The organism is Pseudomonas xantholysinigenes (assembly GCF_014268885.2).
Taxonomy (GTDB): domain Bacteria; phylum Pseudomonadota; class Gammaproteobacteria; order Pseudomonadales; family Pseudomonadaceae; genus Aquipseudomonas; species Aquipseudomonas xantholysinigenes.
On the sequence record NZ_CP077095.1, the window covers coordinates 4,136,363 to 4,190,948 of the forward strand.

The 54,586-nt window shown below is 63.3% G+C and carries 61 protein-coding genes and 3 tRNA genes (2 of these 64 cut by a window edge); 19 read left to right on the forward strand and 45 right to left on the reverse strand.

Annotated elements, in window-relative coordinates:
- The 3 genes from HU772_RS18355 to HU772_RS18365 all read left to right on the forward strand — a co-directional run.
- A protein-coding gene (locus HU772_RS18355; protein ID WP_186662390.1) for a 4-hydroxyphenylacetate 3-hydroxylase family protein crosses the window boundary here: on the forward strand, positions 1-1,286 show its 3' portion. 247 nt of this gene lie to the left of the window's left edge; only the last 1,286 of its 1,533 coding nucleotides appear in the window; its start codon lies beyond the left edge, outside the window; its stop codon occupies positions 1,284-1,286.
- Positions 1,287-1,543: 257 nt separating this feature from the next.
- On the forward strand, positions 1,544-2,278 hold the full coding sequence (locus HU772_RS18360) for a fimbrial biogenesis chaperone (RefSeq protein WP_186662389.1): 735 nt from the start codon (positions 1,544-1,546) through the stop codon (positions 2,276-2,278).
- A gap of 20 nt (positions 2,279-2,298) precedes the next feature.
- On the forward strand, positions 2,299-3,291 hold the full coding sequence (locus HU772_RS18365) for a fimbrial protein (protein WP_186662388.1): 993 nt from the start codon (positions 2,299-2,301) through the stop codon (positions 3,289-3,291).
- Positions 3,292-3,393: 102 nt separating this feature from the next.
- Here HU772_RS18365 and HU772_RS18370 read toward each other — a convergent pair.
- From HU772_RS18370 to HU772_RS18455, 18 genes are all read right to left on the reverse strand, one after another.
- A tRNA-Lys gene (locus HU772_RS18370) sits at positions 3,394-3,469 on the reverse strand.
- A 60-nt stretch (positions 3,470-3,529) separates the two neighbouring features.
- On the reverse strand, positions 3,530-4,204 hold the full coding sequence (gene queC, locus HU772_RS18375) for a 7-cyano-7-deazaguanine synthase QueC (RefSeq protein WP_186662387.1): 675 nt from the start codon (positions 4,202-4,204) through the stop codon (positions 3,530-3,532).
- A gap of 10 nt (positions 4,205-4,214) precedes the next feature.
- Positions 4,215-4,862, reverse strand: a complete 648-nt coding sequence (gene queE, locus HU772_RS18380; protein ID WP_186662386.1) for a 7-carboxy-7-deazaguanine synthase QueE — start codon at positions 4,860-4,862, stop codon at positions 4,215-4,217.
- 160 nt (positions 4,863-5,022) lie between these two features.
- Complete coding sequence (ybgF, locus tag HU772_RS18385; protein WP_186662385.1) at positions 5,023-5,832, reverse strand: tol-pal system protein YbgF; 810 nt, start codon at positions 5,830-5,832, stop codon at positions 5,023-5,025.
- 6 nt (positions 5,833-5,838) lie between these two features.
- Positions 5,839-6,336: a peptidoglycan-associated lipoprotein Pal gene (pal, locus tag HU772_RS18390; RefSeq protein ID WP_008090230.1), complete on the reverse strand. Its 498-nt coding sequence runs from the start codon at positions 6,334-6,336 to the stop codon at positions 5,839-5,841.
- 53 nt (positions 6,337-6,389) lie between these two features.
- Complete coding sequence (gene tolB, locus HU772_RS18395; protein WP_186662384.1) at positions 6,390-7,691, reverse strand: Tol-Pal system beta propeller repeat protein TolB; 1,302 nt, start codon at positions 7,689-7,691, stop codon at positions 6,390-6,392.
- Positions 7,688-8,764: a cell envelope integrity protein TolA gene (gene tolA, locus HU772_RS18400; protein ID WP_186662383.1), complete on the reverse strand. Its 1,077-nt coding sequence runs from the start codon at positions 8,762-8,764 to the stop codon at positions 7,688-7,690. Before tolA ends, tolB begins: the two co-directional genes overlap by 4 nt.
- Entirely contained in the window at positions 8,764-9,216 is a 453-nt protein-coding gene (gene tolR, locus HU772_RS18405; RefSeq protein ID WP_011535155.1) for a protein TolR, read from the reverse strand. The genes tolA and tolR overlap by 1 nt, the downstream gene beginning before the upstream one ends.
- Before the next feature lie 14 nt (positions 9,217-9,230).
- Positions 9,231-9,926 (reverse strand): protein TolQ, encoded by a 696-nt coding sequence (tolQ, locus tag HU772_RS18410; protein ID WP_023628695.1) that lies wholly within the window; start codon positions 9,924-9,926, stop codon positions 9,231-9,233.
- 2 nt (positions 9,927-9,928) lie between these two features.
- The gene (gene ybgC, locus HU772_RS18415; RefSeq protein ID WP_134689421.1) at positions 9,929-10,381 is read right to left on the reverse strand and encodes a tol-pal system-associated acyl-CoA thioesterase; all 453 of its coding nucleotides are present in this window, start codon (positions 10,379-10,381) and stop codon (positions 9,929-9,931) included.
- Positions 10,382-10,506: 125 nt separating this feature from the next.
- Positions 10,507-11,553 carry a Holliday junction branch migration DNA helicase RuvB gene (gene ruvB / locus HU772_RS18420; protein ID WP_011535158.1) on the reverse strand — a complete coding sequence of 349 codons (1,047 nt, stop codon included), beginning with the start codon at positions 11,551-11,553 and terminating at the stop codon, positions 10,507-10,509.
- Positions 11,550-12,167 carry a Holliday junction branch migration protein RuvA gene (gene ruvA / locus HU772_RS18425; protein ID WP_011535159.1) on the reverse strand — a complete coding sequence of 206 codons (618 nt, stop codon included), beginning with the start codon at positions 12,165-12,167 and terminating at the stop codon, positions 11,550-11,552. The genes ruvB and ruvA overlap by 4 nt, the downstream gene beginning before the upstream one ends.
- A gap of 108 nt (positions 12,168-12,275) precedes the next feature.
- On the reverse strand, positions 12,276-12,800 hold the full coding sequence (ruvC, locus tag HU772_RS18430) for a crossover junction endodeoxyribonuclease RuvC (protein WP_186662382.1): 525 nt from the start codon (positions 12,798-12,800) through the stop codon (positions 12,276-12,278).
- A gap of 184 nt (positions 12,801-12,984) precedes the next feature.
- A complete protein-coding gene (locus HU772_RS18435; protein WP_186662381.1) occupies positions 12,985-13,737 on the reverse strand; it encodes a YebC/PmpR family DNA-binding transcriptional regulator in 753 nt (250 codons plus the stop codon).
- A gap of 109 nt (positions 13,738-13,846) precedes the next feature.
- The gene (gene aspS / locus HU772_RS18440; RefSeq protein ID WP_186662380.1) at positions 13,847-15,622 is read right to left on the reverse strand and encodes an aspartate--tRNA ligase; all 1,776 of its coding nucleotides are present in this window, start codon (positions 15,620-15,622) and stop codon (positions 13,847-13,849) included.
- 94 nt (positions 15,623-15,716) lie between these two features.
- Positions 15,717-15,938 (reverse strand): FmdB family zinc ribbon protein, encoded by a 222-nt coding sequence (locus HU772_RS18445; protein ID WP_186662379.1) that lies wholly within the window; start codon positions 15,936-15,938, stop codon positions 15,717-15,719.
- A gap of 92 nt (positions 15,939-16,030) precedes the next feature.
- Positions 16,031-16,276, reverse strand: a complete 246-nt coding sequence (locus HU772_RS18450) for a ribbon-helix-helix domain-containing protein (RefSeq protein WP_437182447.1) — start codon at positions 16,274-16,276, stop codon at positions 16,031-16,033.
- 274 nt (positions 16,277-16,550) lie between these two features.
- Complete coding sequence (locus tag HU772_RS18455) at positions 16,551-17,024, reverse strand: Dps family protein (RefSeq protein WP_132846486.1); 474 nt, start codon at positions 17,022-17,024, stop codon at positions 16,551-16,553.
- 268 nt (positions 17,025-17,292) lie between these two features.
- Here HU772_RS18455 and HU772_RS25105 point away from each other — a divergent pair, with 268 nt between their 5' ends.
- A complete protein-coding gene (locus HU772_RS25105) occupies positions 17,293-17,886 on the forward strand; it encodes a cold-shock protein (protein WP_186662377.1) in 594 nt (197 codons plus the stop codon).
- 17 nt (positions 17,887-17,903) lie between these two features.
- Here the strand turns inward: HU772_RS25105 and HU772_RS18465 are convergent, their stop codons facing one another.
- Both HU772_RS18465 and HU772_RS18470 read right to left on the reverse strand, forming a co-directional pair.
- On the reverse strand, positions 17,904-18,116 hold the full coding sequence (locus HU772_RS18465; protein ID WP_225923052.1) for a SlyX family protein: 213 nt from the start codon (positions 18,114-18,116) through the stop codon (positions 17,904-17,906).
- 2 nt (positions 18,117-18,118) lie between these two features.
- Complete coding sequence (locus HU772_RS18470; RefSeq protein ID WP_186662376.1) at positions 18,119-18,538, reverse strand: HIT family protein; 420 nt, start codon at positions 18,536-18,538, stop codon at positions 18,119-18,121.
- 765 nt (positions 18,539-19,303) lie between these two features.
- Between HU772_RS18470 and HU772_RS18475 the strand changes: the two genes are divergently transcribed.
- The 3 genes from HU772_RS18475 to HU772_RS18485 all read left to right on the forward strand — a co-directional run bounded on the left by HU772_RS18475 (position 19,304) and on the right by HU772_RS18485 (position 23,435).
- Entirely contained in the window at positions 19,304-20,587 is a 1,284-nt protein-coding gene (locus tag HU772_RS18475; protein WP_186662375.1) for an OprD family porin, read from the forward strand.
- Between the two features lie 158 nt (positions 20,588-20,745).
- Positions 20,746-22,461, forward strand: coding sequence for a proline--tRNA ligase (locus tag HU772_RS18480; protein WP_186662374.1), 1,716 nt, complete (start codon positions 20,746-20,748; stop codon positions 22,459-22,461).
- Between the two features lie 20 nt (positions 22,462-22,481).
- On the forward strand, positions 22,482-23,435 hold the full coding sequence (locus tag HU772_RS18485; RefSeq protein WP_186662373.1) for a hypothetical protein: 954 nt from the start codon (positions 22,482-22,484) through the stop codon (positions 23,433-23,435).
- A 39-nt stretch (positions 23,436-23,474) separates the two neighbouring features.
- Here the strand turns inward: HU772_RS18485 and dinB are convergent, their stop codons facing one another.
- On the reverse strand, positions 23,475-24,533 hold the full coding sequence (gene dinB, locus HU772_RS18490; RefSeq protein ID WP_186662399.1) for a DNA polymerase IV: 1,059 nt from the start codon (positions 24,531-24,533) through the stop codon (positions 23,475-23,477).
- A 210-nt stretch (positions 24,534-24,743) separates the two neighbouring features.
- Here dinB and HU772_RS18495 point away from each other — a divergent pair.
- The 4 genes from HU772_RS18495 (at position 24,744) to HU772_RS18510 (ending at position 29,272) form a co-directional block, all read left to right on the forward strand.
- Positions 24,744-24,820: transfer RNA gene (locus HU772_RS18495), tRNA-Met, on the forward strand.
- Between the two features lie 191 nt (positions 24,821-25,011).
- Positions 25,012-25,088, forward strand: a tRNA-Met gene (locus tag HU772_RS18500).
- A gap of 249 nt (positions 25,089-25,337) precedes the next feature.
- Positions 25,338-27,980: a bifunctional lysylphosphatidylglycerol flippase/synthetase MprF gene (gene mprF / locus HU772_RS18505; RefSeq protein WP_186662457.1), complete on the forward strand. Its 2,643-nt coding sequence runs from the start codon at positions 25,338-25,340 to the stop codon at positions 27,978-27,980.
- A complete protein-coding gene (locus HU772_RS18510; RefSeq protein WP_186662456.1) occupies positions 27,980-29,272 on the forward strand; it encodes a virulence factor family protein in 1,293 nt (430 codons plus the stop codon). The genes mprF and HU772_RS18510 overlap by 1 nt, the downstream gene beginning before the upstream one ends.
- Positions 29,273-29,363: 91 nt before the next feature.
- Here the strand turns inward: HU772_RS18510 and HU772_RS18515 are convergent, their stop codons facing one another.
- Complete coding sequence (locus HU772_RS18515; RefSeq protein ID WP_186662455.1) at positions 29,364-31,262, reverse strand: potassium transporter Kup; 1,899 nt, start codon at positions 31,260-31,262, stop codon at positions 29,364-29,366.
- 235 nt (positions 31,263-31,497) lie between these two features.
- Here HU772_RS18515 and rimO point away from each other — a divergent pair, with 235 nt between their 5' ends.
- The 5 genes from rimO (at position 31,498) to tsaA (ending at position 35,420) form a co-directional block, all read left to right on the forward strand.
- Positions 31,498-32,829, forward strand: coding sequence for a 30S ribosomal protein S12 methylthiotransferase RimO (gene rimO / locus HU772_RS18520; protein ID WP_186662454.1), 1,332 nt, complete (start codon positions 31,498-31,500; stop codon positions 32,827-32,829).
- A gap of 85 nt (positions 32,830-32,914) precedes the next feature.
- A complete protein-coding gene (locus tag HU772_RS18525; protein ID WP_186662453.1) occupies positions 32,915-33,373 on the forward strand; it encodes a GNAT family N-acetyltransferase in 459 nt (152 codons plus the stop codon).
- Between the two features lie 121 nt (positions 33,374-33,494).
- Positions 33,495-34,205, forward strand: a complete 711-nt coding sequence (locus HU772_RS18530) for an rRNA pseudouridine synthase (RefSeq protein WP_186662452.1) — start codon at positions 33,495-33,497, stop codon at positions 34,203-34,205.
- 50 nt (positions 34,206-34,255) lie between these two features.
- On the forward strand, positions 34,256-34,717 hold the full coding sequence (locus HU772_RS18535; protein WP_186662451.1) for a YehS family protein: 462 nt from the start codon (positions 34,256-34,258) through the stop codon (positions 34,715-34,717).
- 7 nt (positions 34,718-34,724) lie between these two features.
- Entirely contained in the window at positions 34,725-35,420 is a 696-nt protein-coding gene (tsaA, locus tag HU772_RS18540) for a tRNA (N6-threonylcarbamoyladenosine(37)-N6)-methyltransferase TrmO (protein WP_186662450.1), read from the forward strand.
- Positions 35,421-35,746: 326 nt separating this feature from the next.
- Here the strand turns inward: tsaA and fpr are convergent, their stop codons facing one another.
- Positions 35,747-36,526: a ferredoxin-NADP reductase gene (fpr, locus tag HU772_RS18545; protein ID WP_186662449.1), complete on the reverse strand. Its 780-nt coding sequence runs from the start codon at positions 36,524-36,526 to the stop codon at positions 35,747-35,749.
- A 120-nt stretch (positions 36,527-36,646) separates the two neighbouring features.
- Between fpr and finR the strand changes: the two genes are divergently transcribed.
- Positions 36,647-37,573, forward strand: a complete 927-nt coding sequence (gene finR / locus HU772_RS18550; RefSeq protein ID WP_186662448.1) for a LysR family transcriptional regulator FinR — start codon at positions 36,647-36,649, stop codon at positions 37,571-37,573.
- 3 nt (positions 37,574-37,576) lie between these two features.
- Here finR and HU772_RS18555 read toward each other — a convergent pair whose 3' ends face one another.
- The 3 genes from HU772_RS18555 to HU772_RS18565 form a co-directional block, all read right to left on the reverse strand.
- On the reverse strand, positions 37,577-37,942 hold the full coding sequence (locus HU772_RS18555; RefSeq protein WP_186662447.1) for a diacylglycerol kinase: 366 nt from the start codon (positions 37,940-37,942) through the stop codon (positions 37,577-37,579).
- 78 nt (positions 37,943-38,020) lie between these two features.
- Positions 38,021-38,671 carry a response regulator transcription factor ErdR gene (gene erdR / locus HU772_RS18560; RefSeq protein WP_186662446.1) on the reverse strand — a complete coding sequence of 217 codons (651 nt, stop codon included), beginning with the start codon at positions 38,669-38,671 and terminating at the stop codon, positions 38,021-38,023.
- Between the two features lie 248 nt (positions 38,672-38,919).
- A complete protein-coding gene (locus HU772_RS18565) occupies positions 38,920-39,630 on the reverse strand; it encodes a tRNA-uridine aminocarboxypropyltransferase (protein WP_186662445.1) in 711 nt (236 codons plus the stop codon).
- Positions 39,631-39,844: 214 nt separating this feature from the next.
- Here HU772_RS18565 and HU772_RS18570 point away from each other — a divergent pair, with 214 nt between their 5' ends.
- Positions 39,845-40,264: a quorum-sensing-regulated virulence factor family protein gene (locus HU772_RS18570; RefSeq protein ID WP_186662444.1), complete on the forward strand. Its 420-nt coding sequence runs from the start codon at positions 39,845-39,847 to the stop codon at positions 40,262-40,264.
- 1 nt (position 40,265) lies between these two features.
- Here the strand turns inward: HU772_RS18570 and HU772_RS18575 are convergent, their stop codons facing one another.
- Positions 40,266-40,472: a hypothetical protein gene (locus HU772_RS18575; RefSeq protein WP_186662443.1), complete on the reverse strand. Its 207-nt coding sequence runs from the start codon at positions 40,470-40,472 to the stop codon at positions 40,266-40,268.
- 304 nt (positions 40,473-40,776) lie between these two features.
- Between HU772_RS18575 and HU772_RS18580 the strand changes: the two genes are divergently transcribed.
- Entirely contained in the window at positions 40,777-41,895 is a 1,119-nt protein-coding gene (locus HU772_RS18580) for an LOG family protein (protein WP_186662442.1), read from the forward strand.
- 51 nt (positions 41,896-41,946) lie between these two features.
- Here the strand turns inward: HU772_RS18580 and recX are convergent, their stop codons facing one another.
- From recX to HU772_RS18670, 18 genes are all read right to left on the reverse strand, one after another.
- Positions 41,947-42,417: a recombination regulator RecX gene (recX, locus tag HU772_RS18585; protein WP_186662441.1), complete on the reverse strand. Its 471-nt coding sequence runs from the start codon at positions 42,415-42,417 to the stop codon at positions 41,947-41,949.
- 8 nt (positions 42,418-42,425) lie between these two features.
- Entirely contained in the window at positions 42,426-43,493 is a 1,068-nt protein-coding gene (gene recA / locus HU772_RS18590) for a recombinase RecA (protein ID WP_186662440.1), read from the reverse strand.
- A gap of 103 nt (positions 43,494-43,596) precedes the next feature.
- Positions 43,597-44,079, reverse strand: a complete 483-nt coding sequence (locus tag HU772_RS18595; protein WP_186662439.1) for a CinA family protein — start codon at positions 44,077-44,079, stop codon at positions 43,597-43,599.
- 59 nt (positions 44,080-44,138) lie between these two features.
- Positions 44,139-44,636, reverse strand: coding sequence for a lysis system spanin subunit (locus HU772_RS18600; RefSeq protein ID WP_437182405.1), 498 nt, complete (start codon positions 44,634-44,636; stop codon positions 44,139-44,141).
- The gene (locus HU772_RS18605; RefSeq protein ID WP_186662438.1) at positions 44,633-45,184 is read right to left on the reverse strand and encodes a glycoside hydrolase family 19 protein; all 552 of its coding nucleotides are present in this window, start codon (positions 45,182-45,184) and stop codon (positions 44,633-44,635) included. The genes HU772_RS18600 and HU772_RS18605 overlap by 4 nt, the downstream gene beginning before the upstream one ends.
- Positions 45,171-45,380 (reverse strand): Com family DNA-binding transcriptional regulator, encoded by a 210-nt coding sequence (locus HU772_RS18610; RefSeq protein ID WP_186662437.1) that lies wholly within the window; start codon positions 45,378-45,380, stop codon positions 45,171-45,173. The genes HU772_RS18605 and HU772_RS18610 overlap by 14 nt, the downstream gene beginning before the upstream one ends.
- Positions 45,381-45,441: 61 nt before the next feature.
- Positions 45,442-46,032, reverse strand: coding sequence for a hypothetical protein (locus tag HU772_RS18615; RefSeq protein ID WP_186662436.1), 591 nt, complete (start codon positions 46,030-46,032; stop codon positions 45,442-45,444).
- Entirely contained in the window at positions 46,032-46,517 is a 486-nt protein-coding gene (locus HU772_RS18620; RefSeq protein WP_186662435.1) for a hypothetical protein, read from the reverse strand. Before HU772_RS18620 ends, HU772_RS18615 begins: the two co-directional genes overlap by 1 nt.
- Before the next feature lie 95 nt (positions 46,518-46,612).
- Positions 46,613-47,647 carry a phage late control D family protein gene (locus tag HU772_RS18625; RefSeq protein WP_186662434.1) on the reverse strand — a complete coding sequence of 345 codons (1,035 nt, stop codon included), beginning with the start codon at positions 47,645-47,647 and terminating at the stop codon, positions 46,613-46,615.
- 51 nt (positions 47,648-47,698) lie between these two features.
- Positions 47,699-47,905: a tail protein X gene (locus tag HU772_RS18630; RefSeq protein WP_186662433.1), complete on the reverse strand. Its 207-nt coding sequence runs from the start codon at positions 47,903-47,905 to the stop codon at positions 47,699-47,701.
- Positions 47,880-48,725 carry a phage tail protein gene (locus tag HU772_RS18635; RefSeq protein ID WP_186662432.1) on the reverse strand — a complete coding sequence of 282 codons (846 nt, stop codon included), beginning with the start codon at positions 48,723-48,725 and terminating at the stop codon, positions 47,880-47,882. The genes HU772_RS18630 and HU772_RS18635 overlap by 26 nt, the downstream gene beginning before the upstream one ends.
- 9 nt (positions 48,726-48,734) lie before the next feature.
- Positions 48,735-51,029 carry a hypothetical protein gene (locus tag HU772_RS18640; protein WP_186662431.1) on the reverse strand — a complete coding sequence of 765 codons (2,295 nt, stop codon included), beginning with the start codon at positions 51,027-51,029 and terminating at the stop codon, positions 48,735-48,737.
- Positions 51,030-51,154: 125 nt separating this feature from the next.
- Positions 51,155-51,457, reverse strand: coding sequence for a phage tail assembly protein (locus HU772_RS18645; protein WP_186662430.1), 303 nt, complete (start codon positions 51,455-51,457; stop codon positions 51,155-51,157).
- 12 nt (positions 51,458-51,469) lie between these two features.
- Positions 51,470-51,979 carry a phage major tail tube protein gene (locus HU772_RS18650; protein ID WP_134689495.1) on the reverse strand — a complete coding sequence of 170 codons (510 nt, stop codon included), beginning with the start codon at positions 51,977-51,979 and terminating at the stop codon, positions 51,470-51,472.
- A gap of 13 nt (positions 51,980-51,992) precedes the next feature.
- A complete protein-coding gene (locus HU772_RS18655) occupies positions 51,993-53,159 on the reverse strand; it encodes a phage tail sheath subtilisin-like domain-containing protein (RefSeq protein WP_186662429.1) in 1,167 nt (388 codons plus the stop codon).
- A 120-nt stretch (positions 53,160-53,279) separates the two neighbouring features.
- Positions 53,280-54,164: a phage tail protein gene (locus tag HU772_RS18660; protein WP_186662428.1), complete on the reverse strand. Its 885-nt coding sequence runs from the start codon at positions 54,162-54,164 to the stop codon at positions 53,280-53,282.
- Positions 54,161-54,574 (reverse strand): phage tail assembly chaperone, encoded by a 414-nt coding sequence (locus HU772_RS18665; protein WP_186662427.1) that lies wholly within the window; start codon positions 54,572-54,574, stop codon positions 54,161-54,163. Before HU772_RS18665 ends, HU772_RS18660 begins: the two co-directional genes overlap by 4 nt.
- Before the next feature lie 3 nt (positions 54,575-54,577).
- Positions 54,578-54,586, reverse strand: the 3' end of a protein-coding gene (locus HU772_RS18670; protein ID WP_225923053.1) for a phage tail protein. The gene runs 1,245 nt beyond the window's last position; the window shows 9 of its 1,254 coding nt (coding positions 1,246-1,254); its start codon lies beyond the right edge, outside the window — the gene reads right to left on this strand; the stop codon is at positions 54,578-54,580.

Sequence of the window (54,586 nt, forward strand, 5' to 3'; positions counted from 1 at the left end):
GCTTCTTCCAGGCGCCGCGCACGGTCGAGGAACAAGTAGCCGCCCGCGACGCGATCGCCGAGACCGCCCGCCTGAGCTATGGCTGGATGGGCCGTACCCCGGACTTCAAGGGCGCCTGGATCGGCACCTTCGGCCCCAACCGCGACCTGTATGGCGAATACGCCGAGAACGCCACCCGCTGGTACAACTACAGCCGCGAGCGCCTGCCCTTCATCAACCACGCCGTAGTCAACCCGCCCGTGGATCGCAACCAGGACCCGAACACCTCCAACGTGTTCGTGCGGGTCGTCGAGGAAACCGCCGACGGCCTCTACATCAGCGGCGCCAAGGTGGTGGCCACCGGCGCGGCGCTGACCCAGTACACCTTCGTTGCCCACTACAACGTGATGTACCAGGACAAGAAATACTCGCCGATCTTCATGATCCCCACCGGCGCCAAGGGCGTGAAGTTGATCTGCCGGACCTCCTACGAGCAGGCCGCGAGCAAGAACGGCAGCCCGTTCGACTACCCGTTGTCCAGCCGCATGGACGAGAACGACTGCATCCTGGTGTTCGACCGCGCCTTCGTGCCGTGGCAGGACGTGTTCATGTATGGCGTGGAGATGTCCAACAGCTTCATCCAGAAGTCCGGTTTCTTTGGCCGCACCCTGATGCACGGCTGCACCCGCCTGGCGGTGAAGATGGACTTCATCTGCGGCTTGTTCCTCAAGGCCGTGGAGATCTGCGGCACCCGTGACTTCCAGGGTGTGCAGGGCGCGGTGGGCGAAGCGATCGCCTTGCGCCACATGCTCTGGGGCCTGTCCGACTCGATGGCCTACCGCACCGAGAGCTGGAACGAGGAGTTCCTGCTGCCGAATCTGGAGTCGGCCCTGGCCTATCGCGCCACTGCTGGCGATGCCTACAGCCGGGTGATCAACCTGATCCGCAAGACCGTGGCCAGCGGCCTGATTTACCTGCCGTCCCACGCCAAGGACTTCCTCAACCCCGAGGTGCGGCCGTTCCTCGACCAGTACGCCCGTGGCTCCAACGGCATCGACGCCGAGGAACGGGCCAAGACCCTCAAGCTGCTGTGGGATGCGATCGGCACCGAGTTCGGTTCGCGCCATGAACTGTACGAGGTCAACTACTCCGGCAGCTACGAGAAGAGCCGTCTCGACACCCTGCACATCGCCAGCCATTCGGGACGCACCGAGCAAATGCGCGCCCTGGCCGAGCAATGCATGGCCGAGTACGACCTCCATGGCTGGACCGCGCCGGACTTCAAGGCGGCCTACGCGGCGCGCTGAAACCGGGCGCATGGCTGCCGCCCGACGGCCCGCTGGGCCTGGGCGCGCAGCCCCCTTGCGCGGGCACCCCTGTCCTGAATCAAGGCACACGTCCATGTGTGAATCCTTTCAGCCCTGCTGATTGATACACCTTAGAAGAACAATCCCGACTTGTCGGCTGCGTTGTTTGCAATGATCGATTGCGCCTCTGCTTACCGCCGAGGCAATGTAAGAATCGTCTGATTCAGGGCCTGCGCAGGCCCCGCCAGAATCGAAGGATGACAACCTCTCCCCTCATCCGCCCCGTCGCTCGCCGGCTCATGGCCTGGGCTGCCCTCATCCTGGTGATGATCGTCTGCTCACCGGCACGGGCCGATATCACCTTCGATGGCTTCACCCGGTTCATCTTCGAAGGATCGCAAAAGCAGTTGCCGGTGATCATCGTCAACCAGAGCGACGAGCCCGCACTGGTACAAGTCAAACTCGACTGGGGCGACAAGCACCACACAAGCCCTCTGCCCATGGCGGTGACCAAGCCGCTGTTGCTGATCCCCGCCAACGGTAGGGCATCAACCGGCGTCCTCTACCAAGGCCTGGGCTTACCCAGTGATCGCGAGTCATTCCTGATGCTCAAGGTGCTGCAAGTGCCGAAAAAAGCCGATGACAGCAATGCCGTGGCACTCGCCCTGCAACACAACCTCAAGCTGTTCTACCGGCCTGAATTACCCGGCTCGATCGAGGATGCCGTCAACCAGTTGCAATGGTCGAACAGCTCGGACGGCGGCTATGAAGCGCGCAACGATTCGCCCTATTACCTGACGCTGACCGAAGTCGGTTTGCGCGATCGCTCGGGTGCCGCCTGCGGCCAGGTCATCGATCACCTGATGATCGCCCCGTTCTCGACCTATTCGTTGCCCGCCAACGGCTGCGACAAACCCGCGGGCCAGGTGGCCTACGCCTATATCAGCGACGCCGGGCTGCCCCATCCACGTCAAAGCACCCTTAAGTTCTGATCACCCCGGAAGGCCTTGCCATGTTCAGCAGACAACTATTGCTTATTGGGTTTGTATTTTTTCTGTTCATCCCGAACAGCTACGCGCTGAAATGCCAGAAATCGGGCACCTCACTGATCAACGACACCACGGCCATCACTGACACTGCCGCCGTGCCCAACTCATTGCCCGCAGGCACGGTACTCTGGCGCCAGCCAACGCAACGCATCAATGTCGAATGCTGGGTCGACATCCAGGACCGACCGGGTGAAAACATCTATTTCTACATGAACCCCGACAGGGTCAGCCTAGGTAAAGACATCGAAATCGGCGTCACCTACGAAGGCAAAGACTACCTGTACTCCTCACTGCCTGGCGGCAAACTGGATATCGGTTGGTTCGTCAATGGCTGCCCGGCCAACGACAACTGTGGCTGGAAGAAAGAAAGCAAGTCCATGACCTACGCGCTGTTCTTCGTCAAGAAGTCACCGGCCGGCGATAACAAGGAAGGGCCTATGACACCGCTGGCGAACTACCGGGCATTCCAGTTCGACGGAGTTGGCGGGGTGCGCCCCGGGGTGAGTTACAACGTCACCGCCACTGGCCTGAACAAGTTTCGCTACCTGCCGTGCGAATCCTCGATCAGCATCCAGCCGAACATCATCAACTTTGGCGCGATCCGTACTTCGGCGGCAGTACTGGGGGCGACCATCAAGGAAGTGCCATTCACCATCACCGAACAGCGCACCTGCCAGGCGGCCTATGGCCTAGGCGGCTATCTGGAGCCATTGACGGCGACCTTGAACACGGCCCAGGACACCCTGATTCCGAACGACAACAAATCGGTGGGCATCAGCCTGATCAACGACGATGACCAGCGGGCGCTGTACTTCAAGAAAGAGTTCATCCTGACACCCAAGACCACCTCGACCACCAACTCGCACAGTTTCCTGGCGCGCTTGAAGTGGATGACTGCGAAGCCGACATTTGGCGAATTCAACGCAGGCACGACCTTGAATATTTTCTACAAGTAGTCGCGCCACTGCTGGCGCTTACGTCGAGGAACCTCGAACGTTCTCGGCATAAACGAAAAAGCCCGCCTCCGTTGCCGGAGGCGGGCTTTTTCTTACTGCATATGGTGGGTCGTGTAGGATTCGAACCTACGACCAATTGGTTAAAAGCCAACTGCTCTACCAACTGAGCTAACGACCCGTTGGATGGCGCGTATATTACTGATTTCTCAGAGGAAATCAACACCCCATCGAAATTTTTTCAAAAATATCGAGTCGGATCCGCTACCCCGGCGGCCTTGAAGCCGTCGGCGCGCAGGCGGCAGCTGTCACACTTGCCGCAGGCACGGCCATCATCATCAGCCTGGTAGCAGGAAACGGTCAGGCTGTAATCCACACCACGGGCCATGCCGGCCTGGACGATCTGCGCCTTGCTCAGGTTCTGCAGCGGCGCCTGGATACGGAAACCCTGCCCTTCGACACCGGCCTTGGTGGCCAGGTTGGCCATGCGCTCGAAGGCCTCGACAAACTCGGGGCGGCAATCTGGGTAGCCGGAGTAGTCCACGGCGTTGACGCCGATGAAGATATCGCGGGCCTCGAGCACCTCTGCCCACCCCAGGGCCAGGGACAGGAACACCGTGTTACGCGCCGGCACATAAGTCACCGGGATACCTTCGCTCGGCGCTTCCGGCACATCGATGCTGCTATCGGTCAGGGCCGAACCGCCAATGCCGTCCAGGTTCAAACCGATCACCTTGTGCTCGACCACACCCAGATCACGAGCCACCCGCGCCGCGGCGTTGAGCTCGGCGCGATGACGCTGGCCGTAGTCGAAACTCATGGTATAGCACTGGTAGCCGTCAGCCTTGGCCATGGCCACCACGGTGGCCGAGTCGAGACCACCAGACAGCAGGATTACCGCACGTTTATCAGTCATGTCTTTTTCCTCAGCGTCCGGGTTCGTCGTTCCACAGCAGCTTGTGCAACTGCAGTTGGAAGCGCACGGGCAAGTTGTCTGCAACGATCCAGTCGGCCAGGTCACTGGCCTTGACCTGGTGGTGGCTCGGCGAGAACAGCACCTCGCCGGCGCGCTCCGCCAGGTTGTACTGGATCAGCTTGGAAACCGCCCAATCGTAGTCTTCGCGGGAACAGATGACGAACTTGACCTGGTCGTTGCGGGTCAGCAGCTCGATGTTCTCGTAGCGGTTGCGGTGCGATTCCTCGGAGCCCGGGGTCTTGAGGTCGACCACGCGGCTCACGCGAATGTCGGTGCCGCTGATATCCAGGGCGCCGCTGGTTTCCAGCGACACTTCATACCCGGCATCGCACAGCCTGCGCAGCAAGGGCAAGGCGTTGGGCTGGGCCAGCGGTTCACCGCCGGTGACACAGACGTAACGCGGCTTGAAGCCGGCCACCTGTTCGAGCAGCGAGTCGAGGGTGCGCAAGGTGCCGCCGCTGAAGGCGTAGGCACTGTCGCAGTATTGGCAGCGCAGGGGGCAACCGGTCAGGCGCACGAAAACCGTGGGCAGCCCGGCCGTTCGCGTTTCACCCTGCAACGAGTAAAACACTTCGGTGATGCGTAATGTGTCTTGCATGATCGCCACGGGCGTGACAGCTGAACAGGCTGTCCGCCTCCGTCAGGCACTGTCGCGGACTCGACATGGCGTTATCCGCGGCAGCGTGTTTACGAAAAAAGGTCGGTGATTCTAACGAAAAAACCCGCGACAAGCGCGGGTTTCTTTCGAATGGCAAGTTTCAGAGCTTCTGCAGGTCGCGTTGCGCCAGCTGCGCGGCGGAGGTGCCGGGGTACTGGGTGATGACCTGTTGCAGGATGCCCTTGACCTTGTCGGTGTGGCCTTGGCGGCGCTCGACGTCGGCCAGCTTGTACAGCGAATCCGGCACCTTGCTGTGCTGCGGATACAGCTGGCTGACCTTGGCGAAGGCCTGGCCGGCACCGGCGAGGTCGCCCTTGGCCAGGTTGACCTCGCCCAGCCAGTACTGGGCGTTGCCGGCATACTGGCTGTTGGGGTACTTGCGCAGGAAGGCGTTGAACGCCTGGCTGGCCTTGTCGAAGTCCTTCTGCTTGATCAGGTCGAAAGCGGCGTCGTAATACAGCTTTTCTTTCGCCGGATCACCCGGCTCGCTGTTCGCGGCCGGAGGCTGCGCGGCGCTGGCGCCGGCAGCGGCACCCGTGGCTGCGTTGCTCGCACCACCGGTGGAAGAATTGTCTGGAGTCGCGGCAGGCGCGGCACCGCTGCCAATGCGGCGGTCGAGGTCCTGGTAGCGCTCGAGGTTTTCCTGCTTCATGCGCGACACATCGTTTTGCAGCTCTTCGATGATGCCTTGCTGGCGGGAAATCTGGTCCTGCATCTGCTGCAGCTGCATGAACAGCTGGCCGTTTGCAGAAGCAGGGGCCGAAGCCCCTGCTCCGGCATAGGCGCCGCTCGTGCCATAACCCGCAGGTGGATAACCACCGGCGTTGTCATCTACTACGGGAACCGCAGCCCACGCCGAGAGGGGCAGGCTGAGTGCGAGGACGGTTACAGCACGACGGCACATACGCATGAGAACTTACTTACGCAGTTCTACGCGACGGTTCTGAGCCCAGGACTGCTCGTCGTTGCCGGTGGCAACTGGACGCTCTTCGCCGTAGGAAACCAGTTCCAGCTGAGCTGGGGAAACGCCCTGCAGAACCAGGTAGCGTTGAACGGCCTTGGCACGACGCTCACCCAGAGCCATGTTGTACTCGCGGGTGCCGCGCTCGTCGGTGTTGCCTTCCAGGACAACACGGTTGCCGTTGGACTTCAGGTCCTTGGCGTGAACGTCCAGGGCGCGCATGGCTTCTGGCTTCAGATCCGAGCTGTCGTATTCGAAGTAGAAGGTGGTGATTGCGCGCAGGGCGGCTTCTTCGCTCAGGGAGCCGTCGACAGCGCCAGTGTTGGCACCGTAGCCAGCGTTCGGGTCAACAGCGCCTTCACCAGCGTTGTCACCGCCTTTCGAGGAGCAACCTACAGCTACAGCCATGGCCAGAGCCAGCGCAGCGAATTTACCAAACTTCAGCATTTCCATCGTGAAACTCCTAATGAAACCCCAGTGTGTTAAGCAAAAATATTACGCCGCAATCAGTTCAGGTAAGGGGACCAGGACGGTTCTCTGACTTCGCCTTGAGCGGTAGGAAGTGGGAGCCTCACACGGCCGTTAAGCGACACGAGCATCAAGACTCCCCGGCCCTGCTGGCGGGTGGCGTAGATTAGCATGGTGCCGTTTGGCGCAACAGTGGGAGACTCATCAAGACTGGTCTCGGAGAGAATCTTTACACTTCCGCGTTGCAGGTCCTGGGCAGCCACCTTGAAGTTGGTGAAGCCCTGCTGGCGATGGATCATCACCAGGGTCTTTTCGTCCGCCGACAGTTTCGGGTTGGCGTTGTAGTTGCCAACGAAGGTCACGCGCTCGGCGCCACCGCCACCAATCGACTGTTTATAGATCTGCGGCTTGCCGCCACGGTCGGAGGTGAAGTACAGGGTGTTGCCATCCTTGCCCCAGAACGGCTCGGTATTGATGCCCGGGCCGGCGGTGACACGGTTGATCTGGCGCGAGGCCACGTTCATCACGTAGATGTCCGGGTTGCCGTCCTTGGACAGCACGAACGCCAGGCGAGTACCGTCGGGCGACCAGGCCGGCGCGCCGTTCAGGCCTTCGAAGTTGGTGATCTGCTCGCGGCGACCGGTGTCGATGTGCTGGACGAAGATGCGCGGACGCTTCTGCTCGAACGACACATAGGCAATGCGCTTGCCATCCGGCGCGAAGCGCGGCGACAGGATCGGCTCGCGCGATTGCAGCAGGGTCACCGCGCGGGCACCGTCGTAGTCAGAACGCTGCAGGGTGTAGCGGGTGTTGTTGGTGGAGAAGCGCTCGGCGGTCACGTACAGCATGCGCGTAGAGAACGCACCCTTGATACCGGTGAGCTTCTCAAACGACTGGTCGGCAATGTAGTGCGCCATGTCGCGCAACTGGTCGACGCCGCCGGCCACGCTGCCGGTCAGCACCTGCTGCTCGGTGGCGACGTTGAACAGTGCGTACTGCACCTGCAGGCGGCCACCGGACGGCACGATGCTGCCGACCATGACGTACTGCGCGCCCAGCGCTTTCCAGTCACGGAAGATCACTTCGCTGGCCTGGGTCGGCAGGCTGATCATGTTCTGCCGCGGGATCGGCGAGTAGTAGCCGGAGTTGCGCAGGTCATTGCCGATGATGTCGGCCATGTCCTCGGGCAGCACGCTACCACCCTGCAGGCCGAACGGCACTACCGCGATGGGGGTGGCCCGGTCGCTACCGCTGGTGACCAGGATGTTCTTTTCCTCTGCCACAGCCAGGCCTGCCACGCAGCAGAGCAAGACCAGGAGTCCTCTCAGACGTTTAATCACAACGCTAGATCCTCAGGTGTAAATGTCATCTTGAATGAACGATACGGATTGAATTCGTTCGGCTTCAAGCCCTGCATCTCGGTCAACCGACCAATGTTCTTCACCGCGGCCACGGCCGAGCTGTCGAACGGACCGTCGCCACTGGACTTGGCCACGCTCACGTTGGTGATGGTGCCGTCTGGCAACATGTTGATCTGCAGAACTACCGTCATGCCCTTGCGCGCGGATGGCGGACGCGCCCAGCCCTCGGCCGCGCGCATGCGGATCAGGTCGTCGAAGTCGCCGGCCACCTGGTCACCCTGCTCGTCGGCCAGCGCCTGCTGCCGCTCGGTGGTGTCAGACAACAACTCGGCCAGTGCCTGCGCCTTCTTGTCTTCCGCCGCCTTGCGGGCCGCTTCCTGTGCCTTTTTCTTCTGGGCGTCTGCCGCGGCCTTTTTCTTGGCCTCTTCAGCTGCCTTCTTCTTCGCGTCCTCGGCCGCCGCTTTCTTCTTGGCGTCCTCGGCTGCTTTTTTCTTCGCGTCTTCGGCGGCTTTCTTCTTCGCCTCTTCCGCGGCTTGCTTCTTGGCTTCCTCGTCGGCCTTCTTCTTGGCCTCTTCCTCAGCCTTTTTCTTGGCGATGTCGGCCTGCTGCTTCTCAGCGGCCTTCTTCGCTTCTTCAGCTTTCTTGGCCTCGGCGGCCTTCTTCTGCTCGGCGGCCTTGGCGGCCTCTTCCGCTTTTTTCGCCTCGGCGGCCTCGCGGGCCTCCTCGGCCTTTTGAGCGGCGTCGGCTTTCTTTTGTTCCGCGGCCTTCACGGCTTCCTGCTCGACCTTCTTCTGCTCCAACTGCTCGACCTCGGTCTGGCGCGAAGCAGTCTTCTTGGCTTCCCCGGCAATCTTCTGATTGGTCTGGGTCGTCGCCTGGCTCTTGGACTTGAGCTGGTAGAGCGTGGCCTGGACGATCGGCTTGGACGGCGGCAGCTCGGGCGTCATGGCAAAGCTGACGAACAGCATGCCGAACACCAGCACATGCAGGCCAATGGCCCAGACACTGGGCCAGAAGTAGCTTTCCGAGGCGGATGGCTCTCGCTGCTGCATCAGGGCGCCTCGGTAATCAGGCCAACGTTACCGACACCGGCCTTCTGCAACCCGCCCATGGCGCCCATGACCGCGCCGTAGTCGACGGCCTTGTCACCACGGATGAAGACCTGGGTCTGCTTGCCCTGGTCACGGCCGGCGGCGATGATCTTGGTCACCGCACCGGTCATTTCCGGCAAGGTCATGGCCTTGTCCATCTGTTTGTCGGTGTCGACTTCGCTGCCAAGGTTCCAGTAGTAGGTCTTGTCGGCCTTGATCGAGATGGTCAGGACCTGGACGTTGTTGTCCTGCGGCAGGGCTTCGCTGGAAACCTTGGGCAGGTCCACCTTCACGCCCTGGTTGAGCATGGGGGCGGTCACCATGAAGATGACCAGCAGCACCAGCATCACGTCGATGTAGGGCACCACGTTCATCTCGGCGACCGGCTTGCGTTTGTGGCGAACTCGGGCCATGGGTTTCTACCTGATCACTCTTCGCTGGTGTGTACTTTACGGTGCAGGATCGCCTGGAACTCGTCGGCGAAGGTGTAGTAGCGACCAATCAGCACTTCACTGCGCGCGGCAAAACGGTTGTAGGCGATAACGGCCGGGATCGCGGCGAACAGGCCGATCGCGGTGGCGATCAGGGCCTCGGCGATACCCGGAGCCACGGTGGCCAGGGTCGCCTGCTGGGCGCTGGCCAGGCCGCGGAACGAGTTCATGATGCCCCACACGGTACCGAACAGGCCGATGTACGGGCTGGTGGAGCCGACGGTGGCCAGGAACGGCAGGCTCTGCTCGAGCTTTTCTTCCTCGCGGGAGATGGCCACGCGCATGGCTCGGCCAACGCCTTCCATGACCGCGTCCGGATCGACACCCGGCTGCTGGCGCAGGCGCGAGAACTCTTTGAAGCCGGCACGGAACACCTGCTCGACACCCGAATCCGGGTCTGGGTTGCTGCCGGCCTGGCGGTACAGCTTGGACAGGTCGATGCCCGACCAGAAGCGCTCTTCGAAAGCGTCCAGTGCACGACGACCGGCGCGCAGCATGGTGCTGCGCTGGAAGATCATGATCCAAGAGGTCACCGAGGCTGCCACGAGGGTCAGCATTACCAGCTGAACCACGACACTGGCATTGGCGACCAGGCTCCACATGGAGGTATGGTCGACGACGTTTGCTTCCACGCTTATTCTCCTGCGTTCGATTGAGTACCCGTGCCGTCCGCCAAAAAGGCGTCGCGCAGTTCTGGGGGAATGGCCCGGGGTTTGAAAGTGTCGGCGCGCACCGCGGCCACAAGGAACTGCCCCTCGCAGAGCAGCACTTCATCCTTTGCTCGCCATACCTGCTGCACGAAGCGCAGGCTGGCGCGATTCAATTCAAGCACTTGCGCGGTCACCCGCAATTCGTCGTCCAGGCGGGCCGGCGCGTGGTAGCGCGCCTCGCTGGAATGGACCACGAACAGCAGGTTGTCCTGCGCCAGCTGGGCCTGGGAGAAACCCAGGTGTCGCAACCGCTCGGTACGTGCGCGCTCCATGAATTTGAGGTAGTTGACGTAGTACACCACGCCACCGGCGTCGGTATCCTCGTAATAGACGCGACAACGGTGTGCGAACGGTTCCAGCCGATTTTGCGCGCGCATACTCTAGTGCTTACTCCTGTACTTGCCAATCCGCCCCGGCAACTGTTTTTGCATCGATAATGTCGTATTGCCAGCGAGCGTCTGGCATGTCAGCGGTAGGACCACGAAATTACCGATTCGATCTGTCATTCATCGTCCTGCGCGGCATATTCCCCACCTTCGCAGAAACGCCCGGGGATGTTCAGGCCGAAATGCAGGTAGGCGTGCCGGGTGACCACGCGGCCACGCGGGGTGCGCATGATGTAGCCCTGCTGGATCAGATAGGGTTCGAGCACGTCCTCGATGGTGTGACGCTCTTCGCCGATCGCCGCGGCAATGTTGTCCAGGCCCACCGGGCCGCCGTCGAACTTCTCGATCATGGTCAGCAGCAGGCGCCGGTCGGAATGGTCGAAGCCACGCTCGTCGACATCCAGCAGGTTAAGCGCCATGTCCGCGACCGCCTTAGTGATCTCGCCCTTGCCACGCACCTCGGCAAAGTCGCGCACCCGTCGCAGCAGGCGATTGGCGATCCGCGGCGTGCCCCGCGCCCGGCGGGCGATCTCGAAGGCCCCCTTGTCGTCCATTGGCAGCCCGAGAATACCGGCCGAACGGCTGACGATGGTGGCCAGGTCCTTGTTGCTGTAGAACTCCAGGCGCTGGACGATACCGAAACGGTCACGCAACGGGTTGGTCAGCATGCCGGCACGGGTGGTGGCGCCGACCAGGGTGAAAGGCGGCAGGTCGAGCTTGATCGAGCGCGCGGCCGGGCCTTCGCCGATCATGATGTCCAGCTGGAAGTCTTCCATCGCCGGATAGAGCACCTCTTCGACTACCGGCGACAAGCGGTGGATCTCGTCGATGAACAGTACGTCATGGGGCTCGAGGTTGGTCAGCATCGCCGCCAGGTCGCCCGGACGCTCGAGGATCGGGCCCGAGGTGCTCTTGACCGACACGCCCATCTCCTGGGCGATGATATTGGCCAGGGTGGTCTTGCCCAGGCCCGGTGGGCCGAAGATCAGGGTGTGGTCAAGGGACTCGTTGCGCCCGCGCGCGGCCTGGATGAACAGCGCCATCTGCTCGCGCACCACCGGCTGGCCGATGTACTCGTCCAGGCGCAGCGGGCGAATCGCGCGGTCCTGGACCTCTTCACGGTCGCGGCCACTGGCGGCGATCAGGCGGTCGGTTTCGATCACTTGGCAATCATCCCTTTAAGGCTGCGACGAATCAGCTCCTCGCTGCTCAGGCCGGCCTTGTCCTTGATCGCCGCGATCGCCTTGCTCGCTTCCTGTGGCTTGTAGCCCAGGGAGACCAGGGCACTGACCGCGTCGGCCTCGGCCGAGGACTCGCTGGCCACTGGCAGCGGCCCGTCGGAAACCAGGGTGAACATCGCTGGCGAGGTTTCCCATGCCTTGAAGCGATCCTTGAGTTCGACCAGCAGGCGCTCGGCGGTTTTCTTGCCGACGCCGGGCACGCGCACCAGCACCGAAGCGTCCTGGGCCTGCACGCAACGCACCAGCTCGTCCACTTCCAGGCCGGACATCAGCGCCAGCGCCAGCTTCGGCCCCACCCCGTTCAGGCGGATCAGCTCGCGAAACAGCTCGCGCTCGCGCTTTTCGGCAAAACCGTAGAGCAGGTGAGCGTCTTCGCGCACCACCAAGTGGGTGTGCACGGTCACGGGCTCGCCCACCTTGGGCAGGCGATACAGGGTCGTCATCGGCACTTCCAGCTCATAGCCCACGCCGTTGACGTCGATAATCAGGTGCGGCGGCTGTTTTTCCGCCAGGGTGCCGCGCAAACGTCCAATCACGTTCCGATCCTTCCTCTCGGGCGCCGGTCAAGAACCGGACCACCCTATCAGCAAATGCGCTGGGTGAACGGGCCACCCAGACAAAATGTGTATCAGCGCATGAAGCCGCTACAGACGCAAGCGCCCGCCACGCCGCCGTGCCGTCGTCAGGCCATGGGGAATCAGGCTGGACCGGGTATGGGCATGGCACAGGGCGATAGCCAGGGCGTCCGAGGCGTCGACTTGCGGTTTCTGGGTCAGTTTGAGCAGGTGCATCACCATCAGCATCACCTGCTCCTTGTTGGCGCCACCGGTACCGGCCACGGCCTGCTTGACCTGGCTGGCACTGTATTCGGCGATTTCCAGGCCGGCCTCGGCGGCGGCGACGATGGCCGCGCCACGGGCCTGGCCGAGCTTGAGCGCGGAGTCGGCGTTGCGCGCCATGAACACCCGTTCGATGCCCATGGTCACAGGACCATGCTCGCGGATGATCTCGCTCACCCCGCGAAAGACGATCTGCAGACGCTCGTGCAGCTCGCCACCGCCGGTGCGTATACAGCCCGAGGCCACGTACTCGCAGCCACGGGCAGTCTGGCGGACCACGCCGAAGCCGGTGATGCGCGAGCCGGGGTCGATACCAAGAATCAGAGTCATAGTGCCTGTCGAAAAAATATGCGTCTCAGCAAATTGTACAGGCCCTTTCGCGGGTAAACCCGCTCCCACAGGTACTGCACCGACTTTGAATGCGGTGCGATACCTGTGGGAGCGGGTTTACCCGCGAAAGGGCCGGTACAGGCGGCGAAGAACTCAAAGAACCGGCATGGATCGCCAGAACACCTTAGCCGAGGCTTTCCATGATCTCATCCGAGATCTGCGCATTGGAGTAGACGTTCTGCACGTCATCCAGGTCTTCGAGCATGTCGATCAGCTTGAGCACCTTCTCCGCGCCGTCCTTGTCCAGCTCGGCGCTGGTGGTCGGCTGCATCACGATCTCGGCGTCCGAGGCCTTGAAGCCGGCTTCTTCGAGCGCATTGCGCACGGCATAGAAGCTGTTGAACGAGGTGAACACCTCGAACGAGCCATCGTCGTTGGCCACCACGTCGTCGGCGTCAGCCTCCATCGCGGCTTCCATCAGCGCATCCTCGTCGACCTGCAACTCGGCGGCGAAGCTGATCTGCCCCTTGCGCTCGAACAGGTAGGCCACCGAGCCGTCGGTGCCGAGGTTGCCGCCACACTTGGTGAAGGCATGGCGCACGGCGGCGGCGGTGCGGTTGCGGTTGTCGGTCATGGCCTCGACCATGATCGCCACGCCGCCCGGGCCGTAGCCTTCGTAGCTGAGTTCTTCGACGTTGTCGCTTTCATTGGTGCCGGCACCACGGGCCACGGCGCGATCGATGATGTCGCGGCTCATGTTGGCGCCGAGGGCCTTGTCCAGCGCCAGGCGCAGACGCGGGTTGGAGGCCGGATCAGGCCCACCCTGCTTGGCGGCGACGGTCAGTTCGCGGATCCACTTGGTGAAGACCTTGCCTCTCTTGGCATCCTGGCGTTCTTTGCGGTGCTTGATGTTCGCCCACTTGGAATGACCGGCCATAACGACTCCAAATCCTTGAAACAGAAACAGGTTCCGCCCCGAAGGGCGGAACGTGGGAACAATGCGCCGAAGCGCCTGGGCGCATCCGCCGGGACGCGCCCGGAGCCGATTACTCGACCTTGGTCTGCTCGCGCAGACGGATGTGCAGCTCGCGCAGGGCCTTGGCGTCGACCATGCCCGGGGCCTGGGTCATGACACAGGCAGCGCTCTGGGTTTTCGGGAAGGCGATCACTTCACGAATCGACTGCGCGCCGGTCATCAGCATGACCAGGCGGTCCAGGCCGAAGGCCAGGCCACCGTGGGGCGGCGCGCCGAACTTCAGGGCGTCGAGCAGGAAGCCGAACTTCTCTTCCTGTTCCGCCGCTTCGATGCCCAGCAGGCGGAATACCGCTTGCTGCATCTCTTTGCGGTGGATACGGATCGAACCGCCACCGAGCTCGGTGCCGTTCAGGACCATGTCGTAGGCACGCGACAGCGCGGTGGCCGGGTTGGCCTCCAGCTCTTCGGGGGTGCACTTCGGCGCGGTGAACGGGTGGTGCAGCGCGGTGAAGCTGCCGTCTTCGTTCTCTTCGAACATCGGGAAGTCGACGACCCACATCGGCGCCCACTCGCAGGTCAGCAGCTCGAAGTCGTGGCCCAGGCGGATACGCAGCGCGCCCAGGGCCTCGCTGACGATCTTGAACTTGTCGGCACCGAAGAAGACGATGTCGCCATCGACCGCGCCAACGCGATCGAGGATGTTGTTGAGGTTGGCCTCGGGGATGTTCTTGACGATCGGCGACTGCAGACCTTCGACACCCTTGGCGCGCTCGTTGACCTTGATGTAGGCCAGGCCCTTGGCACCGTAGATGCCGACGAACTTGGTGTACTCGTCGATCTTGCTGCGCGGCATGCTGGCGCCGCCTGGCAGGCGCAGGGCGGTGACGCGGCACTTCGGATCGTTGGCGGGACCGGCGAAGACTTTGAAGTCGACATCCTTGAGCTGGTCGGCGACGTCGACCAGTTCCAGCGGAATACGCAGGTCCGGCTTGTCGGAACCGTAGCGGCGCATGGCTTCTTCGAAGGTCATGTGCGGGAATTCACCGAATTCCAGGTCCAGCACTTCCTTGAACAGCTTGCGGATCATGCTTTCGGTCAGGCCCATGATCTCGGCTTCGTCGAGGAAGCTGGTCTCGATGTCGATCTGGGTGAATTCCGGCTGGCGGTCGGCACGCAGGTCTTCGTCGCGGAAGCACTTGGCGATCTGGTAGTAGCGATCGAAGCCAGCGACCATCAGCAACTGCTTGAACAGCTGCGGCGACTGCGGCAGGGCGAAGAAGCTGCCAGCGTGGGTGCGGCTCGGCACCAGGTAGTCGCGCGCGCCTTCCGGGGTGGCGCGGGTGAGGATCGGCGTTTCGACGTCGAGGAAGCCGTTTTCATCAAGGAAGCGACGGATGCTGCTGGTGATGCGCGAACGCAGGCGCAGCTTGTCGGCCATTTCCGGACGACGCAGGTCGATGAAGCGGTAGCGCAGGCGGGTTTCCTCGCCGACGTCGGAGTATTCGTTGAGCGGGAACGGCGGGGTTTCCGCTTCGTTGAGCACGTTCAGCTGGTAGCCGAGGATCTCGATGGCGCCGGAGGCCATGTTGGCATTCACCGCGCCTTCCGGGCGCTTGCGTACCTTGCCGGTGATCTGCACGACAAATTCGCTGCGCACGCGGTCGGCGGCAGCGAAGGTTTCGGCGCGATCCGGGTCGAACACGACCTGGGCCATGCCTTCGCGGTCACGGATGTCGAGGAAGATCACCCCGCCGTGGTCGCGGCGACGATGGACCCAACCGCAAAGGGTGACTTCCTGGCCGTCCAGGGACTCGTTCAGTTGGCCGCAATAATGGCTGCGCATCATGATGGTGGTTTCGCTTCTCGTGATTCGTGTGTTCGGTGGAGGTCTTGGCCGCCCAAGGGGCTAATACTGCAAGACCTGGCGGGTGCAATTCAACTCAGTCGGCCTTGTCGCCGCCTGCCAGATTCTTTTTTGCCCCGGTCTTGAAGTCGGTCTCGTACCAGCCATTGCCACTCAGGCGAAAGCCGGGGACCGACAGCAGTTTCTTCAGCGCCGGCGCCTGGCACGCCGGGCAATCGGTCAAAGGTGCGGCGCTGATCTTCTGCAACACCTCCATCTGGTGTTCGCAGGCGGCACATTGATAGTCGTAAAGGGGCATGGCGTCTCTCGTCAACCACAACTCAGGCTGCTCGAGGCAGCAAAGAGCGGGATTATATATGGTTAAGGAGTGCTGTGCAGCCCGCCCGGCGGTCAATCCACGTCCGGCGCCTCTTGCAGCCAGGCCACGCAGATGACCCGAACCAGCCCGCTGAAATTCCTCACGCCACCATGGCGCAGGTGCACCTCACGGTCGATGTACGACAGCAATGCACTCACCGAGCAGCGATTGGTCTCGGCGATCCGCTCGAGGATGCGCCAGTACACGGCCTCCAACCGCAGGCAGGTGGCAAAACCGTTGAGCCGCACCGAGCGCGAGACCGGCCCGGCCTGGCCCATGTCGAAGTCCCGCTTGAAAGGGTCGATGCGCGGCCTGGCCACCCCCGCTGCTTGCCTTGCATAACCATTGATCCCACCTACCGCCTGTTCCATCGTTGCGCTCCATCGTGCCCCTACTACCCCCTCGCCGAGACGAGCGGTATCCATGGCCCCAATGAAGCGACGACACGCAAATGGATATCAGCTGCAAAGCTTTCCCTGCAAACGAAAAGGCCCGACACCACAGCAGGTGTCGGGCCCGGCGCAAAGGCGCTGCAAACAAATCAACCGGCAATCATTTCCCGTCGAGCAAAACCCGCAGCATCCAGGCCGTTTTCTCATGCACCTGCATGCGCTGGGTGAGCAAGTCGGCGGTCGGTTCGTCGCTGACCTTGTCGACCACCGGGAAAATGCTGCGCGCGGTGCGCACCACCGCCTCCTGCCCTTGCACCAATTGGCGGATCATTTCGTCGGCCGGCGGCACGCCCTCCTCCTCCTTGATCGAGGAATGCCGGGCATAGAAGGCATATGAGCCCGGCGCCGGGAAACCCAACGCGCGAATACGCTCGGCGATGGAGTCGACCGCCAGTGCCAGCTCGTTGTATTGCTCCTCGAACATCAAGTGCAGGGTACGAAACGATGGACCGGTGACGTTCCAGTGAAAGTTATGGGTTTTCAGATACAGCACGTAGGTATCCGACAGCAGGCGCGAGAGCCCGTCGACGATAGACTTGCGATCTTCTTCATTGATACCGATATCGATTGCCATGAAGTTCCCCTTTCCATAAGGCTTGGCGAGCAAGCGGGCAGCGGCCACTGTAACAAGAGTTGCGCCAGCGCGCATGCGACACCCGGCCACTGCGTCACCTCGGTTTGAGAACCCCCCGCCTTTGCTGTTAAATAGGCAGCGTGCCACCCGTGCGGATTGTCAGTGCCGGGTGCATAGGCTGGGCCGCCACGTTTTAGCGCCTACACCACACGCGCACCGTGCGACCAGCTCATCCAGTGATCGGCCTTATCAACGTGAGCCAAACCCAATGTTCAAGATCGTCCATCTGGTGACGGGCGTGGCGGCTTTGCTGCTATCGCTCATACCCAGTCTGAAAACTGACGCTACACCCTTCCTGCAACAACCCGACGCCATCTACCTGGCGCTGCTCGGGCTGCTCAACCTGGTGCTTGCCCCAGTACTGCCGCAGTACTACAAGGACATGCGCCAGCAACTGCAACGCGCCAGCAGCATCCTGCTGGTGCTGGCAGTGGTACTGCAGACCCTCACCCTGCTGGCCCGCCCGGAGCTGGGCAACCTGCCAGCACTGACCTGCACCGTCTTGGCGACTGCCTTGCACCTGGCCGCCGGTTTCGTCCGTGGCACGCGAAAGGCCCGCTCAAACCAAGGCATCACCCAGGACACCGGCAAGCGCGATACCGGGACCGTGAAGTGGTTCAACACCTCCAAGGGCTTCGGTTTCATCTCCCGTGACTCGGGCGACGATATCTTCGTGCACTTTCGCGCCATCCGTGGCGAAGGCCACCGCGTCCTGGTCGAAGGCCAGCGCGTGGAGTTCTCGGTAATGCACCGCGACAAAGGCCTGCAGGCCGAAGACGTGGTCGCGGTTTCGCGCCGCTGACCACCTCGCCGCCGCTCTCAATAATGGGGCGGCGGCGCTTCCTCTCCCCCGCCGCCCTGCTGGCCGGCCATCTCCTCGTAACGCTTGATCAACTCTGCCATCTGCAATTGCAGGCGGTCGATCACCCGACTCTGCTCGACCACCACGTCATTGAGCGCCTGCAGGCTGTCGTCCTGGAACGCCTGGCGGGTCTCCAGCTCGATCATGCGCATTTCCAGCTCCTGCGACATCCTCAAACCTCCTTGAAGCTTTCGCCCAGCAGCGCGCGCACTTGCTGGCGGATACCGTCGATCTGTTCCTGGGTGTAGCCGATGGCCGGCACCTTGCCCCAGACCGGCGCGGGCCAGGCGGCATCGCCATGGCGACGGACGATCACATGCATGTGCAGCTGGCTGACCACGTTGCCCAACGTCGCGACGTTCATCTTGTCGGCGGCGAAGGCATCCTTCAACGCCTCGGCCAGGGCGGTGGTTTCCTCCCACAGCTGGCGCTGGTCGGCCTCGTCGAGTTCGAACAGCTCGCTGACATCGGCGCGGCGCGGCACCAGGATGAACCACGGATAGTTGGCATCCTTGCTCAGCAACAGCTGGCACAACGGCAGATCGCCCAGGACCAGGGAATCCTGTTGCAGGCGCGAATCGAGGGTGAACACGGCAAACCTCCTTACAAACGACACAGCCCACCTCTACAGGCGGGCACAAGGGCGCAAGGATACCCCGCTTCGCGATGGCCGAATACGCAAAGTCCACGCCGGCAGTTCGCTGTTGCAGCACGCCATTGACACTCCAGATGCCCCACGCCGGTAACACAGCGCTACTTTTCGCACCAAAAAAGAGCCGCCTTGCAAACCACCACCACACATCCGTCACATAAAACAGCCAGGATCAACAGTTGTCGGTAACACCTTGACTTGGAAGGCAGCTTGTCGATGAAGCGCCACATCTTGTCACGGTATGCCACCAGGACTGGCCGCAGCCCATGTTTCCGGAGGTTTCCGAGGCGCCACCGCTGGCTTTGTGAAAATTTCATCAAACGTTCGTGATTTTGAGCACGCTTGTTGCATTCGCTTCACAGCACGTCGGCACGCCTCCTGCAAGACAGGGGGACGCGACAAATAACAACAGCGGCATCGGATAAACCAGGGAGTTTCACAAGCCGTTCTTTGTATTTATACATTCATGACGGTTTCGAGACAGCGCTGGCGTTGTACGCCCAATAAAAACGGCGTGATTTGCGACATGGAAACAGCCAACAGCGACATGGCCGTAAAGTTACCGAAAGGTTGTTTTGCCCCATATCGCCAAGAATAGTCCGCGTGATATACATTTTCGCCGACATAACAAGAAAGAGCTGCCCCATATAATTAGAACACTGGGCGCGGCGGTACTCTTCCTAAAAACCAAAGGAGCAAATCACGATGCGCGTGATGAAGTGGAGCATGATCGCCCTGGCCGTAGCGGCAGGGACTTCGCAGATGGCTATCGCCTCTTCGCAGGATGAATCCAAGGGCTTCCTCGAAGACAGCAAGCTCAACGTCAAGACCCGGATGCTGTATTTCAGCCGTGACTTCCGCAACAACGACCGCGACGAGGACGGCAACCGCCAGAGCCGTCGCGAGGAAACCGGCCTGGGCTTCCTCGGCACCTACGAGTCCGGCTTCACCCAGGGCACCGTCGGCGTCGGCGTCGACGCCATCGGCATGCTCGGCCTGAAACTCGACAGCGGCAAGGGCCGCTCCGGCACCGGCCTGTTCCCCACCGGCTCCGACGGTCGCTCCCAGGATGACTATTCCAAGGGTGGCGCCGCCGCCAAGTTCCGTATCTCCGATACCGTGCTGAAAGTCGGCGACCAGTTCACCGCGCTGCCAGTATTCGCCACCGACGACAGCCGCCTGCTGCCGGAAATTGCCCAGGGCGCCTTGCTGACCAGCAACGAAATCAAGGGCCTGACCGTTCACGCCGGTCGCTTCACCAGCCTCACCGCCCAGGAAGAGACCAATCGCGACAGCTTCCGCCTGAAGGAAGCCGATGTGTTCGGCGGCACCTATGCCTTCACCGACAGCCTGTCCACCAGCCTGTACTACTCCAAGGTCGAAGACTACTGGCGCAAGTACTACGCCAACGTCAACTGGGCGCTGCCGATCTCCGACAAGCAAGGCCTGGTGTTCGACTTCAACATCTATGACACCAAGAGCGATGGCCGCGGCCTGGTACGCGCCGACAAGGACGGCACCACCAAGCTCGACAACCGTGCGTTCAGCCTGTCCGGCGCGTACAACATCGGCGCCCACACCTTCACCCTGGCCTACCAGCGCGTGACCGGCGACGGCCAGTACGGCTATGGCGTCGACGGTGGCGGTACCGTGTTCCTCGCCAACTCCATCGCCCGCTCCGACTTCAACGCCGAAGACGAAAAATCCTGGCAGGCGCGCTACGACCTGAACTTCGCCGAGTTCGGCATCCCGGGCCTGACCTTCATGACCCGCTATGCCCGTGGTACCGGTGCCAACACCGACGTGACCAACAACGGCAAGGAATGGGAACGCGACATCGACATCAAGTACGTGCTCCAGGAAGGCCCGGCCAAGGACCTGAGCCTGCGCGTGCGCCAGGCGACCTACCGCTCCTCGGACAACGTCTACGGCTCGCCGTCGCTGGACGAACTGCGCCTGATCGTCGAGTACCCGCTGAGCATCCTGTAAGCCCTGGCTTGCAGCGCTTCGCAAACAGGAAGCCCGGCCAAGCGCCGGGCTTTTTCATGGCTGACAAGCGCACCGCCCTGGGGCATCCTGTACGCTTTCGTTTCGCCCCCGTACAATGCGGGGTCATTCAACATTTCAGGCAATCGACACGGCTCACCATGCGCACCAGTCAATATTTGCTCGCCACCCAGAAAGAAACCCCGGCAGATGCAGTGGTCATCAGCCACCAGCTCATGCTGCGCGCCGGCATGATCCGCAAACTGGCTTCCGGCCTGTACACCTGGCTGCCGATGGGCCTGCGGGTGATGCGCAAGGTCGAGGCAGTGGTCCGCGAGGAAATGAACGCCGCCGGTGCCCTCGAAGTGCTGATGCCGAGCATCCAGCCCGCCGAACTGTGGCAGGAGTCCGGCCGCTGGGAGCAGTACGGCCCCGAGCTGCTGCGCCTGAAGGACCGCCACCAGCGCGATTTCTGCGTCGGCCCGACCCACGAAGAAGTCATCACCGACCTGGCGCGCAACGAGCTGTCCAGCTACAAGCAGCTGCCGCTGAACATGTACCAGATCCAGACCAAGTTCCGTGACGAGATCCGTCCGCGCTTCGGCCTGATGCGCGGCCGCGAGTTCATCATGAAGGATGCCTATTCCTTCCATGCCGACCAGGCTTCCCTGCAGGAAACCTACGACCGCATGCACCTGGCGTACTCCAATATCTTCACCCGCCTGGGCCTGGACTTCCGTCCGGTGCAGGCTGACACCGGCTCGATCGGCGGCAGCTACTCCCACGAGTTCCACGTGCTCGCCTCCTCCGGCGAAGACGATGTGATCTTCAGCGACACCTCCGACTACGCCGCCAACATCGAGAAAGCCGAGGCCATGCCACGCGAGACCGTGCGCCCGGCGCCGACCGAGGAACTGCGCCTGGTCGACACCCCCGACGCCAAGACCATCGCGCAACTGGTCGAGCAGTTCGGCCTGCCGATCGAGAAAACCGTCAAGACCCTGATCGTGCGCGGCGCCGAAGAAGGCAAGCTGGTCGCCCTGGTGGTCCGTGGCGACCATGAGCTGAACGAAATCAAGGCCGCCAAGCTGGAACAGGTCGCCGATCCGCTGGTGATGGCGTCCGACGCCGAACTGCAAGCCGCCATCGGCGCCGGCGCCGGCTCCCTCGGCCCGCTGAACCTGCCGCTGGAATGCGTCATCGACCGTTCAGTCGCACTGATGAGCGACTTCGGCATCGGCGCCAACATCGATGACAAGCACTACTTCGGCGTGAACTGGGAGCGTGACCTGCCGGTTCCTCAGGTCGCCGACCTGCGCAACGTCGTCGAGGGCGACCCAAGCCCGGATGGCCAGGGCACCCTGGTGATCAAGCGCGGCATCGAGGTTGGCCACATCTTCCAGCTCGGCACCAAGTACAGCGAGGCGCTCAAGTGCCAGGTGCTGGGCGAGAACGGCAAGCCGGTGGTGCTGTCCATGGGTTGCTACGGCATCGGCGTGTCCCGCGTGGTCGCCGCGGCCATCGAGCAGAACCACGATGACAAGGGCATCATCTGGAACGACGCCCTGGCACCGTTCCAGATCGCCCTGGTACCGCTGCGCTACGAAACCGAGGTGGTCCGCGAGGCGACCGACAAGCTGTACGCCGAACTGACCGCCGCCGGCTACGAAGTGCTGCTGGACGACCGCGACAAGAAGACCAGCCCCGGCATCAAGTTCGCCGACATGGAGCTGATCGGCATTCCGCATCGCATCGTCGTCAGCGACCGTGGCCTGGCCGAAGGCAACCTGGAGTACAAGCACCGCACCGAGTCCGACGCCCAGGCGTTGCCGCTCAATGACGTGCTGGCCTTCCTGCAGGCCCGTATCCGCCGCTGATAACTGTTGCGCGAGTGATCATGTCCAAGCGAAGTACCTATACCCTGGGGGGCGCCGCACTGTGCGGCGCCCTGCTCCTCGGCGGCTGTGCCAACCAGATGTCCCAGCGCAGCGACCACGAGGAGCGCGTCGAGCGCAAACTGCTCGAACATAGTCTGCAGATCGATGTCGGCGAGCCCAAGGTCATGGAGCTTCCGCAGCGGCGCGTGCGCATCCACGAACAACAACGCTTCGAGGTCACCGAGTTCGAGGTGACCCGCCATTACGACCGCTACACCCCCTACCAACCCTGGCGGGAGATCTACGAAATCCCGTTGGGCGCGGTGGCGGTGGTGGCCGGCATCGGTGCCAACGTGGTCAACGTGTTCGCCTTGGGCAACCTGCCGGACAGCGTCACCCACGACTGGCTCAGTTATGGCGTGGCCGGGCTCAACCCGTTCATGAACGTGCAGTCCAATGGGCGCGCCCAACAGAACCTGGCGGGAATCAGCGAAGTCGAGAAAGGCAAGCGCGAGGAGTTCACCAGCCTGCCCTGGAACGAGCGCCTGGTTGAGGTCAAGGCCGGCAAGAAGACCCACGAGCTGACCACCGACAAGAACGGCGTGCTGCGCCTGAACCTGCTGGACAGCCCGTTCTCCGAGCAGAACCTCAACCACGTCGGCACCTTGCACCTGCAAGTGGTCGACGAGGACAAGGGCGTGCGCGGCGATGCCAGCCTGTTGGTCAGCGGCAACCTGCGCAGCAAGCTGCTCGAGGCCCACGAGCTGATCTTCGACGACCTCGAGGACGACGATGTCGGCCAGTGGGTACACCGGGTCAAGCGCCTGTCGGAACTGGGCCTGGAAGAAGAAGCCAGCGAACTGGAGCAAAGCCTGATCGAGCTGACCCGCAACGATCCGGAGCTGCAACAGGAGTTCCTGCAAAGCCTGACCAAGGCGACCGGGCGACTGGTTGCCGACCCTGGCGTGCATTGATGCCGTGACAAGCAAAGGGCCGCGAAGCGGCCCTTTCCTTTATAGGCGCTCAAACAACTCCAACTGTTCATGCGCGCCACGCAGGTCCCGCAGCCGCACACCTACCCCCAGCAAGCGCACCGGCTTGCCACCCCGGGCGAACGCCTGGCTCAGCAACTGCCGGTAACTCTCCAGGTCGCGTCCCGCCCCCGCCTGCTCCAGGGTCGTCTGGCTGAAGTCATGGAACTTGACCTTCACGAAAGGCTTGTCGGGGCGATAACTGCTGTCCATCCGCGCGATCCGCTCATTCAGGCTGTCCAGCAAGGCCGGCAGCTTTTCCAGGCAAGTGGCCAGGTCCGGCAGGTCTTGGTCGTAGGTGTTTTCCACGCTCACGGACTGTCGCCGGCTGTCATTGTGTACCGCGCGCTCGTCGATACCCCGCGCCAGCCCCCACAGCCGCTCGCCGAAACTGCCGAATTCACGCACCAGGGCCAATCGCGACCAATCGCGCAACGACAGACAGGTGTCAATTCCCAGCCGCGAGAGCTTGTCCGCCGTGACCTTGCCCACCCCATGCAGACGCGCTACCGGCAGCTCGGCGACGAACGCCTCGACCTGGTCCGGCGTGATGACGAACAGGCCGTTGGGCTTGCGCCAGTCGCTGGCGATCTTGGCCAGAAACTTGTTCGGCGCCACCCCGGCAGACACCGTGATGTGCAACTGCTGGGCGACCCGTCGGCGGATGTCCTGGGCGATGCGCGTGGCACTGCCGGCAAACCATTGGCTGTCGCTGACATCCAGGTAGGCTTCATCCAGCGACAGCGGCTCGATCAACTCGGTGTAGTCGCGAAAGATCGTGTGAATTTCCCGCGAGGCTTCGCGGTAGGCCTCGAAACGCGGCTTGACGATCTCCAGGTCAGGGCACAGTTTCAATGCATGCCCCGAGGCCATCGCCGAGCGCACACCATAGGCGCGTGCTTCGTAGTTGCAGGTGGCGATCACTCCGCGCTGACCCGGCTGCCCACCCACTGCCATCGGCCGACCGACCAGGCGCGGGTCGTCGCGCATCTCGATGGCGGCGTAGAAACAGTCACAATCAATGTGGATGATCTTGCGCAGGGACATGGATGACAGCCACTACTGTAAATTCATACAGATACTACCGTAAGGTCGACAACCGAGACAGCCTGACCGCGACAATCGGGCTGAAAGCCCCGTCGCGACTGACCCGCGCCCCGATCAGGGACGCTAAGGGTTTGAACGAAAAAGGATTTTTTTAAATTATTGCTTGACACCCCCAGGGAAATCCGTAGAATTCGATCTCACAGGCGCGGGATGGAGCAGCCTGGTAGCTCGTCGGGCTCATAACCCGAAGGTCGTCGGTTCAAATCCGGCTCCCGCAACCAGATTCAAGAAAAGGCCACTGTTTCGACAGTGGCCTTTTTTATTGCCTGAAATTCGACTGCATCACGGGCAGTCGCTATGCCGGTGCTCGCCGGTAAAATCGGCCCACACACCTGTCATTGCGAAAAATAACGAAAAATCAAAGATTAACGCTTGACACCCAAGCGCCAATCCGTAGAATGCACACCACTGACGCGGGATGGAGCAGCCTGGTAGCTCGTCGGGCTCATAACCCGAAGGTCGTCGGTTCAAATCCGGCTCCCGCAACCATATTCGTCAGAACAAACCCCACTTATCGAAAGGTAAGCGGGGTTTGTTGCATTCAGCCCTCCGCAACACGCCCCCCCGCCTGCCGCCATCGCCCGCCCAGCCCTGTCCACACGGCTGAATGAACTATCTTTAACTATCCTGAAACAGATTAAGACACCGGCCCGGAGTAATATTCGGACACGTTTTCCAAAGGGACTTTCACTTGGCCGTACCTTGCCCTCGCCTCGCGCGCACCGCTCGAGGTTTCTCATGACCACGCCCACTCAAGACACCCAGGCTCCGCTGACCGCGGCCCTGCCAACGGCCGCACAACGCCTGCCCTGGCTTGAGCGCCTGAGCAAGTATCGGCAACCACTGGGGCTGGCCCTGACCCTGCTGCTGTTCGCCCTCGGCCTGATCGCCTGTCGCCACCTGCTGAGCGAACTGGACATCTACGCCCTGCACGATGCCATGCTCAGTGTGCCGAGCCATGCCTTGCTCGGCGCATTCCTGGCCACGGCGGTCGGTTTCGTGATTCTGCTGGGCTATGAATGGTCGGCCAGCCGTTACGCTGCCGTGCACCTGCCACCCCGCACCCTGGTGCTGGGCGGCTTCAGCGCCTTCGCCATCGGTAACGCCGTTGGCCTGTCGATACTGTCCGGCGGATCGGTGCGCTATCGCCTCTATGCTCGCCAAGGCCTGGGCGCCGCGGAAGTCGCGCGCATGACGGTATTCGCCAGCCTGTCGCTGGGTTGCGCCCTTCCGCCACTGGCGGCGCTGGCCACCCTGAGCGACCTGCCGGCCGCGGCAACCGCGCTGCGCCTGCCCGCGCCACTGCTGGGCGGTATCGCAATTGCCGTGCTGGTCGCAGCCGCAGCCCTGGTGATGGGCCTGTATCGCCGTCGCCTGCCTGAACAACCGCTGGCCGATAACCTGCTGGTGCAATTCGGCCGACGCACCTTGCGTTTGCCGGGCGCGCGCCTGACCCTGCTGCAACTGCTGATCACCGCCCTGGATGTCGCCGCCGCAGCAACCGTGCTCTATCTGCTGCTGCCAGAAGCCCCGCCCTTCGGCGCCTTCGTACTGGTGTACCTGCTGGCCCTCGCCGCCGGGGTGCTCAGCCATGTGCCGGGGGGCGTCGGCGTGTTCGAAGCCATCCTGCTGGCAGCCTTCGCCAACCAGTTGGGCGCCGCGCCATTGGCCGCCGCGCTGTTGTTGTACCGGCTGATCTACGTGGTCCTACCATTGCTGGTGGCCTGTGTACTGCTGCTGGCCAATGAAGCCCGTCGCCTGATGGTCACCCAGCAAGCGATCCGCGCCGCCTCCGGCCTGGCCGCACCGGTACTGGCGATCCTGGTATTTCTCTCCGGCGTGGTGCTGCTGTTCTCCGGCGCCACCCCGGAGATCGACAGCCGCCTGGAGCACATGGGCTTCCTGATCCCGCACCGCTTGATCGACGCCTCGCACTTTGGCGCCAGCCTGATCGGCGTGCTTTGCCTGCTGCTGGCCCAGGGCCTGCGCCGGCGCCTGTCGGCGGCCTGGCTGCTGACCACCGTGCTGCTGCTGGTGGGTGCGCTGCTGTCGCTGCTCAAGGGCTTCGACTGGGAAGAAGCCAGCCTGATGTGCTTCACCGCCGCCCTGCTCGCCCTGTTCCGACGTTCGTTCTATCGCCCCAGCCGCCTGCTGGAGCTGCCGTTCTCGCCGGTGTACCTGGTGGCCAGCGCCTGCGTGGTCGGCGCCTCGGTGTGGCTACTGCTGTTCGCCTACCAGGATGTGCCCTACACCCACAAGCTGTGGTGGCAGTTCACCCTGGATGCCGATGCGCCACGCGCCTTGCGCGCGGCACTGGGCAGCGCGGTGCTGCTGGTGGTGGTTTCGCTGACCTGGCTGCTGCGCACCGCCCGCCCGGTGATTCACCTGCCCAACGACGAAGAGCTGCAACGGGCCAATCGCATCCTGCTGGCCTCCGACCAGCCCGACGGCGGCCTGGCACTGACCGGCGACAAGGCCCTGCTGTTCCATCCCAGCGACAATGCCTTCCTTATGTATGCCCGCCGTGGCCGCAGCCTGGTGGCGCTGTACGACCCGATCGGCCCGGCCCAGGAACGCGCCGAGATGATCTGGCAGTTCCGCGACCTGTGCGACCTGCACCACGCCCGCCCGGTGTTCTACCAGGTGCGCGCGGAGAACCTGCCGTTCTACATGGACATCGGCCTGACGGCAATCAAGCTCGGCGAGGAGGCTCGGGTCGACCTGCGCCGCTTCGACATCGACGCCAAGGGCAAGGAGATGAAAGACCTGCGCTACACCTGGAACCGTGGCGGTCGCGATGGCCTGACCCTGGAAATCCATGAGCCCGGTCAGGCACCACTGGCCGAGCTCAAGGAAATTTCCGACGCCTGGCTCAGCGGCAAGAACGTGCGCGAGAAAGGCTTCTCCCTCGGTCGCTTCAGCCCCGAGTACCTGCAGCACTTCCGCATCGCGCTGATCCGCTTCCAGGGTCGTCCGGTAGCCTTCGCCAACCTGCTGGAAACCCACAGCAACGAACTGGCCAGCCTCGACTTGATGCGCGCCCACCCAGAGGCGCCGAAGCTGACCATGGAATTCATGATGATCGGCCTGATCCTGCACTATAAGAGCCACGACTATGGCCGCTTCAGCCTGGGCATGGTGCCCCTTTCCGGCTTGCAGCCGCGCCGTGGCGCGCCCTTGACCCAGCGCCTGGGTTCGATGGTGTTCCAACGCGGCGAGCAGCTATACAACTTCCAGGGCCTGCGGCGCTTCAAGGACAAGTTCCAGCCGGACTGGGAACCCCGCTACATGGCCGTGCCAGCCGGGCTCGACCCGCTGGTGGCGCTGGCCGATACCGCCGCCCTGATCGCTGGCGGCCTGACTGGATTGGTGAAACGTTGATGATCCGACGCTACTGGCTGTACCTATTGATCCCCCTGCTGCTGGCCGCGCTGGCAGGTGCCACGGCCTTCTGGCTGTGGACCCGCCCAGCCCCCGAGGCGCGGGTGGAACACCTGACGCTCAGCGATGGCAGCAGCCTGACCCGCGCCACTCCCGGCGTGCATGCCAAGGCCCGGGTGGCCATCGGTGTGCCTCAGGACCAGGCCCTGACCGACAAACAACTGCTCGACCTCAGCCAGGCTGGCGAAGCCCAGCTGGTGCAGGTGCTGCTGCCACCCACCGACTGCGCCAAGCAACAAGCGGCGATGGACCTGGCCCTGACCCAGTTGGCCGACAAACCGACCCTGGTCGCCGGCATCGGCCCCGGCGCAGCCCAAGCCTGGCGCTGGCTGGCCAGCCAGACCGACGACAAGGCCCGGGCCATCTCGGTGGACTTCAACCTCGAGCAGCCAGGCTGCCAGGCCACGCTGCCCAAGGCCGCGCCCCACGGTCACTGGAATGTGGCCTGGAACGACAACCCGGACGACGCCAGCGCCGCCTTCGTGCGTGACCAGGCCAACGCCGAAACCAGCATCGCCGACTACGACATCCACCTGCCCCAGGTACTCAAGGCCCAGCTGACCCAGGCCCTGGTCGGCCAGGATGGCAATGCCCTGGCAATCCCGGTGGTAGAGGTGCCCGCCGGGCAGACCACCGACACCGTCACCTTGTTCCTTTCCGGTGACGGTGGCTGGCGCGACCTGGACCGTGATGTGGCCGGGGAAATGGCCAAGCTTGGCTTCCCGGTGGTGGGGATCGACACCCTGCGCTACTACTGGCAGCACAAGACCCCGGAACAAAGCGCCGCCGACCTGTCCGAGCTGATGCAGCACTACCGGCAGAAATGGGGCACCAAGCGCTTCGTCCTGACTGGCTATTCGTTCGGCGCCGATGTGCTGCCGGCCATCTACAACCGCTTGTCCGCCGAAGACCAGAAGCGCATCGACGCGGTGATCCTGCTGGCCTTCGCTCGCAGCGGCAGCTTCGAGATCGAGGTCGAGGGCTGGCTGGGCAAGGAAGGCCAGGAGGCGCCAACTGGGCCGGAGATGGCCAAGCTGCCGGCGTCCAAGGTGGTATGCATTTATGGCGTGGAAGAAACCGACGAGAGCGGCTGCACCGACAAGACCGCGGTGGGCGAGCGCATGAAGCTGCCTGGCGGCCACCACTTCGACGAGAACTACCCGGCCCTGGCCAAGCGCCTGATCGATGAGATCGAGACGCGCCAGGGGAAGTCCAGCGTCGCTGAAAAATGATGTGAAAGCGGTCCTATCGCGGGGCAAGCCCGCTCCCACAAGGCCATCTCTGGCTTCGTGGGAGCGGGCTTGCCCCGCGATGCTTTCATCCTCAGATCTCGACCTGGGTCCCCAGCTCGATCACCCGATTGAGCGGCAGGTTGAAAAACCGCAGGTTGCCGTTGGCATTCTTCAGCAGGAATGCGAACAGGTTGCCGCGCCAGCGTGACATCCCCTCCAGCCGCGACGCGATCACCGTCTCCCGGCTCAAGAAATACGTGGTCCGCATCGGGCTGAAGTCCAACCCGTCCAAGTGGCACAGCTTCAACGCCGCCGGCACATCCGGTTCGTCCATGAAGCCGAAGTGCAGCAGCACGCGGAAGAATCCGTCGCCATAGGCTTCCACCTCGAAGCGCTCATGCTCCGGCACCCGTGGCCGGTCTTCGCTGACCACCGTCAGCAACACCACCTGGCTGTGCAGCACCTGGTTGTGCAGCATATTGTGCAGCAGCGCATGGGGCACGGCGTCTGGCCGGGCGGTGAGGAACACCGCGGTGCCCTCGACCCGGTGCGGCGGCTGCACGCGGATGCTGCTGATGAACACCGGCAGCGGCAGCGCGCCCTCGTCGATGCGATCGACCAGGATCTGCTTGCCCCGCTTCCAGGTGCTCATCAGCACGAACAGCACGATCCCCGCCAAGACCGGAAAGGCGCCGCCCTGGACGATCTTCGGCACGTTGGCGGCGAAGAACAGCCCGTCGACCAGCAAGAAGCCCACCAGCAACGGCACCGCCAATACTGGCGGCCACTTCCACAACAGCAACATGACAGCCGAAACCAGAATCGTGGTCATCAGCATGGTGCCGGTCACCGCCACGCCATAGGCCGCCGCCAGGGCGCCAGACGACTCGAAACCGATCACCAGCAACACCACGCCGACCATCAGCGTCCAGTTCACCGCGCCGATGTAGATCTGCCCCTGCTCGTCGCTGGAGGTGTGCTGGATCTGCATGCGCGGCACATAGCCCAGCTGGATGGCCTGGCGGGTCAGGGAGAAGGCTCCCGAGATCACCGCCTGGGAGGCGATCACCGTGGCCATGGTGGCCAACCCCACCAGCGGCAGCAGCGCCCAGCTCGGCGCCAGCAGGTAGAACGGGTTGCGCGCGGCCTCCGGGTTCTGCAGCAGCATCGCCCCCTGGCCGAAGTAGTTGAGCACCAGCGCCGGCAGCACCAGGGCGAACCAGGCGCGGGCGATCGGCTTGCGGCCGAAGTGCCCCATGTCGGCGTACAGCGCCTCGGCGCCGGTCAGCGCCAGCACCACCGCGCCGAGGATCGCCACGCCCATGCCCGGGTGCACGATGAAGAAATTCAGCGCCCAGCCCGGGTTGAAGGCCTTGAGCACTTCCGGGCTCTGGGCGATGCCATGCACGCCCAAGGCCCCCAGCACCACGAACCAGGTGACCATGATCGGGCCGAACAACTTGCCGATCTTCTCGGTGCCATGCTTTTGCACCAGGAACAGCGCCACCAGCACCACCAGCGAAATCGGCACCACCCAGTGGTCGATGCCCTCGAACGCCAGGCCCATGCCCTCCACCGCCGACAGCACCGACACCGCCGGGGTGATCATGCTGTCGCCATAGAACAGCGAGGCGCCGACCAGGCCACAGCCGACCATCAACGCCCGCAGCTTCGGATGACTGGCCGTGGCCCGCCGTGCCAGCGCGGTCAGCGCCATGGTGCCGCCCTCGCCCTGGTTGTCGGCACGCAGGATGAACATCACGTACTTGAACGACACCACCCACAACAGCGACCAGAGGATCAGCGACAGGATGCCCAGCACCCCGTCATGGTTGACCGTTACCCCGTACCCGCCGGTGAAGACTTCCTTGAGGGTATACAACGGGCTGGTGCCGATATCGCCATAGACCACCCCGACAGCTGCCACCAACAGGCCCAACGACCGCGTTGCGCCCTGCCCGCCTTCGGCGTGACTGCTTGCCTGAACCATCGACCACTCCCGCAGAAGGCCTTCTAGACCGTTTGAATTGCCACCCGCGCCAGGGCATCCCCGATGCCCCCGCGCAACGGCGCGAAGCATAGCGCAGCGTTCGTCGCATTTCTGCTGGTAAAGCGACCTTGTGCTCGCTAGAATTGCGCACTTTTTGATCAGAGGCGCCCAAAGCGCCCTCCAGGAGCGCCCCCGTCAACGGCCGGGCGACCTGTCTTCAATACCGAGGTTAGCCATGTCCACCACTCCCGCCACTCCCAAGGTAGGCTTTGTCAGTCTGGGTTGCCCAAAGGCCCTGGTCGATTCCGAGCGCATCCTCACCCAGCTGCGCATGGAAGGCTATGAAGTCGTGCCCACCTACGAGGACGCCGACGTGGTGGTGGTCAACACCTGCGGCTTCATCGACAGCGCCAAGGCCGAGTCGCTGGAGGTGATCGGCGAGGCGATCAAGGAGAACGGCAAGGTCATCGTCACCGGCTGCATGGGTGTCGAGGAAGGCAATATCCGCGACGTGCACCCCAGCGTGCTGTCGGTCAGCGGCCCACAGCAGTACGAGCAGGTGGTCAACGCCGTGCACGAGGTGGTGCCACCGCGTCAGGACCACAACCCGCTGATCGACCTGGTGCCGCCGCAGGGCGTCAAGCTGACCCCGCGCCACTACGCCTACCTGAAGATTTCCGAAGGCTGCAACCACAGCTGCAGCTTCTGCATCATCCCGTCGATGCGCGGCAAGCTGGTCAGCCGCCCGGTCGGCGAAGTGCTGAGCGAGGCCGAGCGCCTGGTCAAGGCCGGCGTCAAGGAGATCCTGGTGATTTCCCAGGACACCAGCGCCTATGGCGTCGACGTCAAGTACAAGACCGACTTCTGGAACGGCCGCCCGGTCAAGACCCGCATGCTCGAGCTGTGCGAGGCCCTGAGCAGCCTGGGTGCCTGGGTGCGCCTGCACTATGTGTACCCGTATCCGAACGTCGACGACGTGATCCCGCTGATGGCCGCCGGCAAGATCCTGCCTTACCTGGACATTCCGTTCCAGCACGCCAGCCCCAAGGTGCTCAAGTCGATGAAGCGCCCGGCCTTCGAAGACCGCACCCTGGCGCGCATCAAGAACTGGCGCGAGCAATGCCCTGAACTGGTGATCCGCTCGACCTTCATCGTCGGCTTCCCGGGCGAGACCGAAGAGGACTTCCAGTACCTGCTCGACTGGCTGACCGAAGCCCAGCTCGACCGCGTTGGCTGCTTCCAGTACTCGCCGGTCGAAGGCGCCCCGGCCAACGACTTGGGCCTGGAAGAAGTACCGGATGACGTCAAGCAGGCGCGCTGGGACCGCTTCATGGCCCACCAGCAGGCGATCAGCGCCGCACGCCTGCAACAGCGCATCGGCAAGGAGATCGAAGTGCTCATCGACGAGGTCGAGGAACAAGGTTCGGTCGGCCGCAGCTTCTTCGACGCGCCAGAGATCGACGGCAGCGTGTTCATCGACGGCAACCATGGCTTCAAGCCGGGCGACAAAGTGCGTTGCCGGGTGGTCGATGCCGACGAGTACGATATGTGGGCCGAGCCCATCTGAACGATAACCGTCTGAAAATACCCCGCCCACTGGCGGGGTATTTTTTTGCATCTATGTTTTCCTCATTGGCCTCGAGGACCCATGGATGCCAGCCACTCTCACGCTGCAAACCCCGCACCTGAGCGACTACCCCGAGCTGGTGCGGGTCTGGGAAGCCTCGGTGCGCGCCACCCACGACTTCCTCCCCGACGCCTATATCCTGCTGCTGCGCGAACGCGTGCTGGAACGTTACCTGGATGCGGTGATGCTGGTCTGCTGCAAGGACCACAAACGACGCATCCTCGGCTTTGCCGGGGTCGCCAATGGCCGGGTCGACATGCTCTTCGTCGCCCCGCACGCCCGTGGCCAGGGCGTTGGCAAGCGCCTGCTGCGCCATGCGGTGGCCGAGCTCAACGCCGAGCGCCTGGATGTCAACGAACAGAACCCGCAGGCTCTGGGCTTCTACCTGCATGAAGGCTTCGAGGTGTGCGGACGTTCAGAAACAGACGGCCTCGGGCAGCCATACCCCCTACTGCACATGCGGCTGATTCGCACAGGATCCTAAGATCTCGGCCAACGACGCCATTACCGCGTTCCGAAATGGTGGTAATGACATCGATTTGCAGCCGCAAGCCTGCCGGGGCAGGTACAATGACGGTTTTCCCTGCCGCGTGAAACCATTGTCCATGTCCGACCCCATTCGCCTGTCCAAACGCCTCATCGAACAGCTGGGCTGCTCCCGCCGAGAGGCCGAACTGTATATCGAAGGTGGCTGGGTCACCGTCGATGGCGTGGTGGTCGAGCAGCCGCAGTTCAAGGTCGCCGAGCAACGCGTCGAGCTGTTGCCCGGCGCCCGCGCCGAGGCGCTCGAGCCGGTCACCCTGCTGCTTCACCAGCAGGCCGGCCAGGCGCTGAATACCGCGCAGGCGAGCATGACCCTCGCCAGCCTCAGCGAAGCCCACCGCGAAGGCGTGCGCGCCTTGCACGGGCACTTCGCCCGGCAGGCCTGCGTCGCCCCACTGCTGCCCGGCGCCAGCGGCCTGCAGCTGTTCACCCAGGACTGGCGGGTGACCCGCAAGCTCGACGCCGACCTGCGCCGCATGGAACAGGAATACATCGTCCAGGTCAGCGGCGAAGCCAAGCCGGGCGCGCTAGAGCGCCTGGCCCGCGGCGTCGAACGCAAGGGCGTCGAGCTGCCCAAGGCCAAGGCCAGCTGGCAGAACGAGCAGCACCTGCGCATGGTCCTGAAAAACCCGCAGCCTGGGGTCATCGAGCAACTGTGCGAGACCGCCGGCCTCAAGGTGCTGGGCATGCGCCGCATCCGCCTGGGTGGCGTGTCGATGGGCAAGCTGGCGCAGGGTCAATGGCGCTACCTGGCCGCCACCGAACGTTTCTAGCCTCACCGCCGCGCCACGACCGGCGCGGCACCTGAACAGGATTCGCTGCAATGAACCACAACGATGTACTGCGCAGCCTGCGCTACATGCTCAAGGCCAACGACCTGAAAATGGCCGAGATCATCAAGCTCTCGGGCCTGGAGGTTTCCGCCGAGGCCATCGCCGGCTACGTCAAGAAGGAAGAAGAACCTGGCTTCGTGCGCTGCCCGGAACAGGTCATGGCGCATTTCCTCGATGGCCTGGTGATTCACCGCCGTGGCCGTGACGATAGCCGCCCGCCGCAACCGATCGAGGTACCGGTCACCAACAACACCATCCTCAAGAAGCTGCGCGTAGCCTTCGAGCTCAAGGAAGACGACCTGCACGCGGTGCTCAAGGCGGCCAACTTCCCGGTCTCCAAGCCTGAGCTGAGCGCGCTGTTCCGCAAGGTCGGCCACGACAACTACCGCCCGTGCGGCGACCAGTTGCTGCGCAACTTCCTCAAGGGGCTCACCCTGCGCGTGCGCGGTTGAGGCAGTGATGCAGCATACGGTCTCGCCAGTCGGTATCCTGCGCTCCTGTTTCAAGGAGAAATTCGCCATCCCGCGCCAACCGCAGCTGGCACCGGCCGCCCGCGGCGTGCTGGAGCTGCTGCCGCCCTTTGACCAGGGCGATGCCGTTGCAGGACTGGAACAGGTCAGCCATGTCTGGTTGCTGTTCCTGTTCCATCAGGCACTGGAAGACAAGCCACGGCTCAAGGTGCGCCCTCCGCGCCTGGGCGGCAACAAGAGCATGGGCGTGTTCGCCACCCGGGCGACCCACCGCCCCAATGGCATCGGCCAGTCGGTGGTGCGCCTGGAGGGCGTCGAGCCGGGGCGTTTGCTGCTGTCGGGGATCGACCTGCTGGACGGTACGCCGGTGCTGGATATCAAGCCTTATGTGCCGTATGCGGACAGCATTGCCGGCGCGAGCAACCTGATGGCCAATGATGCACCAGAGGCGATTGCCGTCGACTGGAGCGAAAGCGCCCTGCCCCAAGCCCGCGACCATGCACTGCGCCTGGCTCAACCACTGGTGGAGCTGATCGAGCAGTGCCTTGCGCAGGACCCGCGGCCGGCCTACCAGGTACCGCCTGCGGAGCGGCTCTACGGGGTGAAGTTTTGGGATGTGCAGGTCAGGTGGCACTACCCGCAACCGGATCGAATCCGGGTGCTGGAAGTGGTGCGGGAAAGCTGAAGCTGTTTCGGCCTCTTCGCGGGTAAACCCGCTCCCACAGGCTCCACAAAACACTGTGGGAGCAACTGTCTTGCTCAACCGCTAAAGCTAGCGCGATCCCTGTGGGAGCGGGCTTGCCCCGCGAACACCGGCGCAGCCGGTGCCAGGCACCGCGTCGCTTGCATCTCGGGTAAGCCCGCGCCCACAGGTGTAGTGCATGGCCTAAAGCCTGCGCGGTCGCTGTGGGAGCGGGTTTACCCGCGAAGAGGCCAGCACTGGCAACCTCGATCTTGCAGGCATAAAAAAACGCAGACCCAGGTCTGCGTTTTTCATCAGCGCGACTCGCCTTACTTCTCGACGAACGCACGCTCGATCAGGTAGTCGCCCGGTTCGCGCATGCGCGGGGAGATCTTCAGGCCGAAGCTGTCCAGCACTTCGCTGGTTTCGTCGAGCATGCTCGGGCTGCCGCAGATCATCGCGCGGTCATCCTGCGGATTGATCGGCGGCAGGCCGATGTCGCTGAACAACTTGCCGCTGCGCATCAAGTCGGTCAAACGCCCCTGGTTCTCGAACGGCTCGCGGGTCACGGTCGGGTAGTAGATCAGCTTGTCGCGCACGGCATCACCGAAGAACTCGTTCTGCGGCAGGTGCTCGGTGATGAACTCGCGGTAGGCGACTTCATTCACGTAGCGCACGCCGTGGACCAGGATGACTTTCTCGAAACGCTCGTAGGTTTCCGGGTCCTGGATCACGCTCATGAACGGCGCAAGGCCGGTGCCGGTGCTCAGCAGGTACAGGTGCTTGCCCGGGTTCAGGTCGTCGAGCACCAGGGTGCCGGTAGGCTTCTTGCTGATGATGATCTCATCGCCTTCCTTCAGGTGCTGCAGCTGCGAGGTCAGCGGGCCATCCGGCACCTTGATGCTGAAGAACTCCAGGTGCTCTTCCCAGTTCGGCGAAGCGATGGAGTAGGCGCGCATGAGCGGACGGCCATTGTCCTGCTGCAGGCCGATCATCACGAACTGACCGTTCTCGAAGCGCAGGCCCGGGTCGCGGGTGCACTTGAAGCTGAACAGGGTGTCGTTCCAGTGGTGCACACTGAGGACACGTTCGTGGTTCATGTTGCTCATCGATGGGGCTCCTGAAGAAAAACGCGGCGCGCGCAAGACGCGCAGTTGCGCGATAGTTTAGGGGCAGCGACAATATCTGTTAACTGAATTATCAAGATATGTGTTATCGGTTATATAGATATGCGATTCACACTTCGCCAGCTCCAGGTCTTCGTCGCCGTCGCCCAGCACCAGAGCGTGTCCCGGGCCGCTGGCGTGCTGGCCTTGTCGCAGTCGGCCGCCAGCACCTCGATCACCGAACTGGAGCGCCAGTCCAGCTGCCAGCTGTTCGATCGCGCCGGCAAGCGCCTGAGCCTCAACGCCCTTGGCCATCAATTGTTGCCGCAGGCCGTCGCCCTGCTCGACCAGGCCAAGGAAATCGAAGACCTGCTCAACGGCAAGTCCGGCTTCGGCTCGCTGGCCGTCGGCGCCACCCTGACCATCGGCAACTACCTGGCCACCTTGCTGATCGGCAGCTTCATGCAGATCCACCCGGAAAGCCAAGTGAAGCTGCATGTGCAAAACACCGCGCATATCGTGCAACAAGTCGCCCACTACGAAATTGACCTGGGTCTAATCGAAGGCGACTGCAACCACCCCGACCTGGAAGTGCAGCCCTGGGTGGAGGACGAACTGGTGGTGTTCTGCGCGCCGCAACATCCGCTGGCCAAGGCCGGCCAAGCCGATATCGAGCAACTGGCCCATGAAGCGTGGATCCTGCGCGAACAAGGTTCGGGGACGCGCCTGACCTTCGACCAGGCCATGCGCCATCATCGCGCCAACCTGAACATTCGCCTGGAGCTGGAGCACACCGAGGCAATCAAGCGCGCCGTGGAATCGGGCCTGGGCATTGGCTGCATCTCGCGCCTGGCCCTGCGCGACGCCTTCCGTCGCGGCAGCCTGGTGCCGGTGGAAACCCCCGCCCTGGACCTGGCGCGGCAGTTCTACTTCATCTGGCACAAGCAGAAATACCAGACCTCGGCCATGCGCGAGTTTCTCGAACTGTGCCGCAGCTTCACCGCTGGCGTGCGCCGCAGCGACGAGATCGTCCTGCCGCCGATCGCCTGAACATCAGCCGAGCAGGATCACACCCCAGACCAACGCCACCATGCTCATCGCCACCAGTTGTGCGGCGCTGCCCATGTCCTTGGCGTTCTTGGACAACGGGTGGCGGTCCAGGGAAATGCGGTCGATGGCCGCCTCCACCGCCGAGTTGAGCAGTTCGACGATCAACCCGAGCAAACACACGGCGATCAGGATCGCCCGCTCGCCACGGCTGACCGGCAACCAGAAGGCGATCGGGATCAGCAGCACATTGAGCAGCACCAGTTGGCGGAAGGCCGCCTCGCCCTTGAAGGCGGTGCGCAGGCCGTCGAACGAGTAGCCCGCGGCATTGACGATACGTTTGAGGCCGGTCTGGCCTTTGAATGGCGACATACGTGTCAGTCACTTCACCGGAAAAAAGGCCAGCAGGCTAGTCCAGCCGGAGTCAAAAAAGCGTGAAGCCACGCCCAATCAGGTGGTCGAAACCGATTCAAGTTGTTGCAACAGCAACGCCGCCTGGGTCCGCGTACGCACGCCCAGCTTGCGGAAGATGGCCGTCACGTGAGCCTTGATGGTGGCTTCCGAGACATTCAGCTCATAGGCGATCTGCTTGTTCAGCAAACCTTCACAGACCATGGTCAGTACCCGGAACTGTTGCGGGGTGAGGCTGGCCAGGCCTTCGCTGGCAGCCTTGGCTTCGGCCGAGACGTCGACTTTCTCGAACGCCTGGGGCGGCCACCAGACATCGCCGTCGAGCACGTTGCGCACCGCTTCCTGGATCTTGCTCAGTTCGCTGGACTTGGGAATGAAACCGCTGGCGCCAAATTCGCGGGACTTCACCACGACCGCTGCCTCTTCCTGGGCCGAAACCATCACCACAGGGATCTGCGGGTACTGCCCGCGCAACAGGACCAGGCCAGAGAAACCATAGGCGCCAGGCATGTTCAGGTCCAGCAGGACTAGGTCCCAGTCAGCTTTCTCGGTCAGGCTGGTTTCCAGTTCGGCGATGCTCGCCACTTCCACCAGGCGCACATCCGGGCCCAGGCCGAGGGTAACGGCCTGGCGCAGGGCGCTGCGAAACAACGGGTGGTCGTCGGCAATCAGGATTTCGTATGTGGCCATCGATCTAAGGATCCTGTTCTGTGCCGGGCGCTTGGGATACGGGTGCGCCTGGCAGGCAACTCATGGCGCGTACGGCAGGGCCGCCGGCCGGGATGGCACGGCGAAGTCCGGGGTAACAGCAGCTTCGTCGTGCCTGAAGCGGCGCCAAGGATGCCGAGCACGGACCGGGTGGTCAAGCCGGTCGACTCCGCCCACCCTGGCTGCCAGCCCCGACAGTATGAACCAAACCGCCGGGCCTGCCCCTTGGACTATAGGAAGGTATGCAAACGCTGGTGGACCTCATCCTGGTCGTCCAGCGGCAAGCGTCGCTTGCCACTGAGGTAGTGCAGGCTGAATACATCCAGGTAGGCGTCCAGGGCCTGGGAAGCCTGGTTGTCGCCGGCCAGGTCCAGGCACATGGCGGCCACCTCGGCGGTGCAGAAGTGGTCGTCGCGCTTGGAGCGGCGTAGGCGATAGCGCGACATCTGCTCGGCCTGCAGGCTCAATACCGGAAAACGGTCCAGGTACGGGCTCTTGCGGAACATCTTGCGCGCTTCGGTCCAGGTCGCGTCGAGCAGGATGAACAGCGGGCGCTTGCCCGGCTCACGCGTCACCTCGCTGACCACCCGCTCCTGGGTAACGAACTCACCAGGGAAGACGATGAAGGGCTGCCACTGCGGGTCGTCGAGCAGCGCCAGTAGACGCTCGTCCACAGAAGTGCGCAGCCAGCCGAAGGCCGAGGTGTCCTCGATCAGGTCGGCGATCAGCCAGCCGGTGTTGGTCGGCTTCAATGGCTCGGTGTCGTGCATCAGCAGGCATACGCCGGCCTCGGCCTCGACCTTGGGTTTCCAGGCGCACAGGCAATGCGTGGCGATCACCCGGCAATCCGGGCAGCGCTCGGCACGCGAGCCACGGGCGACGAAGGGTTTGATGCTGCGCGCCAGGCGCTCGGCGCGCAGGCGCGCTACCGCGTGGCTCATGACAGCTGGCCTTGGCAGGAAAGTGGGAGGGGCACGGCGACGACTCGATGAAAACAAAGCGCCCAGTCTACCAGAGCGCACGTCATTTGCCGTGCAGCCAACGGTGCCGCTCCTTTATAATCACGGGCTCTGGCGGCCTGGAAACCCTGCGGTTTCATGGAACGCCGCCCGCCGGCGCTGGTCAAAGCGCCTGTCATCGAACCAGGAGAGATTCATGCTGCGTCTTATCGTCCCGACCCTGAGCCTGCTGCTCGCCCTGCCCCTGGCCGCCCAGGCCGCGTCCAAGCAGGAGTACGAGCTGACCCAGATGCTGCAGAAGGTCGCCAAGGAAAGCAGCGTCGGCACCCCACGGGCCATCAACGAAGACATCCTCGACCAGGGCTACACCGTCGAAGGCAAGGCCCTGATCAACCACCTGAGCGTACGCCAGGAACATGCCGCGCGCATGCAGGCCAACCCTGCGCAGGTGCGCAGCCAGCTGGGTGACAGCGTATGCCGCAACAACGGTTATCGCCAGCTCATGTCCAAGGGCGCCGTGATGGTCTACCGCTTCAGCGTCTACAAGACCAACCAGCCGGTCATGGACCAGGCCTTCGACGCCGCCAGCTGCGTGGCCGGCAACAAGAAGAAGTGATTCAGGCCAGCTCGCCGCGGTCACTGGCGCGCCGTTGCTCATCATCGGCGCGCAGTTCGGCAAGCAAGGCCTGCAGGTAGCACGAATGTGCCTCGGCCCCCTGCAAGCGGCGCAGGCACTCCCCCTCCAGGCTCAGGTAATGAGCCTTCGCCTCGTACTCGAGCAACTGCAACAGTTGCCCATCCACCTCGATCACCAGCCGGTGCATACCGCCACCTCGCCGCATCGCCTTACTGCCCCCCAGTTAACCAAAGCCTTGCCATCCCCGGTTTCCGTCTGACCGGCGGTAACGCGCACCTGTGGCGGCACGAACTCACGCCAGCGTCTAGATTGATAACGAGTACCCATAACAACGACAACGCGATGGAATTGCCACTGCAACATGGCCTTGAAGGCCTACTGCAACGCTCGGGGGGCACACTCGAGCCACAGCAGCCAGCGACACACGCAGTGTCGCGGCCGGGACCCGCCATCGACCCGGTCAGAGGTTTTGCTGCAGAAGGAGACGTTGAATGCCTTATCAATCGAACGAGCTGTTGTTCAACCACTTCCGCGACCACGGCATCGACCTGATGCCTATCGAGCAACAACTGCAACTGGTCGCACCGAACAGCCCGAACCTGCCGCTGTACCGCGACATGCTGCTGACAGTCCTGCGCATGGCCCATGACGACCGTAACCGCTGGAATGCCAAGATCACCCTGCAGGCCCTGCGCGAGCTGGACCATTCGTTCCGCACCCTCGAACACTACAAGGGCCGACGCAAGGTCACGGTATTCGGCTCGGCGCGCACGCCCCTGGAGCACCCGATGTATGCCCTGGCCCGCGAGCTTGGCGCCACCCTGGCGCGCTCGGACCTGATGGTCATCACCGGGGCGGGCGGCGGCATCATGGCCGCGGCCCACGAGGGCGCGGGTACCGACCACAGCCTGGGCTTCAACATCACCCTGCCCTTTGAACAGCACGCCAACGCCACGGTAGACGGCACCGATAAACTGCTGCCGTTCCACTTCTTCTTCATTCGCAAACTGTTCTTTGTCAAGGAAGCCGACGCGCTGGTGCTCTGCCCCGGCGGCTTCGGCACCCTCGACGAGGCGCTGGAGGTGCTGACGCTGATCCAGACCGGCAAGAGCCCCCTGGTGCCGGTAGTGCTGCTTGACTCCCCCGGCGGCAGCTTCTGGCGCGACGCGCTGGGCTTCATCAGTCGCCAGCTCGAGGAAAACCGCTACATCTTGCCAAGCGACCTCAAACTGGTGCGCCTGGTGCACAGCGCCGATGAAGCGGTCGAGGAAATCAACCAGTTCTACAGCAACTACCACTCCAGCCGCTGGCTGAAGAACCAGTTCGTGATCCGCATGCACCATCCGCTCAGCGAGGCAGCCTTGCATGATGTGGAGGAAGGTTTTGCCGACTTGCGCCTGAGCGGCAGGTACCACCAGCAAGCCGACAGCGGTGCCGAGCACGAGGAAGGCGACTTCAGCCGTCTCACCCGCCTGACCTTCGCCTTCAATGGTCGAGACCAGGGGCGCCTGCGGGAATTGGTGGACTTCATCAACCTGCCGGAAAACTGGGCCAAGCCGCAGCCGATGCACACCACCCAGCACGCCAGGGATGCCCTGCGGGCAAGCTGAACGCAAAAAGGCCTGTAGGGCTGGCGCTTTTCGCGCCAGCCCTACAGGCCTTTAGTAATCATCGAGATCGCGACCGCTAAGCAGACGTCCGATCATGTCCATCGGGAAGCCACGGTAAGCGAGAAACCGCGTTTGCTGTGCCCGGCTACGCGGGTCTTGAGGTCGCTGCCCGGCGAACTTGCGCTGCCACACATCCCGCAGTTGCGTCGCCCAGTCCACTTCGCTGTCGCGCAAGGCCTGGTCGATATCGCCACGGATCAAGCCACGCTGGCCAAGCTCCTCGCGAATGCGCGCGGGACCATAGCCCGCGTTGGAGCGGTAGCGGATAAAGCTTTCCAGGTAACGGGCCTCACTGAGTAGCCCCTCTTCGGCAAGCCGATCGAGCGCAGGCTCGATCAGCTCATCCGGCGCGCCGCGCTGACGCAGCTTGCGCGTCAGCTCGACGCGACCATGCTCGCGGCGTGCGAGCAGGTCCATGGCTGTCCGCCGAACGGCGACGGGGGTGTCGAGTACGACGGACATGGTGCCAATCAATAACCGGCGTCGGCGTCAGCCAGGTCGTCGGCATCGGCTTCAGCGGCAGCCGCCTTGGCCGCAGCAGCAACAGCACCCGAGGTCAGCAGCTTATCGCGGATCTGCTTCTCGATTTCGGCGCCGATGGCCGGATTCTCTTGCAGGTACTTGGCGGCGTTGGCCTTGCCCTGGCCGATCTTGTTGCCCTGGTAGCTGTACCAGGCACCGGATTTTTCCACCAGGCCCTGGGAAACACCCAGGTCGATGATTTCGCCGTTGCGGTAGATACCCTTGCCGTAGAGGATCTGGAATTCGGCCTGGCGGAATGGCGGCGAGACCTTGTTCTTGACGATCTTGACGCGGGTTTCGCTACCGACCACTTCGTCGCCTTCCTTGACCGCGCCGGTACGACGGATGTCCAGGCGCACCGAGGCGTAGAACTTCAGGGCGTTACCGCCGGTGGTGGTTTCCGGGCTGCCGAACATCACGCCGATCTTCATACGGATCTGGTTGATGAAGATGACCAGGCAGTTGGCGTTCTTGATGTTACCGGTAATCTTGCGCAGCGCCTGGGACATCAGGCGGGCCTGCAGGCCGACGTGCATGTCGCCCATCTCGCCTTCGATCTCGGCCTTGGGCACCAGGGCGGCCACGGAGTCGACGATGATCACGTCGACGGCGTTGGAACGCACCAGCATGTCGGTGATTTCCAGGGCCTGTTCGCCGGTGTCCGGCTGCGAGACCAGCAGGTCGTCGACGTTGACGCCCAGTTTGCCGGCGTATTCGGGATCAAGGGCGTGCTCGGCGTCGACGAAGGCGCAGGTGGCGCCGTTCTTCTGGGCTTCGGCGATGACCGAGAGGGTCAGCGTGGTCTTACCCGAGGACTCCGGGCCATAGATCTCGACGATACGGCCCTTCGGCAGGCCGCCAATGCCCAGGGCGATGTCCAGGCCCAGGGAACCGGTGGAGATGGCGGGAATGGCCTGGCGCTCGTGGTCGCCCATGCGCATGACCGCGCCCTTGCCGAATTGGCGTTCGATTTGACCCAGGGCCGCAGCCAAGGCGCGCTTCTTGTTGTCGTCCATTGAAATCCTCACGTGATCGACGGGGCCCTGGGGCCGGAACAACTGTATAAGTAGCCAGTATTATTCCACAGGGATTCGTTTCCGCAAACCCCCGCTGGACGATTTACTCGGCACCAAGCTGTAACAAGCCGTCTAGCGCGGCGATCACCGTCTGTCGGCGCACCGCTTCGCGGTCGCCGTCGAAGTGCCGGCGCTCGCTGCTCACGTGCTCGCCGTCGGCCCAGGCCAGCCACACCGTGCCCACCGGTTTGGCGGCTGAGCCGCCATCCGGCCCGGCCACCCCGCTCACCGCCACGGCGAAGCGCGCCCCGCTGGCGGCCCGGGCACCGCGGACCATGGCCTCGACCACCTCCTGGCTGACCGCTCCGACCTGGCCGAACAAGGCCTCGGGCACCCCGAGCTGGCGGGTCTTCTGGGCATTGGAATAGGTGACATAGCCGGCCTCGAACCAGGCCGAACTGCCGGGAATACGGGTGATGGCCTCGGCGATGCCGCCGCCAGTGCAGGACTCGGCGGTGCTCACCTGGGCGTTGAAGCGCCGCAGGTGTTCGCCCAGGCGGGTGGCAAGAACAGTGATCGGGTCCATGGCGAGCTCCTGGCAAGACAGCGCCCTACCCTACCACTCCCGCGCGCCCTGGCAAGCGCTCAGCGAGCCAGGCCACGCACGTAGTCCTGGCAGGCCCGCAACGCAATCAATCCCCGGTCGCCGTCGTCGGTGATGCTGATAATTCGTCGAGCATGCGCCAGGTCAAGTCGGGCGCGTACGGCGCCATGATCCACGCCGCCGGTGCCGGCGGCGGCAGGCACTGCGGCGCAACTGGCGTCGCGCTCGACCAGGACCGACAGGCGCAGATCGGCAGTAGCAAGGCGATCACGCAAGCGTGCTTGAGTGTGCTGGGCATCGTTGAGCTCCTGGTAATGTTTCGATTCACTGTCGCGCAGGCGCTGCTCAAGGCCCTGGCGCTGCTCGCGCTCGGCGAGCAGCAGGCTGTACTGGGCCTCGGCCTGGTCGAGCCGCTGCTGCACCAGCGCCTGTTCCTGGTCCGCCAGTTGCTTGCCGTAACGCCAAGCCTGGACCTGCCATGCGGCGGTGGCACACAGCGCCATCAGCAGCAAGCTCAGCGCTACCTGCAAACGGCTCAACACAACACCTCTCGCGCCCTCGCCCACAGCTCCAGGCGTTCGCTCAGGCCATTGAGACCACCATTGATATGCCGGGTGATGCGATTGAACTCGCCCTGGTCGGCCAGGGCATTGAGCCCGCGCGAATGCCAGAACCAGGCCGCCGACTCGCAGGCCCAGCGCGGCTGTTCGAGCATCTGCGGCTGCGCCAGCAGGCGTTCGTCGCCGAACAGCGCACGGCTGCAGGCCTGGTAGTTGTTGCGCCCGGTCACCTGGATAAGGCCTCGGCCGCAATACAGCTGACCGTCGCCATCGGCCTGCGGCGTGTTGCCCAGACGCAGCGCCAGGCTGCCGGTGTCGTAGCGGGCCAGGTACTGGTCGTTGCCCAGCTCCTTGACGTAGCGCAGTTGGCCAGACTCATGGCCCACCTGGGCCAGGAAGGCGGCGATGCGCTTGGGATGGTCGATTTCCCAGTTGGCCATTGCCGTGTTCAGCGCTGGCAGGAAAGTCGCGGCGCGTTGGCCGGCGAGTGGATAGATCTGGCGAAGCTGCTGTTCAGTGAGCGGCATCGATACATTCTCCATGGCTGTCTGATCGAAGGGCGGCGCAGGCCGCCGGTGGCTCGCTCATAGGCGATGGCTCGAAGCGCGTGGCTTTCACATGATTCATGGTGCGGCAACGGCCGCACTTGATCTGGAGCTCGGAAACCGGGGTGATGCGGGCCAGTAGCTTGTGGCACTGGCCGCAGCGTAAGTCGATGAACATGAAGATCGTCCTGGTGGTGAAGCCGCCTGGAACTCCCGGCATGCGGAAAAATGAACGCGATTCAGCGCTGGAGCAGCACATGACGATCGCCCCAGGCGGACCACAGCATCAGGCACGCACCCACCAGCCCCAGGAACACGCCGAACCCGATCATGAAATCCGAGTGCCGGTTGTGCCAGTTGACGACCTTCCAATAGAGCCGCTCGTCAAAAAGGACCTTTCCATCCAATGTGGCCACCTCGCGAACCATGCTGTGCTCAGCCCCTACTTCGACCGTCAGCATCACCTTCTTCGCGATGCGCAAGCCTGCGCCCTCATAGCCCTCGCGGTAGCTGAAAACCTCCTGATGACGAACGCCGTCTTGCAAGCGATATGACACATCGAATTGCACGACAGGCCTTCCGTCCAATTTCCAGGTGTCCGGGTAACCACTGACCCACCCCTCGATCTCGTGCAAATGCTCGACATCGGTAGGCACATAGACCATGCGATCGCAGGAATACAACAACGCCACGGCCAGGCCACAGAGGGTAAACACCAGAAGTTCCAGCAAGCGCCGCCGGGGTGTACTTGCAGGTCGCTCAGCGCAAAATGAGGTGTTGGGGACCACGGGGCGTTTCTCCTCTTCAGACAAGACAAGGGTGATCGTCATCAGTGATAACGATCCCGGCCAAAATATGTCTGTCGTGGGTTCACCCACTCAATCGGGCCAATATCCACCCGGGGGTAGGAAATTTCCCGACATGGCGCATGGGGATAGATCACCGCGGGGCCACTGCCATACGCGCCCTGACCTGAAGCACCGCCTCCGGGTAGAGACACAGCGCCCGAATTGACTCCGGTGCTGTCAGGGGTAGGCTCAGTGCCATCGCCAAGCGCAATGATGCGCGCCCAGCATTCGGCAAGAACGCCCCAGTACGGACGGGCACGCAATTCTGCCTCGCAATCCTCGCCTTCATCGCGCCGGGTCCCGGCAATGAAACTGTGCCAGCAAGGGCGTTCGAGAGGGCCGTAGGATTGCGACCAGCCGTATTGCCAAATTGCCCCACTCAGCAACTCGCCAAGCTGGCGTTGCTCGTCGGCACTGATCGCGTTGTCGATCACGCAAATATCACGGTAAGCGAGTACTGCAGACATCGTTGCTGCCCTCCATCGTCGGGCTCGTCGATTGAGCGACGACTATAGAAGTGGCGTTCACCGACAGGCACCGGGAAACGCTCTCCCGGCCCTCCTCAGGCCTTGCGCAACCCCGTGCGACGCGGCGCCCCGCCCTTGGCCCGGGCCTTGCCCTGGCGACCGCCGTTGCATTGCACGGTGGTGCGCCAGCCACTGCTGGTGAACACCTGTTCCACCGAATCGACCAGGTAGGTGCCATCCAGCCCGGGGAGAAAACCGCTCATCTCGATACTGCGCTCGGCAAACAGGTCGGTGCGGCCTGGCAGGTCCAGGCGCACGCTGGCGGTATCGCGGTTGAAGCTGGCCAGGCGTGCCCGGGCGGCTTGCTCGGCAGCGGCGCGGTTGGGGTACAGGTGGCGGTCTGTGTACACCGGCTGCAGGCCGTCCGGGGCGTCACCGTTGGCCAGCTCCACCGTTTGCAGGTGGCCGCTGGCGCTGTCCTGGTGACGGGTCCTGACGGCTTTGTGGGTGCTCTTGTCGGCCAGGCGGAACTGCCATTGGCTGACGTCGCCACGGGCGATGCTCACCACGCCCAGGGGCTTGCCACTGGCGCTCTGCCCGCCCTGGCGTGGCAGTACCAGCAGTTGGCCGTTGGCGAGCTTGGCGGTGCAATCGTGCAGGCGCGCCAGGCGGGTGATGAAGTTGAAGTCCGATTCGCTGTACTGGTCGACCCGCGGGATCTGCACGGTCACCGGGCACACCGCCTGCCAGCCGTTGCGGGCGGCGATCTCGGCGACGATGCGTTGCAGTGTCACCTGCTCCCAGCTGCCGCTGCGGATGGTCTTGCCACTGCCGCGCAGGTCGCTGGCCTTGCCGCGGATCACCAGCGTATCCGGGGGGCCGGACAGCTCCACCTCATCCACGGTGTAACGACCCAGGCGGTTCAGGGGTTGGCCGGCGTAGCCCAGATACACCTCGAGCGCCGCCCCGCGGGCGGGTAACGCCACGCTGCCATCGCGGGCATCGATGCGCAGTTCGAACTCATCCGCTTCCAAGCCAGGTTTATCGGTAGTGCGCAGCAACAGCAGGCGGTCGTTGAGCAGTGTGGTGATGTCATGGCCGTCCGCGGTGATGCGGAATTGGGGTTGCATGGTTGGGGCTCCGCGGTATTGAAGTGACAAGAACGACGTGGCGGCGAACGATCAATCCCACAGTTGCAGGCTGGTGCTTGCCGCCACCAGCAGTTCCGGCAGCAGGATCCGTACTCCGGCGCGAAACGGCTGGGCCTCGTCCGCCAGGCCCTGGTTGGCGTCCAGCACCGCTTCCGGCGTACCGCCAAGGTGGCCGTAGTAATGCTGGCAGAGGGTGTCGAGCAGGTCGCCCTCAGACGTTGTGCAGATCCTGGCCATAGCTGACGAACTCCAGTGAGAAACCTTGTTTGCGTGGGATGCCACCGGCCAGCAGGACGCTTTGCTCTTCCTCGATGCTGGTCAGGCACCAGGTGCCGAGCACCTCGCCGTATCCGGTGGTCAACGACAACGGCAGCAGCTGCCGACCGATGCTGCGCAGGGTCTGCAGTTGTCCAAGACCGCCTTTGAAACCGGGGAAGATCGCACCCCGCAAGGTGATGCTTTCCTCGCCCAGGCTGACCGCCTGCTGAGCGTTGTCACGGCTCAGGCGTTCCTGCCCGGCCCAGCGAAAACGCGTCTGCCGGCGCAACTGGTCGAAGGCGGCGGTGTCGAGGTTGAAGTAGTAAGGCGAAGCACCGGCCTTGAGCGGTTGCATCACCAGCAGATGGGGAAACGGCTTGACCGCTTCGGGCGCGGGCGTCGCCTCGGGCGCGAAGCCCAGGGTCGACAGCACGCCATTGACCGTCGAGCGCACCTCCCCCACTACCCGGCGGATCGCCGCACCGGCCTTGGTCACGTGCCCGGCAAAGGCGTCGATGCGCTCACGCACCTGGCGCACCACGCCAAGCGCCTGGTCGTATTTCGCGACCACCTTGGCGACCCGGGCCTGGGCCGTGGCGATTGCCCGCATCGTGCGTTGCAGTTTGGCGCCAATGATCGGGCCGACCACGGGCAGGCCCTCCAGCTCGGCCACCGCGCCCTGCACGTGGCCGATCGCCTCGTTCATCGGATCGAGCATGGCGTCGGCACGCCGACGCCCTGCCTCGCCCGCCTTGACCAGGGCGTGCAGCGTGGCTTGCAGCTGCTCCAGATAGGTCATGGATGCTCCTTAAAGTGCGATGTGTGGGGTGTCGGCCAACTGCACCGAGCGGGCCTGGCGCATCAGTTCCTCCAGTTGGCGACGGGCAATGGCCTCCAGCTGTTGCAGCACCGAAGGGTCATCGAGGCTGTTGCTGAACGTGACCGGCATGTTGGCGGTGAAGGTGAATTGCTGGTTGATTGGCGGGGGCGGGACCGCTGGCGTTGCCGTCGCTACCGATGGTGCGGGTAGCGGCGGCTGTGCTGCGGGGCTATCCATTGCCCGCACCGTTTCACCCAGGCCTGGCTTGGCGGCGGGCTCTTCCTTGCCCGAACCCAGCGCCTTGCCCAGCCAGCCACCGATACTTTCACCACCCATGCTGCCCAGCACGCCACCGATCAGGCCGCCAATCGCGGTGCCGATCACCGGTACCACCGAACCGATGGCCGCACCTGCCGCAGCACCGGCCAAGCCGCCTCCCAGGCCACCGACGGCGGTACCATAACCCTCGAGTTTCTGCTCAGGGGTGGCATCGCTGTTGTAGGTCTCGGCAAGTTGCAGGCCGGTGTCGAGCAAGGCGGCACCCGGGATGCGCCTGAACACCCGCCTTGCCACCGAGGCGCCGGCGTTGCCAGCCCCTGCCCTGCCCACCAGACCCGTGAACGCAGTACCGGCGAGCCCGACCGCGCTGATCGGCGATGCAGTGGCTGGCGGGCTGTCCGGGACAGCTTCCTGGGCCTCGAAGAAGGCCGCCTCATCCTCCGCTTCGTCGACCTCTTCTTCCTCCTCCTCTTCCTCCGGCTCCTCGGCATCGTCACTCGCTTTCGGCATGCGAGCGACAGCGGCAGGTGCCTTGGCTTTGTCGGCAGGAGCATCGTTGGCGGCGGGCTTGTCGGAGAACAAGCCATGAAGCGTCTTGCCAGCCAGGCCGCCGAGACCTTCACCGATCATTTCGCCAATCTCGCCGCCGTACTTCTGGATCTGCTTGTTCTTGGTCAGGCCGCCGAGCAGTTCCGCCCCAAGACTCCCCAGTACGCTCCCGAAAGCGGCGCCCACCGCCTCGGCCTGGTCCTCGCTCTTGTCCTTGAGCATGGCCAGGCCAAGCTTGGTCGCGCCCTTGGCGGCGGCCTTGCCACCATTCTCCCTAATGCCGTTGGTGATCTCGTTGCGCCGCTCGGGAGACTGTCCTTGATAGCTGCGCGCGCCCCAGGCGGCAAACGCGGTACCACCCAGCGCGCCTGCCGCGATCAATCCGCCCTTCATGATCTCCCGAGCGCCATTGGCGGGCCCCTCGGGGGGACGTTCTTGAACCGCAGCAACGCTCTCGGGTGCGGCGCTTCGGGCCTCTCCAGGCGGCGTGACGGCATCCTCGGGCACCTCGGCAGAACGTTGCGCTGAAGCGTCAGCCGCAGCCTTGTCCTTGCCTGAAGCGTCGTTGGCGGCGGGTGCATCGGAGAACCAGCCGAAGACTGTCTTGCCGATCAGCCCACCGACGCCTTCACCGATCATTTCGCCGATTTCGCCACCGTACTGCTGGATCTGCTTGTTCTTGGTCAGGCCGCCCAGGAGCTCCGCTCCCAAGTTGCCGAGTACACCTCCAAGAGCTGCGCCTGCAGCCTCGGCCTTGTCCTCGCCCTTGTCCTTGAGCATGGCCAAGCCAAGCTTGGTGACGCCCTTGGCGGCAGCCTTGCCACCGTTCTCCTTCAGTCCCTTGGTGATCTCACTTTGTCTTTCGGGCGTTCGGCTTTGATAATACGAACGGGCTCCCCAGGCAGTGCCAGCGGCTACAGCGACAGTACCGGCACCGACCGCTCCAGCCTTGAGCACCGCCAAACCAGCATTCGCCGACTCCAGAGGCACACGCCCCTGCTCCACACTGCGCGCCTCGGGCGGATCACCCCGGGCTGGTCGTGGTGCGGGGCTCGTTCCCTCCAGCAAAGCCGCCTTGCGCTGCTCCAACGTGGGGACTGGTGATTCCTTGGCAGCGGCCGTACTCGAGGCCACCACCCTCGCACGCAGTTCCAACGGCTTGCGCCCAAGGGACAGGTACAACCTGCGCAAGCGCTCGACCTCGTTCCCCTCAAGGCGCAATCGATCGATCTGTGCCTCATGGGCACCTGCCTGGTCGTTATCCAGCTGCCTTTCGGCCTGGCCCACCTTGTCCAGCTCGAGCCCCAGGCGGATGACCTCGCCGATCAACCGCCCGAGCCGGGTCCCGTCCGCTTGCCTGCGCAGGCGCTCGACCTGGCCCCGCAAGCTGTCGACGGACCTGCCCAATGCCTGGTCGCTGGTGACGCCTAGGGTGAACACCTGTGTGTTCGCCATGGCTTGCTCCTTGTCACTCCGTCAGCCACCAGACCATGTCGCTGTACGACATGGTCATGATTTCGCTGGCGGAAAAGTTCAGCTCCTTGGCCAGCCGCCTGGCGGCGGCCTTCTGCCGGGCAGGGTCAAACCTCGTCGTCCTGCACCAGGCGAAAATAGCCGTTCTGCAGGCGGCTGTAGTCCTTCAGGGCCAGGCCCTCGAGGTCCTTGACGCCGACTTCGGCGAGCGAGGCGAACAGGTTCAGTTCGCGCTGTTCGTCATCGCCCGCGCCTCCGGCCTGGGCGTTGCGGATGTCACGCACGGTCGGTGCGCGCAAAGACAGGCTATCGACTTGCACGCCGTTGGCCTCGCTGGGGCGCGACAGGCGTACGGTCACGCACTCGGCGTCGACGGTCAGCCATTGTGGCAGTTTCTTCGCTTGAGCCATCGAGCGTTCTCCTTAAAGACCCAGTGCCGCACGCTGGCTGGCCAGTTGGTCGACACCGTCGATCACCCGTTTCATGCCCAGGGCATCGATTTCGTAGACCAGTCGGCCATCGACTTCGAGCTTGTAGTAGGTGACGGCGACGCTGTGCTTGATCTCGGCCTTGTCGCCGGATTTCCAGTCACCCATGTCGACTTCCTTGAGCGCGCCACGCAGGGTGACGATCACCGGATTGATCTTGCCCTTGAGGCCCTTGAAGGCGCCGCGGAAGGTGCCGTTGAAGCCGGTGCCGTCGGCCAGGCCGAAGAATTTCAGCGACTCGCGGCGCACGCCGGTGGTGGTGAAGGCGGCTTCCTGCTTCTCCATGCCCTGGTCCAGCTCGACTGGCATGTCCATGCCACCGGGGCGGTACTCCTCGGTCTTCAGGGTGAGCTTGGGCAGGGTCAGGCTGGGCACGTCGCCCTGGAAGCTGACGCCGTCGACGAACAGGTTCAGGTTGGCCAGTGTTTCGGGAATCATTGCCATGTAAATGCGCTCCTTAAGCGGCGGAATCGAGGACTTCGGTCAGCCACTGGTTGGTGACTTCGACGCGGAAATTGGGGTTTTCGGCAGGCGGCACATCGGTGAAGCGGATGTTCCAGTACACCTTGCCCTGCTCGAGCTGGCTGGCGGTGTTCAACTCGGGGTCGGCGAACACCTCGAAATTGATGATCGCGCCCTGGTTCTTCAGGTCGCGCATGAAGGCCTGCAGGCCCTCGGTGACGTCCTTGACATAGGTGGCGGTGATCGAGCGGTCGACCGCCCACTTGTGGCCGTAGAGGATCGCGTCCATGACGATGTCCATGGTCCGCACGCGGGTGACGAAGGCCCATTTCGGGTCGCTCGACAGGGTGCGGTTGCCCCACAGGCGGAAGCCGTCGTCGCGGATGATGGTGGCGATGTTGGCATTGTTCAGCAGGTTGGCGCGGCAGGTGTCGTCGCCGTCGAGGAACTCAACGGCACGGGTGGTACCGGTAATGCCGACGAACTCCTTGTTCGAAGGCGAAGCCCAGAAGCCGTACTCGCGGTCGGTGAAGGCGAACAGGCCGGCGACCCAGGCCGAACCCGGCGCGTCGACAGTGGCCTCTTCGGCGTTGTCCCAGTAGCGCACGCCCGGATCGACCAGGAAGGCGCGCTTGGCACCGAAGTTCTTGGCGTAGGCGATGGCCGCTTCATCGGTGGTGTTGGGGCCGTCGATGATGGCGATGGCGCGCAGCTTGTCGGCCAGGGCCACTAGGGCGGTGCCGACGGCTTGGGTGGCACTGTGCTTGGGGCTGACCAGCAGGCGTGGCTGGGCGTTGAAACGGCTCTTGCCGTCGAGCAGCGCCTGCAGGCCAGTACGTTTACCGTCGGCCAGCACGTTGCCGATGATCGCCGAGGTCTGCTCGGCGGCGTCTTCGAGCTTGGCCACGCCGCAGGCGACGATGACCGCCTTGGCGCGGCTGTAAATGGCGCGGCAGGCCTTGGTGATCGCCGCGTCCTGGCCGAACGCCGCGACCGCTTCGCGCTCGCTGGTGATCAGTACCAGGTCATTGGCCTTAGCGGTGACGCCCGGGCCTTCGGTGAAGGTGTCGACCAGGCCGATGATCGAGGAGGATGGCAGTGCGATGCTGCGGGCGCCGGTGTCGACGTTGGTCACGGTGACGCCGTGGAAGAATCCACTCATGTAGGTTTACTCCAGGTTCAGATATGAAAAAGCCCCGCGGGTGCGGGGCCTGGAAGGGCTTGACTCAGATAGAGAGCTGCCCTGAGTAGGCAGGTGTCTATCGATTGATACGAAGCCTGTTCAGATCAGTTTGATACGGCTTGGATAGGCTATGTTGCGAGGTCTTACGGCGCCAAAGTAAACACTGTTCGCCGCAATCGATTGTGTAGTGACGGAAGCCGTCGTCGTCGACACCGCTACGGTTTCGTTTGTATCAGCGACATCGAAGAACTTGGGTTTCATGTTTTGCATTCGCCGGAATGACGAAACTGCATCGACGATCTCACCATGCACCAGCGAAGCAGACTGGTACGAACCAGGTGTTCGTGTCGGATCCACTGCGCGCCCCTCGTCAAGCGAGCGCATGAACTCACCGCGCAGCTCGGGGATACGGAAAGTGCTGGCCCCGTCACCACGGGTCCACCCACCTTCCATCCCGGCCCTCTGAGCATCGTTTACCAGCATTCCGGACTGCTGGGCGTGGTCCCAGAGCCATGGCCAGTCGCTTCGACTCAACAATCTGGCATTGGGAATATCCCAACCACCCGGACTCAACGCTGTCGATGTTTCGAAAACCATGCGCCCCAGCGAGGTATTGTCCAGCCGGTCCAGCAGCAACCAACTTCCCGCGCCATCACTGCGTAGATGCCAGAAGTCGCCGCCACCCAACACCATGCAGAACGGATAGCCTTCAGGACGCAGGTGGGTATGGAACTTGATCCTCTCCCCGTCGGCGGCGTACACCAACAAGCGGTTTGCTGTGTTGTCCAGACGTTGAATACGCACGTCCATCGGTTTGCTCGACTGCGGCAAGGTGATCTTCACCTGGCCCGCCGAAGCGTCAGCCAGAAGAAATCCGGCCTCGTGCGCGGCGAGGACCGTGTTGCCACGGATGACCTTGTTGTTGATGCCCTGTACCAAGAGCATGCTGCTTTCGATCGAGGCCAGTACGTCGCTGCGGCTCATACAGGCCTCCCTTGCAGTTCAAGGAAGGCTGGTGCCATCGGGCGGTGGCTGGCATCAGGGTAATCGGAGGACTGTGGCCAATCACGCAAGCTCTGCAGATACATCATCAGAGATTTGTATTGTTCACCAGTCAGCGTAGGGTCGATACCAATTTCAACCTGGTCACGATGCCGATCTCGCACCCGAACCGCACTGGCTAACATACTGTCGCGCCACGCCCGTTCGTCAGCAGCACTGGCCGGCGGCTCCACTAGCACGAAGGTGTCACCTTCCTTTACCACCAGCAGGCCAGCCAAACGCCCCTCAAACAACCGCCGGTACTCTGCCTGGCTGATTTCAACCGCATCGTCTGGCCGATCCCCGCCAAGCTTGCCGTCGAAGAATGCCTGTTTTTCAATAGAGATATGCATGGTCTACCGTCC

What these genes read in the sequence shown, in the direction of transcription:
- HU772_RS18595 (WP_186662439.1), bottom strand. Translation starts at nt 44,079, where the DNA reads ATGGACCCGATCACTGTTCTTGCCACCCGCCTGGGCGAACACCTGCGG.
- HU772_RS18570 (WP_186662444.1), top strand. Translation starts at nt 39,845, where the DNA reads ATGCTGCGTCTTATCGTCCCGACCCTGAGCCTGCTGCTCGCCCTGCCC.
- HU772_RS18365 (WP_186662388.1), top strand. Translation starts at nt 2,299, where the DNA reads ATGTTCAGCAGACAACTATTGCTTATTGGGTTTGTATTTTTTCTGTTC.
- finR (WP_186662448.1), top strand. Translation starts at nt 36,647, where the DNA reads ATGCGATTCACACTTCGCCAGCTCCAGGTCTTCGTCGCCGTCGCCCAG.
- ruvC (WP_186662382.1), bottom strand. Translation starts at nt 12,800, where the DNA reads ATGACTCTGATTCTTGGTATCGACCCCGGCTCGCGCATCACCGGCTTC.
- HU772_RS18465 (WP_225923052.1), bottom strand. Translation starts at nt 18,116, where the DNA reads ATGTCGCAGGAGCTGGAAATGCGCATGATCGAGCTGGAGACCCGCCAG.
- HU772_RS18625 (WP_186662434.1), bottom strand. Translation starts at nt 47,647, where the DNA reads ATGCAACCCCAATTCCGCATCACCGCGGACGGCCATGACATCACCACA.
- HU772_RS18575 (WP_186662443.1), bottom strand. Translation starts at nt 40,472, where the DNA reads ATGCACCGGCTGGTGATCGAGGTGGATGGGCAACTGTTGCAGTTGCTC.
- recA (WP_186662440.1), bottom strand. Translation starts at nt 43,493, where the DNA reads ATGGACGACAACAAGAAGCGCGCCTTGGCTGCGGCCCTGGGTCAAATC.
- HU772_RS25105 (WP_186662377.1), top strand. Translation starts at nt 17,293, where the DNA reads ATGTTCAAGATCGTCCATCTGGTGACGGGCGTGGCGGCTTTGCTGCTA.
- queE (WP_186662386.1), bottom strand. Translation starts at nt 4,862, where the DNA reads ATGCAAGACACATTACGCATCACCGAAGTGTTTTACTCGTTGCAGGGT.
- aspS (WP_186662380.1), bottom strand. Translation starts at nt 15,622, where the DNA reads ATGATGCGCAGCCATTATTGCGGCCAACTGAACGAGTCCCTGGACGGC.
- HU772_RS18640 (WP_186662431.1), bottom strand. Translation starts at nt 51,029, where the DNA reads ATGGCGAACACACAGGTGTTCACCCTAGGCGTCACCAGCGACCAGGCA.
- HU772_RS18615 (WP_186662436.1), bottom strand. Translation starts at nt 46,032, where the DNA reads ATGACGATCACCCTTGTCTTGTCTGAAGAGGAGAAACGCCCCGTGGTC.
- HU772_RS18610 (WP_186662437.1), bottom strand. Translation starts at nt 45,380, where the DNA reads ATGTTCATCGACTTACGCTGCGGCCAGTGCCACAAGCTACTGGCCCGC.
- HU772_RS18635 (WP_186662432.1), bottom strand. Translation starts at nt 48,725, where the DNA reads ATGACCTATCTGGAGCAGCTGCAAGCCACGCTGCACGCCCTGGTCAAG.
- rimO (WP_186662454.1), top strand. Translation starts at nt 31,498, where the DNA reads ATGTCCACCACTCCCGCCACTCCCAAGGTAGGCTTTGTCAGTCTGGGT.
- recX (WP_186662441.1), bottom strand. Translation starts at nt 42,417, where the DNA reads ATGTCCGTCGTACTCGACACCCCCGTCGCCGTTCGGCGGACAGCCATG.
- ybgF (WP_186662385.1), bottom strand. Translation starts at nt 5,832, where the DNA reads ATGCGTATGTGCCGTCGTGCTGTAACCGTCCTCGCACTCAGCCTGCCC.
- HU772_RS18535 (WP_186662451.1), top strand. Translation starts at nt 34,256, where the DNA reads ATGAACCACAACGATGTACTGCGCAGCCTGCGCTACATGCTCAAGGCC.
- HU772_RS18655 (WP_186662429.1), bottom strand. Translation starts at nt 53,159, where the DNA reads ATGAGTGGATTCTTCCACGGCGTCACCGTGACCAACGTCGACACCGGC.
- HU772_RS18620 (WP_186662435.1), bottom strand. Translation starts at nt 46,517, where the DNA reads ATGTCTGCAGTACTCGCTTACCGTGATATTTGCGTGATCGACAACGCG.
- HU772_RS18455 (WP_132846486.1), bottom strand. Translation starts at nt 17,024, where the DNA reads ATGGCAATCGATATCGGTATCAATGAAGAAGATCGCAAGTCTATCGTC.
- mprF (WP_186662457.1), top strand. Translation starts at nt 25,338, where the DNA reads ATGACCACGCCCACTCAAGACACCCAGGCTCCGCTGACCGCGGCCCTG.
- HU772_RS18630 (WP_186662433.1), bottom strand. Translation starts at nt 47,905, where the DNA reads ATGGCCAGGATCTGCACAACGTCTGAGGGCGACCTGCTCGACACCCTC.
- HU772_RS18515 (WP_186662455.1), bottom strand. Translation starts at nt 31,262, where the DNA reads ATGGTTCAGGCAAGCAGTCACGCCGAAGGCGGGCAGGGCGCAACGCGG.
- HU772_RS18480 (WP_186662374.1), top strand. Translation starts at nt 20,746, where the DNA reads ATGCGCACCAGTCAATATTTGCTCGCCACCCAGAAAGAAACCCCGGCA.
- HU772_RS18580 (WP_186662442.1), top strand. Translation starts at nt 40,777, where the DNA reads ATGCCTTATCAATCGAACGAGCTGTTGTTCAACCACTTCCGCGACCAC.
- erdR (WP_186662446.1), bottom strand. Translation starts at nt 38,671, where the DNA reads ATGGCCACATACGAAATCCTGATTGCCGACGACCACCCGTTGTTTCGC.
- queC (WP_186662387.1), bottom strand. Translation starts at nt 4,204, where the DNA reads ATGACTGATAAACGTGCGGTAATCCTGCTGTCTGGTGGTCTCGACTCG.
- HU772_RS18565 (WP_186662445.1), bottom strand. Translation starts at nt 39,630, where the DNA reads ATGAGCCACGCGGTAGCGCGCCTGCGCGCCGAGCGCCTGGCGCGCAGC.
- HU772_RS18530 (WP_186662452.1), top strand. Translation starts at nt 33,495, where the DNA reads ATGTCCGACCCCATTCGCCTGTCCAAACGCCTCATCGAACAGCTGGGC.
- HU772_RS18525 (WP_186662453.1), top strand. Translation starts at nt 32,915, where the DNA reads ATGCCAGCCACTCTCACGCTGCAAACCCCGCACCTGAGCGACTACCCC.
- HU772_RS18555 (WP_186662447.1), bottom strand. Translation starts at nt 37,942, where the DNA reads ATGTCGCCATTCAAAGGCCAGACCGGCCTCAAACGTATCGTCAATGCC.
- fpr (WP_186662449.1), bottom strand. Translation starts at nt 36,526, where the DNA reads ATGAGCAACATGAACCACGAACGTGTCCTCAGTGTGCACCACTGGAAC.
- tolA (WP_186662383.1), bottom strand. Translation starts at nt 8,764, where the DNA reads ATGCAGCAGCGAGAGCCATCCGCCTCGGAAAGCTACTTCTGGCCCAGT.
- HU772_RS18360 (WP_186662389.1), top strand. Translation starts at nt 1,544, where the DNA reads ATGACAACCTCTCCCCTCATCCGCCCCGTCGCTCGCCGGCTCATGGCC.
- HU772_RS18510 (WP_186662456.1), top strand. Translation starts at nt 27,980, where the DNA reads ATGATCCGACGCTACTGGCTGTACCTATTGATCCCCCTGCTGCTGGCC.
- HU772_RS18665 (WP_186662427.1), bottom strand. Translation starts at nt 54,574, where the DNA reads ATGCATATCTCTATTGAAAAACAGGCATTCTTCGACGGCAAGCTTGGC.
- tolR (WP_011535155.1), bottom strand. Translation starts at nt 9,216, where the DNA reads ATGGCCCGAGTTCGCCACAAACGCAAGCCGGTCGCCGAGATGAACGTG.
- HU772_RS18660 (WP_186662428.1), bottom strand. Translation starts at nt 54,164, where the DNA reads ATGAGCCGCAGCGACGTACTGGCCTCGATCGAAAGCAGCATGCTCTTG.
- HU772_RS18485 (WP_186662373.1), top strand. Translation starts at nt 22,482, where the DNA reads ATGTCCAAGCGAAGTACCTATACCCTGGGGGGCGCCGCACTGTGCGGC.
- pal (WP_008090230.1), bottom strand. Translation starts at nt 6,336, where the DNA reads ATGGAAATGCTGAAGTTTGGTAAATTCGCTGCGCTGGCTCTGGCCATG.
- HU772_RS18445 (WP_186662379.1), bottom strand. Translation starts at nt 15,938, where the DNA reads ATGCCCCTTTACGACTATCAATGTGCCGCCTGCGAACACCAGATGGAG.
- HU772_RS18435 (WP_186662381.1), bottom strand. Translation starts at nt 13,737, where the DNA reads ATGGCCGGTCATTCCAAGTGGGCGAACATCAAGCACCGCAAAGAACGC.
- HU772_RS18650 (WP_134689495.1), bottom strand. Translation starts at nt 51,979, where the DNA reads ATGGCAATGATTCCCGAAACACTGGCCAACCTGAACCTGTTCGTCGAC.
- HU772_RS18475 (WP_186662375.1), top strand. Translation starts at nt 19,304, where the DNA reads ATGCGCGTGATGAAGTGGAGCATGATCGCCCTGGCCGTAGCGGCAGGG.
- HU772_RS18645 (WP_186662430.1), bottom strand. Translation starts at nt 51,457, where the DNA reads ATGGCTCAAGCGAAGAAACTGCCACAATGGCTGACCGTCGACGCCGAG.
- ybgC (WP_134689421.1), bottom strand. Translation starts at nt 10,381, where the DNA reads ATGCGCGCGCAAAATCGGCTGGAACCGTTCGCACACCGTTGTCGCGTC.
- HU772_RS18450 (WP_437182447.1), bottom strand. Translation starts at nt 16,276, where the DNA reads ATGGGCCAGGCCGGGCCGGTCTCGCGCTCGGTGCGGCTCAACGGTTTT.
- tsaA (WP_186662450.1), top strand. Translation starts at nt 34,725, where the DNA reads ATGCAGCATACGGTCTCGCCAGTCGGTATCCTGCGCTCCTGTTTCAAG.
- HU772_RS18605 (WP_186662438.1), bottom strand. Translation starts at nt 45,184, where the DNA reads ATGCCGCTCACTGAACAGCAGCTTCGCCAGATCTATCCACTCGCCGGC.